Raw genomic sequence first — 56,768 nt, 5'->3', positions numbered from 1 at the left:
CTCAGGGTGGTGCTGGTCACTTCGGAAGATTGAAGTTGTAGGCCTCCGGCAGGCGCTTGTCCGAAGCCTTGTCCATGTGGTTGTTGAGGAAGTCGTCCTCGCTGACCCAGCTGGTGAACCCCCAGGGGTTGTAGACCTCCAGTTTGTCGCCCTCGTGGCCGACGATCATCAGCGCGTGCGCCACCGAGACCTTCTGCCCGTCGATGGTGTCGAACCCGTGCACACCGACCGGGACCGGCTTGCCCTGGTCCACCGCCTCCTCGATCAGGGGCAGGGCCTTGCGCCGGGATTCCGCCGTGTACATGTCGTGGTGCTCGTAGCGGGCGCCGGTGTGCGACGCGACCTCGTCGTTGAGGACGTTGTTCTTGCCGATATCGTCCATGCCCCCGTCGGGGAGGGGACCGCCGTCGCCCTCCTTGTGGACCCGGGTCTGCTCGTCGAGCAGCCGCTTCTCGAACGCGGCGGGGCTGTCGTACGCCGGGTCGCCGGGGTGCCCGCCGGTGGTCAGCCGCAGCGTGTAGACGGGGTCGACCAGGGCGCGGGCGGTGACGGTGGACGAGGCCACGCAGGTCCCGCTCTTGTCGGGCTGCATCCACACCGCCCCCTTCGAGCCGGGGACGTCGAACTCGGACGCCAACTCGAGGCCGACCCTGGTGTCCCCGCTGGTGTGGAACGGCGCGAGGTGTTCGCGCAGCCAGGTCGCGTCCCGGCCGTGGATGTCCTCGCCGAAGGACCGCAGCGTCTTGATGTCGTACCCGGCGGCCAGGGCCTTCATCAGATACGCGCTCTCCTGCGGGGACTTGGCGCGGGAGATCAGCCGGTCGAACTCGGCCTGGTCCTGCGCGCTCATCTTGTCCCTGAACTGCGCGGAGCGCTTGAGTTCGTTGGCGCTGAGGATCTCGTTGAGGTCCGCGGGGCCGCCCGGATCGGCCGCGTCGGCGATGACCAGCCGGTCCGCGTCGGTGAGGCCGCCGGCGGTGACCTTCCGGGTCCGGGCCTGTGCGGCCAGCTTGTTGAGCTTGTCCGCCGCCTTCTTCCCGCCCTCCTTGGCCCGGTCGTCCGCCTCCATCAGGTACGTGATGCCGTCGAGGGTGGCCTTCTTGGCTTCCAGGAGCTGTTCGTGATCGCTGAACATGCCGCACAGCGACTTCCCGTAGTCCAGCGCGACGCGCGCGTACTCGTCCGTCGCCTGCGCCGCCCCGATGTCGATGGCCAGCTGCCGCAGCACCGGCACGGCCTCCCGGAGCTTCTCGGCCGTCTCGTCGGTGGTGCGCGAGGCGGCGCCCACGACCTCGCTCGCCTTCTCCCCGGCCGTGCCCACCCACACCGCGGGCAGTCCGGCCTTCGCCACCTTTCCCAGGTCGCCCTGCGCGGACTCCAAGAGCTCCGCGGCGCGCGTGTAGCTCGCCGCGACGCCGTCGATGTGGTCCGGGTCACCGAAGGGCACGGGGGTCTCCCGTGCCTTGCCGATCGCGTCGGACAGATCCGAGCAGAACCCGATCGCCGCGAAGCCCGCGTCCTCGAACTTCAGGGACTTCACGTGCTTGTGCAGCGCGTCCAGCTTCTGCCGCTTGGTCTGATCCTGCGACTTGTGCTGCGTTTTATCGTGCCCGGCCATGTGCGCTGCGCCTCTCAGGGGTTCTGCGAGAAGCGGTCGATGGCGCTGAACTCGCTCTTTCTGGCGAGGTCGGTTCCGTGATACGCCCTCGAACTGACCCCGATCTTCTTCTGGAGCTCGCGCACCGCGCCCTCAAGGGTCTTGCATTCGGCGATCCAGGCGTCGGAGAAGTCGTTGAAGGCGGACGCGGCCCCGTACTCGCCGAAGTGCATCAGGGAGGAGGGCAGTTCGAGGAGCCCGCCGAATCCGGGGAGCCCGCCGCCCTCGTCGCCCTGCTCCAGCAGCCCCTTGGCCGCCTTGATGTCATCGGCGGCGAGCCCCAGGCGCTCCCCCTGACTGAGCGCGCCGCCGTGTTGGATGCCGAGGTCCTTGTCCTGCCCCATCAATGCCTCCCCCGAGGAAGTGGACGCGGTGGGTCCGCGCCAAATACGGCCGAATCCTAACCATCGTGACTGAGACCGGGACGGGCGGGCCATGGGCGTCGTCCCGAAACGCCGGATCAGCGCACGGTCACCCGATAGGTGACGGTGCGGGGAAGGTCGGGGGAGTAGCCTCCGGCGGATTTGTCCGTGCCGAAGGAGTTGGCGAGGACGATCCGGGTCTCTCCGGCCTTCAGCGCCTCGAAGGTGAAGTACTTGGTGTGGCCCCCGCCGACCAGTTCCTTCTCCCGGGCGGTCTGGTACGAGCTCTCGCCCACCTTGCGCAGCACCGCCGCCGACGGGCCGGGCTCGGCCAGGCTCCAGTCGGCGCGCGCGGAGATGTTCTGCCGCATGGCGATCGAGAACCGCTCGCCGCTCTTGACGGTGAGCGGGCCCTCGGCGCGGTCCAGGTCCTTGGAGTAGCCCGGGTCCTGGTGGACCGTGCCGAGACCGGTGGGTTTCGGGTCGGAGGACGGCGAGGGGGAGGAGGTGGGGGAGGACGAGGCCGAGGTCGGCTCGGCGTGCTCGTTGGGAGTGGTGGTGTCCTGGCAGCCCGCCGCGCAGAGCGCGAGGCCGGTCAGGAGCAGGGCGGAGGTGCGATGGGTAAAGGTGTTCATGGTCACTTCGGCAGGGAGATGGCGTAGGCGGTCGGGTAGTAGCCGTTGTTTGCGTAGCCCATCCGGTTGTTGACGAAGTCGTCCTCGCTGACCCAGGTGGTGGTGCCCCAGGGGTTGTAGACCTGGAGTCTGTCGCCCTCGTGCCCGACGATCATCATCGCGTGCTGGCCGGTGGAGCCCGTGACGAAGACCTGGACGGGCACGCCGTTGTCGAGCTGCTTCTCGACCTCGACCAGAGACGCGCGACGGTCCTCGGCGTTGTCCAGCCTCCGTTCGGCGTAGTCGGCGCCGGTGTGCCTGCCCAACTCGACGTCGTTGAGCCGCTCCCGTTCGGTCTCGTCAATGCCGCCGCCATAGGGGAGCGGATCGCCGTCGGCCGCGTAGTGGGCGCGGTGCTGCTCATCCCGCAGGCGCTCGCTGAACGCCGCGGGGTTGTCGTACTTGGGGTCGCCGGGATGGCCACCGGTCGTGAGGTTGAAGGCGTACAGCGGGTCGATCATCGCCCGTGCGTTGACGGTGGACGAGGCGACACATGTCCCGTCCGGACCCTGGTCCCACTTGGCGCCCTGGTAGTTCACGTCGTTGGTGCCGGCGTCGGTGCTCTGGATGACGACGGGGGTGAGGCGGTCGCTCAGCCACTGCGGGGACCGGCCGTGGATCTGCTGGGCGAAGCGGTCGATCTCCCGTACGTCGTGCCCCGCGGCCAGGGCCTTCATCAGATACGCCCGTTCCTGCGGGGACTTGGCGGCGGACAGCAGCCGGTCGAACTCCGCCTTGTCGTGCGCGTTCATCTTGTCCATGAACTCGGAGGACCGCTTGAGTTCGTTGGCGGTGAGGATCTCGTTGAGTTCTGCGGGCCCGCCGGGGGCCGCGGCGTCGGCGAGGACGAGCCGGTCGGCGTCGGTGAGCCCGTCGGCGGTGACCTTCCGGGCCCGGGCCTCGGACGCCAGCTTGGTGAGCGCCTTCTGGGCCTCGATGCCGGCCGCCTTGGCACCGCCGGCGGCCTCGCTCATATACGAGACGCCGTCGAGGACGGCGGTCCTGGCCTCGCGCAGCTCGTCCGGCGGCATGATGAGGTCGCCGTTGTTCAGGATCGACGCCGCGACTTCGAGCGCGGTGAGCCCGTAGTCGTGCCTCGCCTGGGCCTTGCCGATGCCCATGGAGAGGGCCTTCAGTACGGGTACGGCCTCCTGGAGCTTCTGGGCCATCTGATCGGCGGAGTACGAGGCGGCGCCCACGACCTCGCTCGCTTTCGCCCCTGCGGTGCCCACCCACACGGCGGGCAGCCCGTCCTTGGCGACCTTCCTCAGATCGCCCTGGGCCCTGTCCACGATCGCGGCCGCTTTTCCGTAGCCCGCCGCGACGCCGTCGATGTGGTCCGAGCTGCCGTGCGGGGCGGAGAATTCCCGCGCCTCGGCGATCGCGCCGGCCAGGTCATTGCGGACCCTCAGCTGGTCGTCGAGTGAATCGGCGTCCACCTGGATCGCCTGGACGCGCTTGTGCAGCTTGTTCAGCCCGTCCTGGTTGTCGGTGAACTTCTCTCTCAGCCTGCCCGTCGTCATTCGGCTTCCCCCCGTAGGACCTGCTCAGCAGGTCCACGTCAAACCCTGCTGACAGATCCATGTCGAATGCACGGAGATCATAACGTCGAGGAGCAACATCCAATAGATCCGCCGAGGCAGCCCCTCGGGGCCCTGGATACGCGCCCCGGGGCGCGCCTGGCCGGGAAGCTACCCTGGGGGCGTGACATTCCCGGTAGTCGGCATGGTCGGCGGCGGCCAGCTCGCCCGTATGACCCACGAGGCGGGCATCCCCCTCGGTATCAGGTTCAAGCTGCTCAGTGACACCCGCCAGGACTCGGCGGCCCAGGTGGTCAGCGACGTCGTGGTGGGGGACTACCGCGACCTGGAGACCCTTCGTGCGTTCGCACAGGGCTGTGATGTGGTCACCTTCGATCACGAACATGTCCCGGCCGAGCACCTGCGCGCCCTGGAGGCGGACGGCGTCGTCATCCGCCCCGGCGTCGAGGCGCTGCTGCACGCCCAGGACAAGGGCGTGATGCGGGAGCGGCTGCGCGCCGCCGGGGTGCCCTGCCCCCGCCACCGCATCGTGGCCGACCCCGCCGACGTCGAGCGGTTCGCGACGGAGGGTGACGGTTTTCCGGTCGTCCTCAAGACCGTGCGCGGCGGTTACGACGGCAAGGGCGTGTGGGTTGTCCGGGACGCGGCCGAGGCGGCCGAGCCCTTCCGCGCCGGGGTGCCGGTCCTCGCCGAGGAGAAGGTCGACTTCGCCCGCGAGCTGGCCGCCAATGTCGTACGGTCCCCGCACGGCCAGGCCGTCGCCTACCCCGTCGTCGAGTCGATCCAGGTCAACGGGGTCTGCGACACCGTGATCGCCCCGGCCCCCGGGCTCTCCGACGAGCTGTCCGGGCAGGCCCAGGAGATGGCGCTGAAGATCGCGGCGGAGCTCGGGGTCGTCGGCCATCTCGCGGTCGAGCTCTTCGAGACCCGGGACGGGCGGCTGCTGGTCAACGAACTGGCGATGCGCCCGCACAACTCCGGCCACTGGACCCAGGACGGCGCCGTCACCTCCCAGTTCGCCAACCATGTGCGCGCCGTGCTCGACCTGCCGCTCGGCGATCCGCGCCCGCGCGCCACCTGGACCGTGATGACCAATGTGCTCGGCGGCGACTACCCCGACATGTACACCGCCTATCTGCACTGCATGGCCCGCGACCCCGCCCTGAAGATCCATATGTACGGCAAGGATGTGAAGCCCGGCCGCAAGGTCGGCCACGTCAACACCTACGGCGACGACCTGGCCGACGTGCGCGAGCGCGGCCGCCACGCCGCCGACTACCTCCGAGGGACCATCACCGAATGAGCAGCCCCAGCACCCCCGTCGTCGGCATCGTCATGGGTTCCGACTCCGACTGGCCCGTGATGGAGGAGGCGGCGAAGGCCCTCGACGAGTTCGAGATCCCGTACGAGGTGGACGTGGTCTCCGCCCACCGCATGCCGCGCGAGATGGTCACATACGGCGAGAACGCGGCGCCCCGCGGCCTCAAGTCGATCATCGCGGGCGCCGGCGGCGCCGCCCATCTCCCGGGCATGCTGGCCTCCGTCACCCCGCTGCCGGTGATCGGCGTGCCGGTCCCGCTGAAGTACCTGGACGGGATGGACTCGCTGCTGTCGATCGTCCAGATGCCCGCGGGCGTGCCCGTGGCCACCGTCTCCGTCGGCGGCGCCCGCAACGCCGGGCTGCTGGCCGCCCGGATGCTGGCCGCCCACGACCCCGAACTGCTCGCCCGGATGCGCGACTTCCAGGAGGAGCTGAACGAGCAGGCGACGCAGAAGGGCAAGCGGCTGCGCGCCAAGGTGGACGGCGCGAAGTCCTTCGGCTTCGGGAAGTAGCGGGGCGCAGGACCCCGTACGGGGCATGCCCGGCATGCCGGGCGTGTCCGACGTGGCCCCCGTGACGTGGGCCGGGGCCACGTAAGAGGATGGGGGAATGACCGAGCGACTCGCGCAAGCCCGTGCCCTGCTGGCCGCCCACCCCGTCGTCGACGGCCACAACGACCTCCCCTGGGCCCTGCGCGAGCAGGTCCGCTACGACCTCGACCGGCGCGATATCGCCCTCGACCAGCGCGCCCATCTGCACACCGACATCCCGCGGCTGCGGGCGGGCGGCGTGGGCGCGCAGTTCTGGTCCGTCTACGTCCCCTCGCGGCTGAGCGGCGACGCGGCGGTCAGCGCCACCCTCGAACAGATCGACGTGGTGCGGCGGCTGGCCGACCGCTACCCCTCCGATCTGCGGCTCGCCCACACCGCCGACGACATGGAGGCGGCGCGGGCCGAGGGCCGGATCGCCTCGCTCATGGGCGCGGAGGGCGGCCACAGCATCAACTGCTCGCTCGCCACGCTGCGCGCGCTGTACGAACTCGGCGTGCGCTATATGACGCTCACGCACAACGACAACATCCCCTGGGCGGACTCCGCGACCGACGAGCCGCGCGCCCACGGCCTCACCCGCTTCGGCGAGGAGGTCGTCCGGGAGATGAACCGGATCGGCATGCTCGTCGACCTCTCGCATGTCTCGGCGGACACCATGCGGGACGCGCTGCGGGTGACCGACGCCCCCGTCGTCTTCTCGCACTCCTCGTCGCGCGCCGTGTGCGACCACCCGCGCAACATCCCCGACGACGTCCTCGCGCTGCTGCCCGCCAACGGGGGTGTGGCGATGGTCACCTTCGTCCCGAAGTTCGTGCTGCCCGAGGCCGTGGCATGGACGCGGGCGGCGGAGGAGAACATGCGCGCCCACGGCCTGGACCCGGTGGCGACCACGCCCGAGGCCATGAAGATCCACCAGGCGTACGAGGAGGCCAACCCCCGCCCGGTGGCCACCGCGGCCACCGTCGCCGACCACCTCGACCACATGCGCGAGGTGGCGGGCATCGACCACCTCGGCATCGGCGGCGACTACGACGGCACGCCCTTCGTCCCCTCGGACCTCGCCGATGTCGCGGGCTATCCGAACCTGATCGCCGAGCTGCTGGAGCGCCGCTGGTCCGAGGCGGACCTGGCCAAGCTGACCTGGCACAACGCGGTGCGGGTGCTGCGGGACGCGGAGGCGGTGGCCCGGGACCTCGGCACCCACCGAGGCCCTTCGCTGGCGACGATCGACGAGCTGGACGCGGCGGGCGCCTGACGGCGCCCGGCCGGGTCGTGGGGGATCAGGCCGTGGAGGTTCAGGCCGTGGAGGTTCAGGCCGTGGGGCGGCCCAGCGCCCGGTAGGTCCAGCCCGCCTCGCGCCACCGCTCCGGGTCCAGCGCGTTGCGCCCGTCGAGGATCCGGCGCTCCGCGACGGCCTTGCCCAGCGCCGCCGGGTCCAGCTCGCGGAACTCGGCCCACTCGGTCAGGTGCAGCACCGCGTGCGCGCCCTGCGCGGCCTCCAGCGCGCTGGGCGCGTAGGCGAGGGTGGGGAACTGGGCGCGCGCGTTGTCCATGCCCTTGGGGTCGAAGACGGTGACCTGGGCGCCCTGGAGGTGGATCTGGCCCGCGACATTGAGCGCGGGGGAGTCCCGCACGTCGTCCGAGTCCGGCTTGAAGGTCGCCCCCAGCACCGCGACGCGCTTCCCGAGGAAGCTGCCGCCGACGGCGTCGCGGGCCAGCTCGACCATGTGGCCGCGCCGCCGCATGTTGATCGAGTCGACCTCGCGCAGGAAGGTCAGCGCCTGGTCGGCGCCGAGTTCACCGGCGCGCGCCATGAAGGCCCGGATGTCCTTGGGCAGACAGCCGCCGCCGAAGCCGATCCCGGCCCGCAGGAACTTCTTCCCGATGCGGTCGTCATGGCCGATGGCCTCGGCCAGCTTGACCACATCGCCGTCCGAGGCCTCACAGACCTCGGCCATGGCGTTGATGAACGAGATCTTGGTCGCGAGGAAGGAGTTGGCCGCGGTCTTCACCAGCTCGGAGGTCGGGAAGTCGGTGACGACGAACGGCGAGCCTTCTGCGAGCGGCGTCTCGTAAACCTCGCGCAGCAGCTTCTCCGCGCGGTCGCTCGTCACACCGACCACGATGCGGTCCGGGTGCAGGGTGTCCTGCACGGCGAAGCCCTCCCGCAGGAACTCCGGGTTCCAGGCCAGCTCGGCGTCCGCCCCCACCGGGGCCAGCTCCGCCAGCCGGGCCGCGAGCCGGACCGCGCTGCCGACCGGGACGGTGGACTTGCCGACGACCAGGGCGGGGCGGCGCAGATGCGGGGCGAGGGACTCGACGGCGGCGTCCACGTAACTCATGTCACACGCGTACTCGCCGTGCTTCTGCGGAGTGTTCACACAGATGAAGTGGATGTCGCCGAACTCGCCGGCCTCCTCGTAGGAGGTGGAGAAGCGCAGCCGCCCGGTCGTCCCCTCGAACCCCGCGACATGCCGCCGCAGCAGCTCCTCCAGGCCCGGCTCGTACATGGGGGCCTTGCCGGCCGCGAGCTTCTCGATCTTCTCCGGGACCACGTCCAGGCCCAGCACCTCGAAGCCGAGCTCGGCCATGGCCGCGGCGTGTGTGGCGCCCAGGTAGCCGGTGCCGATCACGGTGATCTTGAGGGCCATGCGTGCTCCAGAAGGCGTGTGGGCGGGGTGCGCTGCATGAGCATAGTCGCGCCCGCGCGCGGGCTCCGATCCGCTGCCCCTCTCCCTGTCCCCTCCCTGCCGTCCGCTGTCGGCAAAGTCACCTGTACCTGATCAGGACGGCGCTCTAGAATTCAGTTACTTAACGGTAGTTAGCACTCAGGGGAGTGAGAAGATCTTGGCGAGTTCCATGGACTTCGACCTGTACCGGCCGTTGGAGGAGCACGACCTGCTCCGCGAATCGGTGCGCGCGCTCGCCGAGGCGAAGATCGCTCCCCATGCCGCGGAGGTCGACGAGGAGGGGCGGTTCCCCCAGGAGGCGCTGGACGCCCTGGTCGCCAATGACCTGCACGCGGTGCACGTACCCGAGTCGTACGGCGGCGCGGGCGCGGACGCCCTGGCGACTGTGATCGTCATCGAGGAGGTCGCCCGCGTCTGCGCGTCCTCCTCCCTGATCCCCGCCGTCAACAAGCTGGGCTCCCTCCCGGTGATCCTCTCCGGCTCCGAGGAGCTGAAGAAGAAGTACCTGGCGCCGCTGGCCAAGGGCGACGCGATGTTCTCGTACTGCCTGAGCGAGCCGGACGCGGGCTCCGACGCGGCAGGCATGAAGACCAAGGCCGTGCGCGACGGCGACCACTACGTCCTCGACGGCGTCAAGCGCTGGATCACCAACGCCGGGGTCTCCGAGTACTACACGGTCATGGCCGTGACCGCCCCCGAGAAGCGCTCCAAGGGGATATCCGCCTTCGTCGTCGAGAAGTCCGACCCCGGAGTGTCCTTCGGCGCCCCCGAGAAGAAGCTGGGCATCAAGGGCTCCCCGACCCGCGAGGTCTACCTCGACAACGTCCGCATCCCCGCCGATCGCATGATCGGCGCCGAGGGCACCGGCTTCGCCACCGCCATGAGGACCCTCGACCACACCCGCATCACCATCGCCGCCCAGGCCCTCGGCATAGCCCAGGGCGCCCTCGACTACGCCAAGGGCTATGTCCAGGAGCGCAAGCAGTTCGGCAAGCGCATCGCCGACTTCCAGGGCATCCAGTTCATGCTCGCCGACATGGCCATGAAGCTCGAAGCCGCCCGCCAGCTGACGTACGCGGCGGCCGCCAGGTCCGAGCGCGCCGCCGCCGGAGGCAAAAAGGAGGACCTCACCTTCTTCGGCGCCGCCGCCAAGTGCTACGCCTCCGACGCCGCCATGGAGATCACCACCGACGCGGTCCAACTCCTCGGCGGCTACGGCTACACCCGCGACTACCCGGTCGAGCGGATGATGCGGGACGCCAAGATCACGCAGATCTACGAGGGCACCAACCAGGTCCAGCGCATCGTGATGGCGCGCAACCTCCCGTAAGGCTCGTAAGGCCCGCCGCGGAACCGGCTGTCGCCTCTGGTCGTCGAAGCGTCACACAGGGGTGGAGCCACGGGCAGGGGGCAGCGGTGGGCAGAGTTCGCGTGGGGGCGCTGGTGTTGACGCTGGCGCTGGGCGGGGTCGCGTGCGGCGGGGGTGGCGGGTCGAAGGAGGATCCGCCCGCCGAGGAGCGGCTGAAGGCGCGGGAGATGGCGGGGGAGCACTGGGAGCAGGGGCCGAAGCAGCCGAAGGCGCAGGTGGCGTACTCGTACGACATGCCCAGCCACTGCGGCATCGCATGGGCGACCTTCGGCGGCAGGACCTGGAAGATCTCCGGAGTCGGCTCCGGCGTCGGCAAGCGGGTCGAGGGCGATGCCCCGGAAGGGGGCAACGCCACGGCGGGCTATATGACGCTGCTGTCCAAGGACGAGGCGGTGTTCGAGGCGGCGGGCTTTCCGCCGGTGTACTTCACGGTGACGAAGGAGACCCCGCCCACATGCGACTGACGCCCTGAGGGGCCCGGCCCGCCCGGGCCCCTCAGGCGTCTGGTGAAACGCGAACGGCTGCCGCACCCGGTTCGGTGCGGCAGCCGTTGGCGTCGGCGGAAGGCTCAGTTGCTGGAGACGGTCACCTTCTCGTCGTTCTTCAGCTCCTGCATCAGCTGCTTGACCTTCGGCATGTCCCACTGGACCGCGCTGCCCTTGGAGGTGGCCAGGCCCGGGTTGGAGACGGGCATGTTCATCTGCTTGCCGTCACCGCCGGAGACGCCCTTCATCGCGAAGAACATGTCCTTCACGTCCCACAGGCCCATGTCCTTGTCCACGATCAGCGAGTCCAGGCCGGAGCCCAGGGTCGGGTAGAGCTTGAAGGGGTTGAGGATGGTGCTCGGCGTGGCGGCCTTGTTGGCCAGCGCGGACAGGAACTTCTGCTGGTTCTTGGTGCGGTCCAGGTCGCCGCCGGCGAGGCCGTAGCGCTGGCGCACGAAGGCGAGCGCCTGCTGGCCGTCCAGCGTCTGCTTGCCCTTCTTGAAGTCCGTGCCGGAGTTCTTCTCCTTCATGTCCTGCGGGATGTCGATCTCGACGCCGCCGACCGAGTCGACGATCTTGGCGAAGCCGTCGAAGCCGATCTCCGCGTAGTGGTCGATGCGCAGGCCGGTGTTGTACTCGACCGTGCGGACCAAAAGCTCGGGGCCCGCCATGGAGAAGGACGCGTTCAGTTTGTTCTGCGAGGGCTGGTAGCGCTTGCCGGTGTCCGGGCCGGTGAAGGCCGGGATGGTGACCCAGGAGTCACGGGGCAGGCTGACCATGGTGTTCCCGTTGTCACCGACGTGCAGGAGGATCATCGAGTCGGTGCGGCGGCCGTCGGCGGAGCCGGTGTGCAGCTTCTTCTTCTCCTCGGCGGACAGGCCCTCGCGGCTGTCCGAGCCGACGATCAGGTAGTTGGTGCCCTTGCCGCCCTCCGGCCGGTCCTCGACCTTGCCGAGGTCCACCTCGCGCCGGAGCTTGGAGTCGGCCCAGAAGTACGTGCCGACGCCGACCGCGAGCAGCAGCACGAGGAAGGTGACCAGGCCGATGGTTATCCGGCGCTTCCAGTTCTTGGGCCGGGCCGCGCGCGGGGCGCCGCCGTGGCCACCGGGGCCGCCCGGTCCGCCCGGTCCGCTCGGGCCACCGGGGCCGCCCGCGCCGTGGCCGTAGACCTGGCCGGTGTTGTAGTCGTCGTCGCCGTAGCCGTCGAAGTCCTGGGACGCCTGCTGGCGCTGCTGGTGCGGGACGGGGCCGCGCGGCGACATCTCAGGGGGCAGTGGCGGCTCGGCCTGCCGCGGCGCGCCGCCGGCGCCCTGGCCCGCACGCCGCACATGCGGCATGGCGCGGGCGCCTTCCGGTTCGGCGCTGCCGCTGCCGCTGCCGTACCGGTCCCTGCGGTCGCTCGTCCATCCGTCGGGCCAATCACTCATGCAGGGAAGTGTGCCTTCCCGGGTCGTCACCCTTACAGGGCGGGTGCCGGATCGGGGCACGGCTGTTGCAGACCTGATAAGAATCGGCCCGGCATATGGTTGAGCGCATGACCATTCAGGCCTCGAATCCGGAGTCAGACATTCCGGGTAAGCCCACCTCCGCCTCGCGCACCACGCTCTCCCACATCATGACCGGCAGTGACACCAATCTCCTCGGTACCGTGCACGGCGGCGTGATCATGAAACTGGTCGATGACGCGGCGGGGGCGGTCGCCGGGCGGCACTCCGAGGGCCCCGCCGTCACCGCCTCGATGGACGAGATGGCCTTTCTGGAGCCGGTCAGGGTCGGGGACCTCGTCCATGTGAAGGCCCAGGTGAACTGGACCGGGCGGTCCTCGATGGAGGTCGGGGTGCGGGTGATGGCCGAGCGGTGGAACGAGTCCACGCCCGCCACCCAGGTCGGCAGTGCCTATCTGGTCTTCGCGGCCGTCGACGCCGACGGCAGGCCACGGGCCGTGCCACCGGTCATACCGGAGACCGAGCGGGACAAGCGGCGGTACGAGGAGGCCCAGATCCGGCGTACGCACCGGCTGGCCCGGCGGCGCGCCATCAAGGAGCTGCGCGCCCAGCGGGCCGCCGACGGCATCGAGGACTGAGCGCCCCGGCGGGGTTGCCCCCGACAGGCGCAACGGTGCGCGATCGTGCCGTCACTGTTGGTTCGTACAGTGGGCGCATGCCGCGCCTTCCCCGAGCAGGGTCCCTGGCCGTTCTGTACTTCCCCGCCACCTTGCTGCTCGTCGCCCTCGGGCTGCTGGTCGGCGGGACGATCATCAACGCGGGCGGTCTCGTCACGCTGACGGTCAGGCCCGTCCGCACGGTCTCCCCCCAGCCCAACCCCGTCCATTCCACGGCCTCGGGCACCTCGACGCCGACCACGCCGACGCGGACCGCGACGGTCAGCGGGCACCCGACGCCACCCCCGACATCACCGCCGACGCCACCGCCGACGTCGCCCCCGGCCAGCGGGCCCTCGCCGCATCAGCCCCAGCGACCCAAGCCGCAACAACCCAAGCCCCAGCAACCCCAGCAGCAACCCCAGCAGCAGCCGCCGGGCGGGCAGCAGGGGCCGACCGGGCGGGTCATGACCCCCGCGGCCCTGCACGACACGCCGGGCCTCCCCTCAGGTCTTCCCACCGGCCTCCCGTCCGGCCTCCCCGGGCCGCGGTCGGCCCAGGGGACGACGCTCCAGGCCAACTCGCCGGCGCTCCTGACCGCCTGGGTGGGCCTGTGCAGCCAGACCATCGGCATGACGACCGCCCTGATCGGGCTGTACCTGGGCCTGCGCCGCGCCGCCGGCTCGGGCCGCGGGGAGCCGCAGCCCGCCGAGAGCCGCCCCACCCGCCCCGTACGCGGCACCGGCAACCCCCGCACGCCTAGGGGCAGGCGACCTCGGCGCCAGTGACGGCCTTGGCGGCGCCCCGCTCCGCCGTGGGGTCCTCGGCCCGCACCGGGTGCACCGCCCGGAAGTCCGTGCCCAGCGTCACCCGCATCACCGACCCCTGCCGGGCCACGGGCTTGAGCCGGGCGCCCGGAAGCGCGGCCGCCAGGGAGCGCACCGAGCGGTTCCAGATCGGGTCGTACTCGATCAGCGTGTGCCGCACGCCCTGGGACGCCGCGTCCGCCGGGGCCCCGACGGTGGCGAAGCCGCCCGCGCGCAGCGCCCGCTGGGTGCGCCGGGCCAGGCCCGTGGTGTGGGTGCCGTTGAACACCTGGACCCGGACCTGGGAGGGGGGCACGTCGACCAGGGTGGCCCGCAGCCGCTTGGGGCGGCGGACGGCGAGCGGGCGGTCCTGGCGGAGGGCCCGGAACAGGCGCGCGGCCCGCACCCGGTCCCAGCGGAGCGTCGAGCCGAGGCCCTTGACCGGGGTGCCGGGCAGCCGGACCGGGACGGAGACGAACTCCGAGGACTCGACGGTGAAACCGCGCATGGCCTGGCCGAGCGCGACCATGTCGGCCGCGCCGAAGCCGCGGTCGGCGCGGACCGAGCCGAGCAGAGTGGCCGCGACCCGGCCGAACTTCACCGGGTTCAGCAGGGTGCCGCTCCCGGTGACCTGGTGGATCACGGCGGCCAGGAAGCGCTGCTGACGGCGGATCCGGCCCAGGTCGGCGGCGCCGTCGAGGTGCCGGGAGCGTACGTACTGGAGCGCCTGGCCGCCGTCCAGGGCGTGGGTGCCGGCCGGCAGGTTCAGCCCCGTGTAGCTGTCCTTGAGCGGCCGGGTCGTGCACACGGTCACCCCGCCCACCACGTCCACGGTCTTCATGAAGCTGGTGAAGTCCACTTCCAGGTAGTGGTCGATGTGCACCCGGGTCATGTGCTCGACGGTGCGCACGGTCAGGCTGGGGCCGCCCTCGGCGTAGGCGGCGTTGAGCTTCTGCGGATGCGCGGGGCGCACCCGCCCGGACGGGGTGGTGTACGCGGGGATCCGGGCGTACGAGTCGCGGGGGAGGCTGACCACGCTGGCGCGGTCCCGGTCGGCCGACAGATGCACCAGCATCATGGTGTCGGTGCAGTGGCAGGGGGCGCCGCCCAGCCGGTAGCGCCGCTTCTGCGCGGGGGTGATCTTGTCCCGGCCGTCCGTGCCGACCACCAGGAAGTTGACGCCGCGGTCGCTGTCGACCGGCCGGTCGTCGAGGCCGCCGAAGGCGTCGACCCGGTGGATGCCGGACTCCAGCTCGGCGACCAGCAGATGCCCGACACCCCCGGCGAGCAGCACCAGGGCGGCGCCGCCCGTGGCGATCCGCAGGCCCCAGCGGGGCCGGGAGGACTGCCGGGGACGCGGCGGGCGGGCCGGTGCGCTCACTGTGGGTGACCTCCGTGACGGGCGGGGCTGACGGGCCCGGCGGGGCTGACGGGCCTGCGGGGGGCTTTCGGGCCTGCGGGGCTTACGGGGCACAACCGCCGACACCGTAGGTCCATACGATGAGCGGCGCGGTGGCCCCACGCCGCCCGCCCCGCCCGCTGCCACCCGGGCGGCGCGCTCCGGCGTCCCCCATTCGCGGTAACGTGACCTTTCGAACCCACCCCCCGAGCTCCGAGGTGCCATGCCCCCGCATCAGCTCCCGGCGGTCTCCGTGATCATGCCGGTGCTCAATGAGGAACGCCATCTGCGCAACTCCGTCCGGCACATCCTGGAGCAGGAGTACGCCGGAGAGATGGAGGTGGTGATCGCCCTCGGCCCGTCCACGGACCGCACCGACGAGATCGCCGCCGAGCTGGTGCGCGAGGACCCGCGGGTGCACACGGTCCCCAACCCCACGGGCCGCACCCCCGCCGCGCTGAACGCGGCGATCAAGGCCTCCCGCCACCCGGTGGTGGTGCGGGTCGACGGCCACGGGATGCTCTCGCCCAACTACATCGCGACCGCCGTGCGGCTCATGGAGGAGACCGGCGCGCAGAACGTCGGCGGCATCATGCACGCCGAGGGCGAGAACGACTGGGAGCACGCCGTCGCCGCCGCCATGACCTCCAAGATCGGCGTGGGCAACGCCGCCTTCCACACCGGCGGCGAGGCGGCCCCGGCCGAGACCGTGTACCTCGGGGTCTTCCGGCGTGAGGTGCTGGAGCGGCAGGGCGGCTACAACGAGGAGTTCATCCGCGCCCAGGACTGGGAGCTGAACTTCCGGATCCGCGAGGCGGGCGGGCTGATCTGGTTCTCGCCCGAGCTCAAGGTCTCGTACCGGCCGCGCCCCAATGTGCGGGAGCTGGCCAAGCAGTACCGGAACTACGGCCGCTGGCGGCATGTGGTGGCCCGCTTCCACCAGGGCTCGATCAATCTGCGCTATCTGGCGCCGCCGACCGCCGTCGTGGCCATCGCGGCGGGCGTCGTGGTGGGCGCCGCGCTGACCCCGTGGGGGCTGCTGGTGCCGGGCGGCTATCTGGCGGCCATCGCGGCGGGCTCCGTCCCGGCCGGCAAGGGGCTCCCGGTGAAGGCCCGGCTCCAGATCCCGGTGGCGCTGGCGACCATGCACATGTCGTGGGGCTGGGGCTTCCTCACCAGCCCTCGCGCGCTCGCCAAGAAGGTCATCGCCAGCCGCCGCCCGGCGGTCATGAGCAGCTAGCAGCCAGTCGGCCGGCAGCCGGCGGCTGGGTACGGAGAAGGGGCCGGATCTTTGTGGGATCCGGCCCCTTCGCGCTGCTCAGAGGTGCTCGGGGAGGCTCAGAACGTGTAGTCCGGGTTGACGTCCATGCACTTCTTCTCCTCGCCGTTGATCTTGTCGTCGATCTGGGGCGCCTTGTCCTCGTCCGTGGCGTCGGACTTCGGGTAGGCCGCGCCCTCGCGCCAGTCGTTGCCGACCACCAGCGTCACCTCGGTGACCGACTGGGACTCCTTCACCGCGCTCTTCGGCAGCCCCAGCGCCTTGGCCACGGCCAGGGCGTCGCCCTGCTTGGCCTCGCCCGGGTAGTTGATGGTGGTGTCGGCCTGCGAGGTCAGCTCGGTGTTGGCCTTGGCCGCGGCGTAGCCGAGCCGGACCAGCTCATCGGTGATGGCGCTGGCCCGGCCGGAGACCGGCCCCAGGACGGTGGAAGCGGTGCCGTTCTGCACGACCACCGGGAGCTCGCCCTTGGGCTCACTGGGGGCCGGAACCTTGTCGGGCTTCTTCTTGTCCTTGCCGTCCAGCGCGGTGTCGTTGCGGATGAGCGAGAAGGTCTTCTCGGCGTCGCCGGGCTTGGGCACCACGTACTCGCCGTCGTTGCGGTACTCCCAGGGCATGGTGACCATGGTGGTCCGCTTGGTCGGCACCCGCTTGAGGTCGTTGCCGAGGTCGTACAGCTTCTTGACGGTGCCGAGGCCGCGGTCGACGGTCAGCGCGCTGGTCGCGGCCTCCGCCAGGTCCATCAGCTGGCCCGGGTCGGAGAGCTTGGTGCCGGACTTCAGCTGCCGGATCATCGACGTCATGTACATGTGCTGGGCCTTGGCGCGGCCGATGTCGGTGTTGTCCTCGAAGCCGTAGCGCGTCCGCAGCCACGCGAGCGCCTGCTCGCCCTTGACCGGGTGGGTGCCCTTGGTCAGCTTCAGACCGGAGCCGTGGCCCCTGCTGTCGTGGGAGTAGATGTTTTTGTTCACGCACACCGGGACGCCGCCGATGGCGTCCGCCATGGACACCACGCCCTTGAAGTCGACCATCATGAAGTGGTCGATGTAGATGCCGGTGAGCTCTTTCCAGGTGGCCACCGTGCAGCCGGGGCCGCCGTGCGTGAGCGACTCGTTGATCGGCGCGAACGTCTTCTCGTAGACCTGGTCGTCGTCCGGGTCGGTGCACTTGGGGATGGTGACCCGGGTGTCGCGCGGGATGCTGATCACCGACATGTTGCTGCGGTCGGCCGAGACGTGTATCAGCATCTGCACATCGGCGAGCCCCTTGCGGCCGACGTCCGCCTTGGCGCCGCCGAGCTTGAGGTTCTCCTTGTCGTTCCGGCTGTCCTGCCCGATCAGGAGGATGTTGAGGGGACTCTGGCCCGCGGCGTTCGGCTCCGGCTTGGTGAGGTTGCTGTCGCCGAGGTCCAGATCCTCCTTCCTGATGTTGCCGTTCAGGTGCTGGTAGTAGAGATAGCCCGCGCCGGCGGCGCCGACTATCAGCACGGCCAGGGTCAGCGCGGTCCAGCGCAGTATTCGCACGCCTCGGCTCCTTTTGCGGCGCGGCCCCTTGCCCTTGCGGCGGCGTCCGCCGCCCTGCGCCTCGGTACGGGAGGCGCGCCGGGACTCCGCGCGGCCCCCGCCGGCCCCCGCACCGGCGGCGCCCGCGGCGTCCTTGGCTCCGGCGTCCCCGCCGCCCTCGGCCCCGGCGTCCTGCGGTGCCCTGGTCCCGTCTTCCTCGCGTGGTTTGCGGTCCCCGCCCCCGTCGCGGGGGCCGGGCGCCCGCCGACGGGCGCCCTCCCCCCGCACACTGCTCTGCCGCACCGGGCCTCCCCTGTTCATCAATGGTGGTTCCGGCCCGATGGGTGCAGCATGCTCCGATGGCCGGGTGTGATCACTTGGCGCAGACGCTCTTGTCGTCCGCCTCGACCCGCTGGATGTCCTTCGGCGCCTTTGCCGGAGCGCTGATCGGTGTGCCGGCGCCCTTGAAGTCCGCGCCGAGGGTCAGGGTCATCTCCGCCATGGGGGCAGCGTCCTCGGTGCCCTCCTTCAGCGCGGAGGCCGGCAGGCCCATGCTGTCGGCCAGGCGGCGCGCCTGGTCGGCCTGGTTCGGCGCGTACTCCAGCGTGGTCTTCTTCAGCTCCGCCGAAGCGTTTCCGCCGTTGCTGGAGCGGATCATCCCCTTGATGTTCTGCATCCAGTCGACGGTCTCCTGAGCCGCGCCCATCTGCCCGCTGCCGTTGAGGACCTTCACCCGGACGTTCGCCGGGTCGGCCTTGGGGCCCTTGAGCTTGGCGGCCTGCTTCGCCTTGTCGGCCTTCTCCTTCTTCTTCACCTCGGTCAGCGAGACATCCTGCCTGACCATGGCGAACAGCGGTTCCGCCTTGGCCTTGTCGAGCAGCACCGTCGCGCCGTCGGTGTTGTCGTACACGGGGACCGTGACGAAGGTGACGTTCTTGAGATCGACCTTGCTGAGGTTCAGCGCCAGGTCCTTCAGCTTGTTCACGGTGCCGATGCCGGTGTCCACCGTGAGCGCCTTGGTGGCGGAGTTGGCCAGGTCCCACATCTTCGTGGGGCTGGTCAGCGTGCCGCTGGACTTCATCTTGCGCATCATCGAGCTGAGGAACTGCTGCTGGAGCTTGATCCGGTCCAGGTCGCTCTCGTAGCCGACGCTGTGCCGGGTCCGGACGAACGCCAGGGCGTCCTCGCCCTCGATGGTGTGCCGGCCCTTGCTCAGCTTCAGATGCGACTTGGGGTCGTCGATGTCCTTGCCCAGACAGACCTCGACCCCGCCGACCGCGCTGGAGAGCGTCTTGACGGCGTTGAAGTCCGCCATCATGAAGTGGTCGATCTCCAGCCCGGTGAGCTTCTCGACCGTCGCCCAGGTGCAGCCGGGGTCGCGCCCCTTCTGCCCGAGGCTGGTGTTGAAGCGGACCTCCCGATCGCCGGAGATCTTCTTGCGCGAGCCGTCCTCCTGCTTGGTGGAGCACTCCGGGACGTCCGTGATCATGTCGCGCGGAATGCTCAGCGCGGTGGCGTTCGTCCGGTCCTCGGAGACATGGAAGAGGAGGGTGGTGTCGGCATGTCCGACGCTACCCGCGTCGCCATAGCCCTCGTTGCCCTTGCCGTCGCGCTTGTCGGTGCCGATGACCAGGATGTTCATCGGGCCGTCGCTGACCGCGGCGTTGTTCTCGCCGACGTCGACCTTTTTGATGTTGCCGTTGAGGTGCTGGTAGACGAGGTACGCCGCGACGGACCCGCCGACCAGGATGAAGGCGAGGGTGCCGCTGGTCCAGTACAGGACCTTCTTCCCCTTGGACTTCTTCGGTTTCGGCTTGCGGCGGCTGGTGGGCCCGGTCGGCTTCTCCGCCTTCTCCGATTTACCCGCCGCCCGGCGCCGCCCGCGGGACGGCGGCGGCTCGGGATCGGGTTCGGGGGCGCGGCGACGGCTCCGGGGTCTCGGGGCCGGCCGCTCCTGGGGAGAGATGTCTGCCGGGTCTCCGGCAGGATTCAGCCGCAGCTCATAGCTGCCGGTGTTCGGGTCGAACACCCACTGATCGGCGGGATCGAAGTCATCCGCCTGCCCATGGCCTTGCGCGTCCACGGTCCCCTGAGTCCTCCGTTGGTGCCACGCGGCGCCTCCCCCTCAAGGCGCTCGGTCGATCGTCAAAAAATAGTGCGCGGCCACCTGCTAAGCGCACCGGATCGCTCACACTATCCGCCCAGTTCAGCGTCAAGCGACGCTGGTGACAAATTCCACTTCCCTACAACTGGGCAATCTGCCCAATCCTTTCGAGAACTCTGGGGAACTGTTGAGCGTACCTTTTGGCGGCTTTACTCGCACATGTCATGGGCTGCGGTGGTTCCCTCGTACGGCGTCGACCTCTCGCTCTTCTCGCTCTTCGGATCGTCGCCGGACGCGTGGGTGACCGTCTTCGCCACCGATACCGGATGATCGAGCCGCAGTTGCCGAAACAGCCGGTCGGCGTCGGGCTGGACCAGCTCATCGCGGTTCCGGTCGTACGTGTAGGGCTGCCGCGGAATCGTGAGGAAACGGATCTTCTCACGGGGGATGTGCCGTATTCCGCGGGCCAGATCGTACAGGTCCTTCAGTGAGTTCAGACCCGGATCCGTGGTCAGTGACGAGGTCGCCGCGTCGAGCACCGGGTACAGCCGGCGGGGATTGAGCAGCACACCATTGCTCTGCAACTTCTTCACAAGCGAGCCGAGGAACTGCTGCTGCCGGCCCATACGCTCGGTGTCGCTGCCGTCACCGATGCTGTAGCGCGCCCGGACATAGCCGAGGGCCTGCTCGCCGCGGAGCGTCTGACGGCCCGCGGGCAGCTTCAGATGCGCCTCGTCGTCGTCGATGGGCTCTTTCAGACACACCTCGACGCCGCCGACGGCGTTCACCATCTTCTTGAAGCCGCGGAAGTCCACGATCATGTGGTGGTCGAGGCGGATGCCGGTGAGCTTTTCGACGGTGCGGATCGTGCAGGCCGCCCCGCCGAATTCGAACGCCCAATTGAATTGGGCGAACCTGGCCTTGGCGCGCGTCCCGTCCGGCCGGGTGCAGCTGGGGATGTCCACCATCAGATCGCGCGGGATGGAGATGGCGGTCGCGCTCTTTCCGTCGGCCTGGAGATGCAGCAGGATCGTGGTGTCCGAGCGCTGGGTGCCGGTGTCCTGGCCGTACTTGCCGTTGCCCTTGCCGCCGCGGTTGTCGGAGCCGATGAGCAGGATGTTCTGTGCGTCCCGGACCACCGCCACCGGCCGCTCGGCCTCGTACTTCCGCAGCTCGTTGGTGGTGCGGGTGTCGGTCTTGATGTTGCCGTCGAGGCGCTCGTAGAGCCACCACGCCGCCCCGGCCCCCGACAGCACCAGCAGGGCCACCGTGAGCGCGAGTACGCGCAGCCAGCGGCGGCGGCGCGGTCTTCGTTCCGGCGTCTCGCTGCCCGCACTGTCCGTTGTCACGTCTGCGTCCTCCCACCCGTCCCCCTCCTCGACCGGGAGGAGCGGTATCGGCCCGATGCCGGGGCCGTGATTACTGGAGCAGACGTACGAGCCCCGCACATGGTTGTACATCGCGTCGATCATCGCGCGGGGTGGACGGCGGATCCCGTGGGCTCGGCCCACGGGTCCGTCGGACGGGTCAGGGGTGGGGCGGGCTCCGCGGCGCCGCGGCGTGCGCCTCTACGGCGTGGGCGGCTGCGGGCGTGCGTGGCTGCGGCGCGGGCGGCTACGGCGTGGGCGGCTGCGGCGCGGTCGCGGTGACCCGCTCGCTCGCCCGGCGCTCCGCGAGGCGGCCCTCGTCCAGCCGGTCCAGGTGGCGGCACAGCACCACCGAGCCGCCCGCGGCCAGCGGCGCGTACAGCCCGTACGACAGCCCCTCCCAGGTGTCGTACGGCAGCCCGGACAGCACCCGGGAGCCGGGGCCGAGCCCCTGCCCGGCGGCGTCCGCGCGCGCCCGCTCCACCAGCTCCGCGCCCGTGAGCTCGAGGCCGCCCACGGCCAGCGCGGCCTCGTGCGGGTCCACCGGCGCGTACGGCGCGAAGCGGTCACCCTGGCCGGGTACCTCCACGGCGTAGTCGATGAAGCCCTCCGGCGGCTGCGGGAACCGCCCGCCCAGGGGGCGCAGCGCCAGCGCCACTCGCTCCCCGGAGCAGGCGCGCGCCTCCTCCAGCGTGTCCGGGCCGCTGACCACGAGGTCGGCGGCGGCCGGGTCGCCGCCCACCTCTGCCACCACGCCCACGGAGGAGCAGGCCAGCAGCCACACCGCGGTCTGCCAGTGGGTGGGCAGCAGCAGCGCCAGCCGGTCGCCGGGTGCGGCGGCCAGCTCGCCCTGGAGGAGATTGGCGGTCTTCGCCACCCAATTGGCGAAGGTGGCCACGGACAGTTCGACGCGCTCGCCGGTCGCGTCGTCGTAGAAGGTCACAAGCGGACGCGCCGGATCTGCGGCGAGCGCGGATCGCAGCAGGTCGGCGGGGGTGTGGTCGGTAGCGTTCATCGGCGTCAGGGTACGCGGCGCCGGGGTGCGCCGGACGCGGTGTGCGGGGTCGGGGATCCCTGATCGGGGTCCGTTCCGGCGCCCTCTCGAATGGACACATTTGTTGCGTTATGTCCAGGATTTTCACCATGCGTGCATTTCTGGCATCCTCGATCGGCGTCGTGTGCACCGCCGCCCTCGCCCTCCCCCTCACCCTCAACCCGCCCCCGGCCCGCGCGGACCGCGCGGCCGGTGCGGACCCGGCCGGCGGCACCCAGTCGCTGCCCCTGCTGCCGCTCGGCGGCGGCGGCCTCAACCGGGGCGCGGTGATGTCCTCCGGGCCCGTGCAGGGGGTCGCGCCACGGAGCGTGCGGCCCTTCTCCCTCGTCGGCGTGGTCTGGGACGACGCCTCCGCGCCGCTGCGCGGGCAGGTGCAGGTGCGCACCCGTGCGGCGGCCACCGGCGTCTGGTCGGACTGGCGCGACCTGGAGGCGCTCGACGACGACGCCCCCGACCCCGACTCGTCCGAGGGCGGCGACAGCCGCCGGCGCGGCGGCACCACGCCCCTGTGGGTCGGCGACTCGGACGGCGTCCAGGCCCGCGTCCGCCCCAGCGACGGCTCCCGTCTGCTCGCCGCCCGGCCGGCCGACCTGCCCTCCGGGCTCCGCCTGGAGCTCGTCGACCCCGGCCGGGCGCCGGACCTGCCCTCCAGGCTCCGCCGGTCCCCGGCCACGCTCTCCCGGCCGCTGACGACCGACCCCAGCTCGGATCCCGGCTCCTCCGAGGATCCCGCCGCGTCCGCCGAGGACCCGTCGGGCGATCCCGAGTACCCCTCGGCGCCCCCGGAGCTCCAGCAGCCCCCCGAGCCCGAGCCCTCCCGGCCCGCCTCCGACTCCGACCCCGGCGCCGGTACCCAGCCCCCGCGGGAGCTCCCCGCGGAGCCGCCGGACACCAGCGCCGCCCGCCCGCACACCGCGCCGCGGCCCCGCATCGTCACCCGCGCGGGCTGGGGCGCCGACGAGAAGCTGCGTGAGAAGGGCCACCGCTACACCAAGACCGTGAAGGTGGCCTTCGTCCACCACACCGTCACCGGCAACGCGTACAGCTGCTCGCAGGCCCCGTCCATTATGCGAAGCATCTACCGGTATCACGTCCAGAGCATGAAGTGGCGTGACTTCGGCTACAACTTCGCCGTCGACAAGTGCGGAAACATCTACGAGGGCAGATCCGGCGGCGTGACCAAGGCGGTTCAGGGCGCGCACACGCGCGGCTTCAACACGAACAGCATGGGCATCGCGGTCATCGGCACCTACTCCTCCAAGAAGCCCGCCGCCAAGGCGGTCAAGGCCGTGGCCAAGCTCACCGCCTGGAAGCTCGGCCTGTTCGGCAAAAATCCCCGCGGCACCACCCATCTGAAGTCCGCCGGCGGGAACAGGTACAAGAAGGGCACCAAGGCCAAGCTGCGCGTCATCTCCGGACACCGCGACGGCTACAACACCGAGTGCCCGGGAACTGGCCTCTACGGCAAGCTGGGCACCGTGCGCAGCACGGCCGCCCGGCTGCAAGGCCGCTGACCGCAGGGCCGCTGACCAGGCGCGGGCGGGCGCTCACGGTCTGCATACACTGGCCGCCGACCCGGCGAGCCCCAGCAGGAAGCAGAGACGATACGTGACCACAGCGCCATCGACGCCAGAAGCGATCCTCCTGGTCGGCGGCAAGGGCACCCGGCTGCGGCCGATGACGGTGAACACCCCCAAGCCGATGGTCCCGGCGGCCGGCGTCCCGTTCCTCACGCACCAGCTGGCGCGCGCCCGGGCGGCGGGCGTCGAGCACATCGTGCTCGCCACGTCGTATCTGGCCGAGGTGTTCGAGCCGTACTTCGGTGACGGCTCGTCACTCGGCCTGCACCTGGAATACGTGACCGAGGAGGAGCCGCTGGGCACCGGCGGCGCGATCCGCAACGTCGCCTCGCGGCTGCGCTCGGGCCCGGACGACCCGGTGCTGATCTTCAACGGCGACATCCTGACCGGGCTCGACATCGGGGCGCTCGTCGACACCCACCGCTCCACCGGCGCCGATGTCTCCCTGCACCTCACCCGCGTCACCGACCCGCGGGCGTACGGTCTGGTGCCGACCGACGCCACCGGGCGCGTCACCGCTTTCCTCGAAAAGCCGCAGACCGCCGAGCAGATCGTCACCGACCAGATAAACGCGGGCGCCTACGTCTTCAACCGCTCGGTGATCGACGCCATCCCGGCCGGCCGCTCCGTCTCCGTCGAACGCGAGACATTCCCCGGCCTGCTGGCCGCGGGCGCCCACCTCCAGGGCATGGTCGACTCCACGTACTGGCTGGACCTCGGCACCCCCCAGGCCTTCGTACGCGGCTCCGCCGACCTCGTGCTCGGCCGCGCCCCCTCCCCGGCGGTGCCCGGCCGCTGCGGCGACCGGCTGGTCCTGGACAGCGCGTTCGTGGCGCGCGACGCCAAGCTCACCGGCGGCACGGTCATCGGGCCCCGGGCCCGGGTGGGCGCGGGCGCCCGCATCGACGGCTCCACGGTGCTGGCCGGCGCGGTGGTCGAGGAGGGCGCGCAGGTCAGCGACTCCCTTATCGGCGCGCGGGCCCGGATCGGGGCCCGTACGGTGCTCCAGGGCGCGGTGGTCGGGGACGGCGCGCTGGTGGGGGCGGACAACGAACTGCGGGACGGCGTGCGGGTGTGGTGCGGGGTGGACATTCCGGCGGGGGCGGTGCGGTTCTCGTCCGATCAGTAGGGGTGGCCTGCCGGCTGCGGCTTGTGGGTGGCTGGTGCGTGCGTGGTGCGGGGGCGGGGCCTCCGGGGCTGTCACCCTGGACCGCATATTTACGGCGCCGGTGCCCGGAAGCGTGGCCTTACCCGGAACTTGGCGCCACAAATATGCGTAAGCGTCCAGGGCACCACCCCTGCACCCCCACCCCCTCCCGCCGTCCCCCGGCTCTCCCGCCCCGCGCGCGTCGTAGGGTGGCGCTGTGCCCGCCCACCGCAGCTGGACCCCCTCCGGTCCGTACGACCTCGCGCGCAGCCTGAGCGTGCTGCGGCGGGGACCGGGCGACCCGGCGTTCCAGGTGTCCGCCGACGGCGCCATCTGGCGCGCCAGCCGGACCCCGGAGGGCGCGGGGACGCTGCGTGTGGTGCGCAGGGGCGAGACGGTCGAGGCGCAGGCCTGGGGGCCGGGCGCCGACTGGCTGCTGGAGCGGCTGCCCGCGCTGCTCGGCGCCGACGACGACCCCTCCGCCTTCACCCCCCGCCACCGCCTGGTGCACGAGGCACACCGCCGCCACCCGGGCCTCCGGCTGATCCGCACGGGTCTGGTTCTGGAGTCGCTGATCCCCTCGATCCTGGAGCAGAAGGTCACCAGCGACGAGGCGTACCGGGGCTGGCGGCTGCTGCTCCAGCGCCACGGCGAACCCGCCCCCGGCCCCGCCGAGCGGCTGCGGGTCATGCCCGATCCGCGCACCTGGGCGCTGATCCCGTCCTGGGAGTGGCACCGGGCCGGCGTCGACGCCAAGCGCTCGTCGACCATCCTGCGGGCTGTACGGGTCGCCCGGCGCCTGGAGGAGGCAGCGGCCATGGACCTCGCCGCCGCCTCGGCCCGGCTCCAGGCCATCCCGGGCATCGGGCCGTGGACGGCGGCGGAGACCCTTCAGCGCAGCAACGGCACGCCTGATGCGATCACGGTCGGCGATCTGCATCTGCCGAACATCATCGGCTATGCGCTCACCGGCGAGCGCGGCACTGATGACGCGGCGATGCTGGAGCTGCTGGCCCCCTACGCCGGCCAGCGCCACCGCGCCGCCCGGCTGATTGTGCTGGCCGGCCGGGTCCCCCCACGCCGCGCTCCGCGCTTCTCGGTCCGGGACTTCCGGGCGATCTGAGTGGGCGGGGCATCTGTTCAGGGCAGGATCGTGCGGAATGTCACCGACACCCGACGTCCGCGGGGGACACGGCCTGCCGCGCCGGGGTCGCTCTTGCGCGGGGCGATGGCATGGCGCCAGGTGTACCGGGCCGGGCCCGCCATGACCAGCAGGCTGCCCGGCGCCAGCGGCACCGCGAGTTTGGTGTTGTCGGCGGGGTCGGTGAAGTCCATGAGGCAGCTGGAACCCAGGGATATCGCGGCGACGACCGGGCCGAAGCACGGCACGCAGTCGACGTGGGCGCTGATCCCCTGCCCTGGCTGATACTCGTTGACGATGACTTGCTCCGCCTTGTCGTCCATCAACTTTTCGGCCACGAGTCGGGCAGCCAACTCCCGGGCCCACTCCGGAAGCGGCGGCGCGGATTCCGCCGAGTCGGCGGCCACGCTGCGGCGGCCGTAGTCGTACCGATGGCCATAATGCTGCACACGCCGCTTCAGCTGCGCCGACCATGACGCCGCGTCGATGCTCGCGAGCAAGGCCGCGCCGGTGTGGGGAGTGAGCCAGTCGGCGATGTAGCGCAGCCCGGGTACGGCCGCCGGCGTGGCGTGGTCAGAGGTCTCGGACATGCCGGCACACTAGCCATCCGTTTTGGTGGTCCGTGCCACCAGTGCCTGTACCTCCGCATAGGAGGGGGCTGTGAGGTCCGTCGACCGGCCGTCGCGGATGGCGGTCGCGGCGGTCACGGCCGCCGCCAGGGCCCTGCGGTAGAGCAGCGAGCCGAGGCTGACCCTGCGCACGCCCAGCGCGGCCAGCTCGGCGACGGTGGGTCCGGTCGGCGTGTACAGGATGTTCAGCGGAACGAGGAGGGCCGCCGTCAGGGCGGCGATCCCGTCCGGATCCGACAGCCCCGGTACGAACACCCCGTCCGCCCCGGCCTGTTCGTAGACCGCGAGGCGCGCCGCGGTGTCTTCCTGGTGGCGTCCTAGCCAGTGGGTGTCGGTGCGGGCGTTCACGAACAGCGCGGGCACGGCGGCCTTGACCGCGGCGATCTTCGCGGCGTGCAGCTCCACGGGGGCGAGGGTGCCGTCCGGCCGGCCGTCCTCCAGGTTGATCCCCGCGGCGCCCGCGTCGTACAGCTCTCGGGCCAGTTCGGCCACTTCCTCCGGGTCGTCGCTGAAACCCCCTTCGGCGTCGACGGTGAACAGGAAGGAGCCCTGCCCGAGCTGGCGGGCCAGGGCCAAGGTCGCGTCCCTGGTCGCGGCCGCCCCATCCGGCAGTCCGGCGGCCGCGGCCACGCCCAGGCTCGTGGTGCCGATCGCCGGGAAGCCCTGCGCCGCCAGGGCGGCCGCGGAGGCGTAGTCCCAGGCGTTGGGCAGTAGCAGCGGGGCGCCGGGCTGGTGGTGCAGGGCATGCAGTCGGGCGACGGACTCATGTGTCGTGTGTGTCATGTCCCGACGCTAGGGCGGGGACGGTTCGGCGCCGCCCGAACCGTCCCCGGGGACCGGGGTGTCAGTGGCGCTTGCGAACATGGCCGCATGAGCCGCGTGATCACCATGAAGACCGTCACCCTGAGCCGGGCCCTCGGCTATGTGCAGGGGGGTGAGCTCACCGCCCAGCAGGAGCGGATCCTCGACACCGCACGCGAGCGGGCGCGGGCCGCCCAGCACAGCCTCGACCATCAGGACATCGACTGGGACCTCACCGTCCCCGAGGCCCTGGAACACCTCATCAGGGGCCGGGCCGACGCGGTGGGCGAGTGCGTCGGCAACGCGTACTACACCGCGCTGCTGGCCGTCATCGAGTGCACCGGATCCGACCCCATCGACGTGGGCGTGTATTCCAAACCGTTCACCTTCTTCGGCCTCATGGACGACGAGCTCCGGGCCCTGGGAGTCCCCGCCGATCTGCTGCCGTCCGGCTTCCTGTTCGCGGACTTCGCCGACCTGCTCCCGTTCACCGTCCCGAGCCCCATGGACGGCTCCCCGGCCATCGGCTATCTCCCCCTGGCCAAGGCCAAGACCGTCGCCGACGCCTATACGGCCGTACTCGACCGCATGGACCGCGGCTTCGTCCACGACGCCGAACTCCTCATCGACAAACTCAATGTGGAGCACGAGGAGTGGCAGAGCGCGCTGAAGTACGGCCACACCATGGACACGCTGCTGTTCTGGACTGTGGGCTGACCCTATGCCCGCCGTTGTTTGAAGATCAGCGGTGCCGTGACGCACGCGGTGGCGAGAAGGATGCCGAAGCCGACCGTCAGGGCGGTGGTGTAGCCGTGCACGGACGCCCCGGCCGGCGTGGCGTGGCGCGCGGACGCCAGGTGTGAGGCCGCGGCGTTGGTCGCGATGGTGTTGAGCAGCGCGGTGCCGAGCGCGGCCCCGAGTTGCTGGGAGGCGTTGTAGGCGGCCGACGCGGCTCCGATGTCGTACGGGTGCACGTCCGAGGTGGCCAGGCCGGCGGTCGGGGGCAGGACGCAGCCGAGGCCGAGGCCGGTGAGCACCAGGGCGGGTACGAGATACAGCGGCAGGACGTCCGTGGTCTGCGGTGTCAGGCGGGTCAGGATGAGCATTCCGGCGGCCGCGGCGATCAGCCCGGGCAGGATCAGCATCGCGGTGGCGGTCCGCCGGCACGAGCGCCGTGCCGAGTACGGCGAACAGGGCGATGGGGACGTTGATGTACAGGCACCACCGCCAGCTCGTGTACTCGGTCAGCAGCCCTCCGGCGACCAGGCCGAGGGCCGATCCGGCGGCCCCGACCGCGGCGAACACACCGAACGCCCGGCCGCGTTCGCGAGGCTCGGTGAACGTCGTGGTCAGCAACGACAACCCGGCGGGCGCGAGCGCGGCGGCGAACACTCCTTGCAGGGCCCGGGCCCCGAAGAGCATCCCGGGGTTCATGGCGGCCCCGCCCAGCGCGGACGAGGCGGCGAAGCCGACCAGGCCGATGATGAACGTGCGCCGGTGGCCGAGTGCGCTGCTGACCCGGCCGCCGATCAGTAACAGCCCGCCGAAGGCCAGGGCGTACGCGGTGATCGCCCACTGCCGGCTCGCGTCGGACATGCCGAGCGCGGTCTGTGCGGAGGGCAGCGCGATGTTCACGATCGTTCCGTCGAGGACCACGAGAAGCTGGGCCGCGCTCACCGCCGGCAGAGCCCACCACAGCCGCCGGTTGTCGTGGGTCTTGACGGCAGGCTCCGCCCCGGGCGGTTTGATGTCTGGGGAGTTCATGTCTTCGAGTCTTTCGTTGAACTGACTCCGGAGACTTTTCATGGCCGCGGTCCGCGACCCGGGGCCGATGAGCGGATAACCCTCAACCCCGGGTCGAACCCGGGCGGGGCCCGTGTCAGTCCCTCCGTATAGCTTCGGCTGCCATGACCAGCCTGGATACAACGATGAGGTTGTCGGCCGACCCGGCAAAGGTGAAGTTCTACCGGATCGCCGTCGAGGGCTCCCGGCTGATCCGCTCGGCGTGGACCGAGGGAAGGCGGCCCCGGGAGACCGTGACGGAGTGCGCGAGCGAGCCCGAGGCGGAGCGGGAGTTCGAGAAACTGTGCTGGAAGAAGCTGCGGGAGGGCTTCGCCCACGTCGCCGACGCCGCCCAGGCGGCGCGCGGCGCCGTCGTGTTGGACGTCAAGGTCCCCAACCGGTCCTGGGCCGAGGCGTTCGACCTGTCCCCGGACGGCCGGACCATCGTCGTCGGCACGATGCTCAAGGACGCGTACGGCGCCGAGATCCACCTGATCGACGTCGGCACCGGACACCGCCGGCTGATCCACGCCGAGCCAGTGGGCGACAGGCAGACGTTCGTGCACGCCGTGCACTTCGACGCCGGCGGTGAGCACATCGTCTACGCGCTCAATGAGGAAACGCGCCTGTTCAATCCGGCAAGCGGGCAAACCCGGGTGCTCGCCCAGTACAGGGAGTTCCAGGACGCCCACTTCAACCCTTTCCGCGTGCGTCCTTCATGGGACGCGGCCCGGCGGCGGCTGCTGCTCTTCGACACCGGCGACCGCGTCCGCATAGTCGACATGCTCGACCAGGACGGGAACGACGTGTTCGCGACGTCCGCGGAAAGGCCCTCGACGCGCTGCTGGGCGGGCGCGCTTTCGCCGTCCGGGAAGCTCATGGCGCTGTGCTTCACCAAGGGGTCCCGGTACAAGGACGACGACCCCGAGGTCACCGAGGTCGAGATCTGGGACATCGACCGGCGCAAGGTCGTGCGCCGCATCCCGATGGACCGGAAGCCGCATTCGATCGGCTTCGATCCCACCGGCACGCTGTTGGTCGCCAACCCCGAGTCCAACGAGGGCCCGCGCGCGTACTCCCTGGAGACCGGCGAACTCGTCTGGCACTTCCCGCACCCGTTTCTCGCCGACCGCGGGGCCACCTGCTACGGCTGGGCGTACTCGCCCGACGGCTCCACCCTGGCCATCGGCCGACGGGGGAACACCGATGTCGTCGACGCCGTTACCCGCCACAGTGACCCCGCCTTCACACACCGCCCAGGAGACCTGGGCACGGGGCGCACCTATACGGTCAGGATCTCGGCGGACGGCACGCTCGTCGCCTCCGGCGGCGACACCGGCCGCATCATCGTCCGCAAACTCTGAGCGGGCGGGGACGAAGGGCGCCTGCCTCGTTCCCGATGGGCGCTCAGGCGCCGAGTGCCCGCCGGAACACGTCCGCGTGGGCGGCGCACCAGGCGGTGAAGGTGCCTGGTTTGCGGGCGAGGAGTTGCTCGACGGTGTCCGTGCGGAGTCCGGTGGTGTCGGCGCGCATGAGGGTGAAGCCTTCTATGAGGGCCTGGGCGAGGGCCGGTGGTGCTCCGTGGGGGAATCGGGACCGTACCGCCTCGGCGGCTGTGGCGACCTCGCGGATCTCGATGGCGGTCCCGGTTGTTTCCGCGAGGATGCGGACCTGGTCGGTGATGGTGAGCGTCTCGGCGCCGGTGAGGACGTATTCCTTGTCCTGGTGGCCGTCCTGGGTCAGGGCGAGGGCGGCGACTGCGGCGATGTCCGCGGGGTCGATGGGTGCGTAGCGGCCGGGGCCGATGGGGTCGAGGACGTAGCGGGCTTCGCGGAGGGTGGGCAGCCAGTCCAGGGCGTTGGTCATGAAGCCGCCGGGGCGCAGGAAGGTGGCCGGGATGCCGGAGGCGCGGACGAGGTTTTCGCGTTCGTGGTGCCAGCGGCCCATGGCGGGCATGGGGTCGCCCAGGACGTTGAAGGAGGACAGGTGCACGATGTGGCGTACTCCGGCGGCCCGGGCGGCGGTGACGGCGTGTGCGGTGTGGTCGGTGCCGATGCCCGGGGTGAGCAGGAACAGGCGGTCTGCGCCGTGGAAGGCGGAGGTGAGTGTCGTCGGTTCGTCCAGGTCGGCCACGACGCGTTCGGCCCGCTGGGGCAGGTCGGCGGCGCGGTCCGGGTCGCGTACGAGGATGCGGAATTCGACGCCTTGGGCATCGAGTTGGCGGACGAGTTCGCGGCCGATGTTTCCGGTGGCTCCGGTGAGCAGTAGCATGACACTCCTTCGGTCATTTGCCGGTTAACGAGTTCATCGGGCCGGACGTTAGCCGGGAAATGATTAGCCGTCAAACGATCGACTGGTGGCCTCGGGTGCCCGCCCCGTACACCGCCTCACCGGAAGGCCGCGATGCCCGAGTTCCTGGACCTGCACAGCAAGACGTCGAAGACCCTGCGGGCCCTGGCCGAGCGCGGTATGCGGGAGCACGGCCTCCACCTCGGCCAGAACCACCTCCTCGCGGCCCTCTGGGAACACGACGGCCGCACCCCGGGCGAGATCGCCGCGGCGCTCCACGTCACCACCCCCACCGTCACCAAGATGGCCACCCGCATGGCCGCCACCGGCCTGCTCACCCGGCGCCCCGACGACCGGGACAGCCGCCTCGTCAGGCTGTGGCTCACCGACGCCGGACGCGCCCTGCGACAACCGGTCGAGCAGGAACGCCGACGCATGGAGGCAGCCGTGACCGCGGACCTCACCGACGACGAACGGCGGCACCTGCTCAGCGCGCTGACGAAGATCCACCGCGCCGCGAACGACCTCCTGGACGACGCCTGAAGTCCTCGTTGCCGCCCTCGACACCGTCCTCGACGCCGTCATCGATCCGGCTGAACCGCCTCCGCCGGGCCCGCGCGGTCAGCCGGACCACGCCGCGCCGCCCATCAGAGGCCGGCCCTGCGGCAGCGGACCTCTCGTCGTCCGCCCGTGGGTGTGACCGCGTTCGGTGGCCGTCCGAGCCAGGAGGCGGTGACCGACGGCTTGTTGATTCCGGCGGTGGAGCCATCGTGGGGCAGGAGTTCAGTTGGGGCGATGTCCTTGCCTGGTTCGAGGGCTCTTCCATCATCTCCCAGTGATCACTTACCTGTCCGCACAGGCCCCGGGACGCTGCCGATCACGCGGTTCACAGGTGCACGCCTCGGTGTGTGGCCCACGCCTCGGTTGCCTCGGCCATGGCTGCCAGCCACCGCTCTTCGGGCCTCCGAAGGGCCCTGTGGCGGCTCATGCGGGCGTAGGCCACGGCAAAGGCGTCGATGGCCTCCGGGTCGGCGTTCGTCCACGCCGTGCATTTGGACGCCCACGACTCGGCGCTCTCCGGCGTGTGCTCGGCGGCGACGAGCTGCACCACGAGCATGGCCGGATCGATGAACGCCGCGCCTCTGGTCGGCCAGGACCAGTCCACGACCCAGGACCGCCGGCCGATGAGCAGGTTGCTCGGGTTGATATCCGCGTGGAGTAGCGCGTCGCCCCGGAACAGGGCTGGAGCGCCCATGTCGGCGAACCAGTCCCACCGGGTCTCGGTCCAATCCCGGACGACCCTCGGAAGCTCCACGTCGTGGATGCGATTGAGAAGATCCACCACCACCGGCAGGTCTGCTGAGCCAGGCGTGAAGTCGCTCTCTCGTCCCTTGACCATTTCGAACCCGAGGACGATCCATTCCTCATCTTCAGCTGACCAGAGCAGGGCCGGGGCGACCGATCGAACGAACGGGTTGATCACCTTCTCCCGCACCATCTGATCACGCCGACCACCGGGGCGGTTCTTCATCGCCTTGACGAAGAAAGGCCCGTTCCCGCATTCGACGACGGCAAGGAGATCCGTGCTGAACCCGTGCCCGTCAGGCGGACCGATACGGGTCACCCGGCCCGTGTACGGCCTGATCAGCGCCCTGAACCCGGGGCCGGGATCGAGAGCCATCAGGGCGCTATCTCCTTGGGTTGCGGTACGTGGACGGAGTGCCTGGGCGGCATCCCTGATCACCATCAGAGGCGCTCAACGATGGGCGTACGAAGACAGGTTGAGTGGGAGTAGACCGCCGATAGCGTGACACGCCGACAGCGGGCCACCGAATTCCCGGCGTCCGGGAGTGCAACTGCTGCTGAGAGCCCCGTGTTCTAGAGTCTGGCGCGTGCCGCGCGCCAGACTGTGCGCAGTTCTGCCGCTGTTTCGCAGTCTTCGCCGTGTGTCCGGCACCGGTCCTTGCAGACTGCGGCGTGCGTAATGAACGCGGACCATGCCTGTGACTCAGCCTCGCGGGCCGGCTTCTTGTCCGCGCCGGCGGGCCGGTGCTGTACGGCAGCGGACGTCTCGTCGTCGGCCCGTGTGTGTTCGGTCATGGGGTTACCTTTTTCGGGCCGGTGACCGGTCCACCCATGCCCAGCGGAGCGAGAGGGCGTGCTGCCGCTCCTCGTGCATGATCAGGTAGGCCCGTACAAGCGGTCCCGCGACCACCCACTCCGTCGGTGGTGCGGAGGGGTGCGAGGGAAGCTGTGGATTGCGGCGCGTTCGCTGGGAGGGGATGCGGGGTGGCCATGCGTCCGGCGTCGACTGCTCGCGCACGGCTACCGGCAGCGGCCGACTGGCGGGCACCGGGGTGCCGCGCCGGTGCTTTCCGCGCGGGGAGCGATGTGGCCAGAAGCCCATCGCCCAGGCGAGGAAGCGAACGATAGGGTTTAACGACAAGGTCAACAGCTCCTGTCTGTTGGCTGGTTGCCCCAGGACGGCCTGCCCGCTGTCCTGGGGCGTTTATGTATGGGGACGCAGGGGCCCCGCCTGCGGAGTTACGGGACCCCTGCGCGGGACTCGACCAGCCGCCACGCCACGGGGGCGCAGTTACCGGGAGTCCTCTTGCACCCGTTACGCGGTGACTTTCTGTCGCGTAACGGGAACCTGCGGGGTGTGGCGGGTCGGTAGGTCTGTTCGGTTCCGTCGTACGTCAGCCAGTGCACGTGAACTCTTCTGCGATCACGAAACGCGCCCAGACGCATTTGCTGTTTTTGTTGTGCCTGTGGCCCCAGGCGTCCGCCAGCTGGGCGACGAGGTACAGCCCGCGCCCGCATTCCTCTTCGGAAGTGGGGTTCCGGAGCCGGGGGATCTTGTCGGTGTCGGGGTCGGAAACCTCAAGGAGCAAGGCCCCGTCCTGGAGAGCTACAGAGATCTCGATCTGAGCGAACGTCACGCGACAGTGGCGGATGGCGTTGGACAGCAGTTCGTCAGCCGCCAGGGTGACGTCGTCGGCGAGGGGGCCGCTGATCCCCCAGTCCGCGAGGGTCTTCCGTATGCGGGTTCGTGCACCCGGGACGTTGCGCTTGTGCTTGGAGACACGGAAGGTGTCCCGGCGTCGGTCCGCCGCCGTAGCGGTGGTGGGCATGCGGTTACCCCCTGACTGATCGTCAAGATTACGCCGTGTAGCGGCGCGTGCACCAAGACTAGAGGGCAAATCGGCAGCTCCGCAACAATGCTGTCCCGCATACATGCCATACGCGCCTCTATCGTGTGTGCAAGCCCTACAGTGGTCCCGATACGGGACGGGGCGTCTGGAGAGAGGGGAAGCGATGCCCGTAGGAGGACGGCCGACCGTGCGCAGTAGGCGACTTGGCGCAGCGCTCAGGAGGTATCGACAGGGCGCCAAGCTCGACCAGCCTCAAGCGGCCGAAGTGCTTGGGGTGCATCAGACCAGGGTCAGCCGGATTGAAGGCGGGCACTCCACCGCTCGAATCATCGAAATCCGCGCGCTGTTGAGCGCCTATGGAGTCGATGACCCTAAAGTCCGCATAAAACTTGAGACGTTGGCCAAGAACGCAAATAGGCGAGGCTGGTGGCTTGAGCATGCGGCGCACCTTCGGCAGGACCTTCTGGATCACATCTCGCTTGAGGATGACGCAACCCACATTCGGGAGTGGCAGCCCACATTGATTCCAGGGCTGCTGCAAGTTCCTGCGTATGCAGAAGCCGTCATCACCAGCAACGCGGACTTTATCGACCCCAGCAAGGTTCCGAGTCTGGTCAAAGTGAGGGGGGACAGGCAGGCAAGGATCGACGAGACGGAAGGTGCGGCGAATTACACGGCAATCATCTGGGAGCCGGTAATCATCCACCCCATTGTCAAGGTCGAAATCCACCAAGAACAACTTGCTCGCATCCTCGAAGTGAGCAAGCGGCAGAACGTAACGCTGCAGGTGCTGCCCCTCTCGGCTGGAGTCAAGGCCACAATGCCGTCTGCGTTCTCTTGCTTCTCGTTCGATGCAGAGCCCACTGTGGAAGCCGTGACGCTGGACAACCTGCGTGGTTCGTCCATCCTCGAAGGAACAGAGGACCTTACGGCTTACACACTGGCATTTGACCAGCTACGATCGGCAGCACTGGGCCCGGATGCAAGCGCAAGGCTCATCCGGGGCGTACTGCGGAGAAGCAAGGAAGAATCAAAGTGACCCCTGAGGCAATAGGGCCCTACCGGAAGTCTTCATATTCCGGCGGAGAAAATAACTGCGTGGAGATCGCGGACATGTCCAACAACGGTCGTGCCGTGCGGGACAGCAAGGCTCAGCGTGGCCCGCATCTGACGTTCACGGGCGGGGCATGGCAGGCGTTCCTCCTGAGTGTCAAGCGACGGGATTTCGACCGCTAGGCAGCTCGACGCAAGGGGACCCGGCAAACCGTTGCCGGGTCCCCTTGAAGGCTCACGGCTTATCCGGCGCGCACTGCGAAGCGGCAAGGAAGATGAATAGTGACCCCTGAAGTCATGGGTGCCTTCGTTAAATCGTCCTACTCGGGCCAGAACAATAACTGCCTGGAGATTGCGGCCACGTCCGGGGGCGGCCGCGCCGTGCGGGACAGCAAGGATCGGCGTGGTGCGCATCTGACGTTCACGGGAGGCGCATGGCAGGCGTTCCTCCTGGGCGTCAAGCGGCAGGAGTTCGACCGGTAGACGACTCAGGCGCGAGGCACCCCGGGCAAACTGTTGCCGGGTCCCCTTGAAAGATCACGACTCATCCGGCGCGCACTGCGGAGCAATGAGGAGGAAATGTGACTCCTGAGATTGTCGGCCCGTATTGGAAGTCGTCATATTCCATGCAAGAGGGCAATTGTGTGGAAATCGCGGACACGATCGACAATGGTCGTGCTGTACGGGACAGCAAGGATCAGCGTGGCGCGCATCTGACGTTCACAGGAGGCGCATGGCAGACGTTCCTCCAGGGCGTCAAGCGGCGGGAGTTCGACCGCTAGGCAGCTCAGAAGCGTGCGGGCCCCGGCAGCGACTGTCGGGGCCCTGCCTCGTTGGCAGCGTGTGTCCCAAAACCATCGCACCGGCCCCCGTGACCGCGGCGCAATGACACCGTCGCGCTGCGTCGTTGATAGCGTCCCTGCCATGTCCACTCCACAGCATCCAGGTTGGGACGCGGGCCAGGGGCCCGGTCAGGCTCCACCGGTCGGATACGGTCCCCCCGCGGGTTATGGCCCGCAGCCACCCGGTGCCTATCAGCCCCATCTCCCGTACAACCCCCAGGCCGGGGCGGGATATCCGCCTCAGCCGATGACCATGCCGGGGACGGTCCGGGCCGCGCAGGTGCTGTTTTTCGTCATGGCAGGGCTCGTCGCCCTCGGCGTCGTGCTGTCCGGTGACCCGGAGAAGGCCGGGGCGATCGTCGGGGCGAGTTTTCCCGTGATCGTTGGCTTTGTATGTGCGCTCCGGTTCGGTAACAGCGGGCCCGGGAACAGGACGACAGCGATTGTCTTCGCTTCCTTGATGATCGCCGTCGGGTTCGGCGCGATGGGACAGCGTCAACCGGCGGGTCTGGTCGAGTTGGTGTTCGGCATCGTGATCGTGGTGCTGCTGTCGCAGCGGCAGTCCGCCGAGTGGTTCCGCCGGATCCGTTCCTGAGGTAACCGCGTTCACACTTGCCGAATGACACTCTTTACGGCGTAAACCGGCCGGTCACCCCAGGAGATGCTATGAGTGGGCACCTGAGGATCGTGCTGTTCTCGCACTCCGCCGACGGCTTCGCCATCGCGCACAGCGCGTGTGAGGCGGTGGGACATCAGCCGGTTGCGTACGTGTACGCGCGTGCGTCGCGGCCTGGGCGCCGCAGTGGTCCGGGAGCGCCGACCGCGGCGGCCGGCATTGTGGAGTCCCTTCCCGCGGGGGTCGACCTGCTGCTACCCCGCAGCGCCGCGGGCCTGGCGCAGGCGCTGCCGGGCTACCGGCCCGATCTGCTGCTCTGCAACGGTTTTCCCTGGCGGATTCCCCGCCGAGTGCTGGACGCGGCACGGCTCGGCGGAATCAACGTGCATCCGTCCTTGCTGCCGCGTCACCGGGGCCCCATTCCGATCCATTGGGCGATCCGGGCCGGGGATCGCGAAACGGGAGTCACTGTCCACTGGATGGACGAGGAATTCGACACCGGCCGGGTGCTCGTCCAGCGCGGTGGTGTGCCGCTGGAGGACGAGGTGGTGCCGGACGAGCTGTTGGCCCGTATGGACGACCTGACCAGCGAACTGCTTCCGCTCGCCTTGCGGCGCGCTGACGCCGGTGACGCCGGCGACCCGCAGGACGAGGCGAAGGCGACCCACGCGGGCTGGATGGGGGAGGACTTTCGCCGCGTGGACCGGACCCGGACCGCGCGGGAGATCCACAACCAGGTCCGCGCCTCCCGGTTCGGCGTATACGACCCGCCCGGCCCCGTCGTTGAGGTGAACGGCCGCTGGGTGTCGGTGCTGCGCACGCGCACCGATCCGGACGAAGGGGGCGTACGGATCGAGTGCGCGGACGGTCCGCTGTGGATCGTCGAGTCCCGGGCCGTGGAGCGGCCGGAGTAGCCGGTCACGCTCCTTCGAGGGCACGGCCGATCCGGGTACGGAGCTCGGCGGCCCGCGGATCCTCGTAGCCGGCTGTCAGGGTCAGCGCCTCGGACCAGTGCGTGCGCGCCTCGTCGGACTGGCCCGCCGCGTCCAGCGCGGCGGCGAGCCCGTCGAGAGCCAGGGCCAGTTGCCAGTCGTTGCTCAGGTCGCGATGCGTCGCCGCCGCAGCCCGATGGAAGTCGGCCGCCTCGTCGAACCGCTCGAGCTGCTGGTACGCCTCTCCCGCGCCCTGCCAGGCTCGCGCCTCGCGCGAGCGGTCACCGAGCTGCCGCTGGAGGACGGCGGCCCGCTGGTACGAGGCCAGGGCGTCCTCGGCGTGGCCGGTCGCCTGCTGAGCCCGGCCCAGGGTGAGCAGCCAGTACCCCTCCCACATGGTGTTGCGATGGCTCACCGCGATGTCCACTGCCTGCCGCGCGTATCCAAGAGCCTCTTGCGGCTCGCCCTGTTCCAGACAGGAGGCGCTGAGCAGCCGAAGGACGTTGCCCTGCCCACCCTTGTTGTCCAGCGCGCGGAACTTCTCCAGGGCGCTTTGGGCGAGGTCACGGGCCTGGTCCGCCGCTCCGAGTTCGTACGCCACCTCGGCGGCGTTTGCCAGGGCGACGGCCTCCCACTGGGGGGCACCGATCTCCCGGAAGATCGTCAGCGCCTCGTCGAAATAGCTCTTCGCATCGCTCAACCGCCGCTCCCTGAGGCGGATCAGGCCGATGTCGTTGAGGGAGAGCGACTCGCCCAGCCGGTCTCCGCACTCGCGGCGGATGGCGAGGGCGCCCTCATGGAAGTCCGCCGCTTCGGACAGCCGGTGGGACTGGGTGCAGGCCATGCCCAGGCTTTCCAGGATCTCGGCCTCGGCGCCACGGTCACCGAGCCGCCGCGCGGCCCGCAGGCCGATGTGCCCCATGGCCAGCCAGTCCTCGAACGGGTTGAGCAGCATATGGATGCCGCGCAGCACGACCGCCAACTGCCAGGCGATCTCGTCCAGTCCCGCCGCCTCTGCCTGGCGGGCGACGGCCATCAGGTTCGCCGACTCCAGCTCGTACCAGGCCATGGCCTGCTCATAGCCGTCGAAGGTCAGGGCGGCGACACCGGCGTCCAGCGGGGTGAGCGGGATGTGGGCCTCTCCCGGATTGATCCACCCCTGGGCCGCGTCGGCAGCGTGTACGTACCAGGTGAGGACCCGGCGCACCGCGGCCGCGCGGGTCTCCGGTGTCTCCTCGTACTGGGCCTGGTCGGTCGCGTAGGCGCGCAGCAGGTCGTGGAACTCGTAGCGGTCGGGCGCGGTCTGTTCCAGCAGATGGGCCCCGGCGAGGGAGTCCAGCAGGCGATGGGCCCGGGCGGTGCTGAGGCCGGCGACCGCGGCGGCGGCCGGCACTCCGAAGGCCGCTCCCGGATGCAGGCCGAGCAGTCGGAACAGCGTCGCGGCCTCGGCGGTCAGCGCCCGATAGGACCATGCGAACACCGTTCGTACGGCGTCGGCCTCCGGCTCGTCGCCCACGCTCAGGGCTTCCCAGAGCGACGATTCGTCGCGCAGGTCCCGTATCAGGTCGTCGAGGTGCGTCCAGGGGCGACTCGCGGCACGCTCGGCGGCGATCCGCAGGGCCAGCGGGAGCCGGGCGCACAACTGCGCCAGCTCGGCGAGTTTCTGTCCGTCGTCTTCGGTCCGGTAGTCGGCGGTGACGACGGACAGCAGCTCGACGGCATCCGGCTCGTCCAGCATCCCGAGCGTCAGCCGGCGGGCCCCGTCCCGGACGCTGAGCCCCGACAGACGGCTGCGGCTGGTGACCACGACCAGGCACCCCGCCGTACCGGGCAGCAGAGGGCGCACCTGGGCCACCGTGGCGGCGTTGTCGAGGACGATCAGCATCCGCCGTTCGGCCAGCAGTGACCGGTAGAGCGCCGCGGCGGCTTCCTCGTCCCGCGGTATCGCCCGAGCGGGAACGCCCAGCGCGGCCAGGAACCGGTTCAGCGCCTCATGAGCGGTCACCGGCGAGCCCGGGTCGTAGCCGCGCAGGTTCACGTACAGCTGGCCGTCAGGGAAGGATCGGGCGGCCTGGTGCGCCCAGTGCAGGGTGAGCGAGGTTTTGCCCACCCCGGCGGTCCCGGCGATGACATAGACGCATACGACCAGGGGTTCGCCGCCCTGCGACTGGTCGTCGAGGACCGTGTTGAGCCGCCGCACCTCACTGCCGCGATTCACAAATCCACGGACGTCGGCGGGGAGTTGGCGTGGTTTCGGCGCGTCATAACCGGAGCGGCGCTCGCCGGCATGGAAGTGAACGCCGCCTTCGATGTCTCTCGCCTGGACGACGTCGGACGCGGAGCCCGACAGCTCCGAATGCGTGCCATGGGGTCCATGCCCCGGCCCGCGCTCCGCGTCCTCGCCGTGCTGCTCACTGTGTCGGCTGATCGTCTACTCCACATGGGGCGGTGGCAGGTGCCTTATGTTTTCGTCGAAGTACGGGATCAGGTCCTCGCCCGACTCGTAGAGATCCCTGATGAATGCGCGACACCGGTCGGTGGTCTCGGCATCGGAGTAGTGGATGGCCCCGTCCAGAACGCCCTGCCGCGTATAGCGGATCTCGTAGACGGTGCGCTCGCCGAGCGTCAGCAGCTCCGGCAGCGGCCCCTCCTTCTCCAGGAACCGGACGCGCTCCGGGCTCACCACTCGGATTCTCTCCCCGCACTCCGCGCGCAGCCGCAGTAGGTGCAGCTCCCACTGGAGATAAGGGGTGAGTGGTTCCTGGACGACGCGGACACGGAAAAGAGTGGTCCCGCGCCTCTCGTTCTCCTCCGAGAACTCCCTGAGATAGTCGCGCTCTTCCTCGATGAGTCTCAGAGCGCCACGCCAGTCGCCGCGGTCGAACGCCTCCCAGCTGGCGAAACCCGGCTCCCGGAAATGCTGGCACCGCTCCAGCTTCCATGAGTCCTGCCCGTCGATCGTCCACTGGCGCTGCCGGAAGTCACGGCGATAGCTGTCCAGATCGAGAGGCGCGCCGCGCGACGTTTCGAGGCGGATACCGTCAAGGCCGAGCATCGGGAATATCCGGTTTCGCCGTGCTCAGCATCGCACCCGGCAGGATCACCAGTCGCTCATCCGCGGCGATCCTGACGTCGTCGGGCAGCCGGGCCGCGTAGGTCTCCGTGAGGTCCCGGCCGATTACCGCGATGTCGCCGTTGTCCAACTGCCAGATGTCGGGGCACCCGTCGCGGCCACCGGTGGCGTTCAGCTCCTTGGCGGACTTCCCTAAGCGCCGCTCGAACGAGGCCGCGGGGTCGGCCTCCCAGGCTCGCTCCATTACCTCTCCCATCCCGCACCACGGAAGACAGTGACTACTCACTGTATGCATGTCGGGCACTCATGGCAACGGATTGTCGATCACGCGTGGGATTATCTGCGCGATCCTGAGCGAGATTGGCCGAAACTCTGACCCGGCCTTGGTGCTCAGCGGTAAGCGCACCAGGGGACGGCGCAGACACTGGCCGCCATGCCGGTCATGCCATGCTGGGTCCCGCTACGAGGCCGATGGGGGAACAGATGGCGAGCGAAACACGTGTGGGCCACTTGGTCGCGGGACGCTATCGGCTCATCGGCGAATTGGGTTCCGGCGGGTTCGGACGAGTGTGGAAGGCCCGGGACGAGAGTTTGCGGGTCGACGTTGCGCTCAAGGAGGTCACGCTCTCCTCGGCCGGGTCCGGCGCGGAGCGTACAGAGCGGGTGAACCGCGCCATCCACGAGGCCCGCAACGCCGCGCGGCTGCGCACCCACCCCAACATCGTGGCCGTCCACGACGTGGTGCGGGAAGACGATGTGCCGTGGATCGTCATGGAGTTGGTGACCGGGGACACGCTGGAGGGGGAGATCCGCGAACGTGGCCGCGTCCCGGCCGCGGAGGTATGGAGGATCGCCCAGGCGGTCCTGGGAGCGCTGCGGGCGGCGCATGCGGCCGGGATCGTGCACCGCGACGTCAAGCCGTCCAACGTGATGCTCGCCGCCGACGGCCGGGTCCTGCTGGCCGACTTCGGCATCGCCGTGCACGATGCCGACACCGCACTGACCGCAACCGGCGGGGTGATCGGCTCCCTCGAGTACATCGCGCCCGAGCGGATCGGGCACGGCGACGACAGCCCCGCCGGCGACCTGTTCTCCCTGGGCGTCACCCTCTACCACGCGGTGGAGGGTGTCTCCCCGTTCCACCGCGCCACCCCCACGGCCTCGGTCGCAGCCGTCATGGCGCACGAGCCGGACCCCCCGAAGTACGCCGGCGAACTCGCCGGACTCCTCACGCGGCTGCTGGACAAGGCCCCTGCCACCAGGGCCACCGTCTCCGAGGCGCTGGCGATGCTGGATACCGGCCCGACCGTCCCCGTCCCCGTACCCGAGAGGCCTACAGCCGTTACGTCCCCTGCCGGTGCCCCTGGGCGTGCGGCGCCCCGAGGTGCGGTCGCGGCAGTCTGGGCAGGTCGCTCGCGCCGCTGGCGGCTGGCGGCCGCCGGTGTAGCCGGTATGGCGATTCTGCTCGCGGTCGTGCTCGCGGTGACGAACTCCACATCGGGAGACCACACGGGTACGTCCCAGGAGCCGCGTCTGTTTGAAAAGGGCGATGTGGCGCTGTGCACCAACTCCCCCGTGGTGACCTGCCCGGATCCGTCTGGCGGGAATGTCGACCTGGATACCGCGTCCCTTGGGCAGCAGGGAGAGGGGAATGCGGGCACCGACCTCGCGATCGTCCGCAACAGGCTCGCTGCCCTCGCCTCCACCGAACTCGCCCGATACCCCCACGACAGCCCTCCGGCCGGCCCGGCCGACTGCCAGTCCGGCAATGTTGACTGGAAGGGTTCCCAAACCCCTGGATTCCTGGGCAGTGACCTTTCCAAGGGCATGATCCTCTGCGTCAAGACCACCGAGGGCCGATACGGCTACCTCCGGATCGCCGAGGCCGCAAGCTACGAGGACGGTGCCCTTGGGCGGGCGAAGTTCACGTACCAGCTCTGGAAGAAGGCAGGCGACACGTAACCGTCGAGCCCGGCGGTGGCAAGGACGCGTGGAGCCATTCCGGCCGGGCCCGCTACTCCGGCCGGGCCCGCTACTCCGGCCGGACCAGCCGGGTGTCGTACGCGAAGATCACCGCCTGGACGCGGTCCCGGGCGCCGATCTTCGCCAGGATGCGGCCCACGTGTGTCTTGACGGTGGACTCCGCGACGACCAGCCGCTCCGCGATCTCGCCGTTCGTCCAGCCCCGGCCGATCGCCGTCAGCACCTCGCGCTCGCGGCCGGTGAGGGCCGTCAGGCGGGGGTCGGTTCCGGCGGGTGCGTCCGGTGTCGGCAGGTGGTGGGCGTAGCGGTCGAGGAGGCGGCGGGTCAGGGCCGGGGCGACGACCGCGTCGCCGCTCGCCACGGCCCGGATGCCGGCGAGCAGTTCCTCGGGGCGGGCGTCCTTGACGAGGAAGCCGCTCGCACCGGCCCGCAGGCCGGCGTGGGCGTATTCGTCGAGGTCGAAGGTGGTGAGGATCAGTACGCGGGTGCGGCCGCCGGACGCGACGATGCGGCGGGTGGCCTCGATGCCGTCGAGGCCGGGCATCCGTACGTCCATCAGCACCACGTCCGGCTGGAGTTCGGCGCACAGCCGTACGGCAGCCGAGCCGTTCTCGGCCTCGCCGACGAGCGCCATGTCGTCCTGGCTCTCCAACAGCATCCGGAAGCCGAAGCGCTGCATGGCCTGGTCGTCCGCGATCGCCACCGTGGTCACTGCTGCCCGCTCCGCTCGGCCGGTAGATGTACGTGTACGCGCCAGCCGCCCGAGGGCAGCGGGCCCGCGTCGAGTGTGCCGCCGTACAGCGCGGCGCGCTGCCGCATGCCGGGGATGCCCTGGCCGCCGTCCGGGCCGTTCGGGGCCCCCGAGGCGGCGCCGGAGCCCGTGTCCGTGATGCCGAGGTCGACGCCGTGCGGGGTGTGCCCGAGGGTGACTTCGGCGTGCGCGCCGGGGCCGGCGTGCTTGAGGGTGTTGGTGAGGGCTTCCTGGACGATGCGGTAGACGGCGAGCTGGAGGCCGGGGGAGAGTGCGTCGCCCCGGCCCGAGGTGGTCACCCGCACCGGCAGCCCCGCCTCGCGGACCCGGCCCAGCAACTGGTCGAGGTCCATGAGCGCGGGCTGCGGGGCCAGGTCGGCGGTCGCGTCGTGCAACATGCCCAGCAGCTTGCGCAGTTCGCCCAGGGCCTCGCGGCTGGTGTCGCCGATGGCCTCCAGGGCCTGTGTCGCGCGCTCGGGGTTCTTGCGGGCCGCGTACGAGCCGCCGTCGGCCAGGCCGGTGATGACGGACAGGTGGTGGCCGATGATGTCGTGCATCTCCCCGGCGATCCGGGCCCGTTCGGCCGCGGCGGCGAGCCGCGCCTGCTGGTCCCGCTCCACCTCAAGCTGCCTGGCCCGCTCCAGCAGCGAGGCCGTGTAGTCGCGGCGGGTGCGGACCGCGATGCCGGCGAGCACCATGACCGCGCACGTCATCAGGTACGGCACGAGCTGCTGGTCGAAGTCGCCCTCGGGCCACCGCACGGCGGAGACGGTGATCTGGGCGGCGGCGAGCGCGCTCGCCCAGACCAGCTCGGGCCAGGGCCGCCGTACCGCGATCCCGTACAGGACCGCCATCCGGATCGCCCCGGCCTCCAGAGCGATCCCGGTCCAGGAGTCGACGAACCCCGGCACCGCCAGTACGCACATGACCGCGAGGGGCCTGCGCCGCCGCCAGGCCACCGGCAGTACGAACCCGGCGCTCACCAGCCACGGCAGCCAGCCCGGCACCTCCGTCCCGTGCGCCGTCAGCTTCCACCGCGCACCGATGAGGTCGGCCAGCGCGGCCAGGGCCAGTACGCCCGTCAGCAGCAGGTCCCACACCAGCGGCCGGCGGGCGTCGAAGTCCCGTACGCGCTGGACCGCCAGGTGGAAGCGGCGGGTCAGCGACAGGGTGCCGGGGGACCACTCGGAGGCCATCGGTCCTCACCCGGTCACACGTCGCGGCGCCGCAGCAGCAGCCCCGCCGCGCCCAGCGCGACCGCTACCCAGGTGCACAGTGCCAGGAACGCAGTACCGGGGGCGAGCAGGCCCGCCTCGGAGCCCGTTGCCATCAGGGCCTCCAGCGTCCGGGAGGGGAAGTACGCGACGGCGTCCTCGCCGAACGGCAGCGCGCCCACCACCTCCGGGAGGAGCAGCACCCCGCCGATGTACGCGCCGATCCCGGCCGGGACGCCGCGCAGGGCGGCGCCCAGCGCGAGCGAGATCACCCCGATGAGGGCGATCCCGGCCGCCGCGCCGACCAGGGCGCGGGCGATCCCGGGGTCGGTCAGCGTGGCCTCCTGGTCGGTGCCGTTCAGGAAGCTCTGGGAGATCGCGAAGGTGGCGAAGGCGGTCGCGAGCAGCGTGGCGAAGGCGACCGCGCCGAAGACGGCGGCCTTGGCCCACAGCACCGGCAGCCGACGGGGCACCGCCGTGAGCGTGGCGCGGATCGTGCCGGTCGAGTACTCGCCCGCCGCCACCATGACCCCGAGGACAGCGACGATCAGCTGGCTGAACTGGATGCCGAGGAGGGTGAACTGCACCGGCCCGGTGGTCCCGTCCCCGTCCCCGTTTCCCGAGCTGTAGTTCGCCCCGACGACCGCGCCGATGGCGACGGTCAGCAGGGCGGTTGCGCCGAGCGCGATCCCCGTGGAACGCACCGACCACAGCTTGGCCCACTCCGAGCGCAGCACGCGCACGGGCGTCACACGGTAGGCGACCGTGGCGGTCATGCGGCGGCCCCCTCGCGGTACTCGACGGCGTCATGGGTGAGTTCCATGAAGGCATCCTCCAAGGAGACGGCGTGCGGGGTGAGCTCGTAGACGGGGATGCCGTGGTGCGCGGCGGTGCGCCCGATGTGCTCGCCGTCCGCGCCGGTGACCCGGAGCGTGCCGGGCGCGTCCGAGGTGATCTCGACGCCGGGCGCGGCCAGCAGGTCGCGCAGCCGCGCCGCCTCAGGGCTGACGACCTTGACCTCGCCCACCCCCGCGCTCCGGACGAACTGCTCCACGGTGGTGTCCGCCAGCAGCCTGCCGCGCCCGATGATGATCAAGTGCTCTGCGGTGACCGCCATTTCGCTCATCAGGTGGGAGGAGACGAAGACGGTGCGGCCCCCGGCCGCCAGCCCCTGGAGGAGCGTACGGATCCATCGCACGCCCTCCGGGTCGAGGCCGTTGACCGGCTCGTCCAGGATGACCGTGCCGGGGTCGCCGAGCAGCGCGGCGGCGATGCCCAGCCGCTGGCCCATCCCGAGCGAGAAGCCCCCCACCCGCCTGCCCGCCGCCTCGCGCAGCCCGACCTGGTCCACGACCTCCTCGACGCGGCGGCGCGGAATGCCGTGGGTGTGCGCGAGCGCCATGAGATGGCCGAGCGCCGTACGCCCCTTGTGGACGGACTTGGCCTCCAGCAGGGCGCCGGCCACGGTGAGCGGGGCGGGATGCTCGGCGTACGAGCGCCCGGCCACGGTCACCCGGCCGCGGGTGGGGGCGTCCAGGCCGAGGACCATGCGCATCGTGGTGGACTTGCCCGCGCCGTTGGGCCCCAGGAAGCCGGTGACCTTGCCCGGCCGGACCGTGAATGTCAGATCCTCGACCGCCGTTCTGTCCCCATACCGCTTGGTGAGTCCTCGTGCCTCGATCACGCCGCCTGCCGCCTCTCGCCGCTGGGTTTCTCCTACGGCTCTTGAACCTAGGCAGCGAGCCGGGCGGCCCCGTCCCCCCGCGGACGGAAGTTCCCCGGCCCCGTACGACCGTGGGGGGACGGCCCCTAAGGGGGTTTCTAGCGGACCACGAGGAACGCGTCCGCGTCCCGCGGCGGCCGGGCCGAGGGCGGCGCCGCCGCGCGGCCCACCGCGACCGCCCCCATCGGGTCCCACTCCTCGGGCAGCCCCAGCACCTGACGCACCACCGGGCGGCAGAACATCGTCGACGACACCCACGCCGACCCCAGCCCCTCGCCCGCCAGCGCGACCAGCAGATTCTGCACCCCGGCGCCCGCCGCCACCACGAACATCTCGCGCTCGGCCGCGGCGCGCCGGGCGTCCGGGTAGGCGTGCGCGCCGTCCGCGACCAGGCAGGGCACCACCAGATACGGCGCCTTGCGCAGCACGTCCCCGCGCCGCACCCGCTTGGCGATGCTCTCCTCGGAGAAGCCGTCGCCCCGCAGATCCGCGATCCAGGCCTCGCGCATCGCGTCGAGCAGCCGCAGCCGCGCCTCCGCCGACTCCAGGAGCACAAACCGCCAGGGCGTGGTGTGGTGCGGGGCCGGGGCGGTGATCGCGGCGGCCACGGCCCGGCGCACCGCGGCGCCCTCCACCGGCTCGTCGGTGAACTCCCGCACCGTACGGCGCAGGGTGACGGCCTCGCGGACGGCCTCGGAGGTGCCGAGCCGGAACATGTCGTCGGCGGCGCCCCGGATCAGCGGCCGGGCCCCGTCGTCGGGATCGGAGGGATCGTCGGGGGCGTCGTCTTCACCGGGGGCGGCGGGGGCATCGGCGGTGTCCGCCGGCCGTACAACATGTGGCAGACCCCGCACGACCGCCACCGGCAGCCCACCCGCCTTGCCCTTGACCAGATCGCCCGCCGCCGCCAGCTCGTCGGCCGTGGCGACCACGGTGACGCTCAGCGCGTTGCCATGGGCGTCGGTGCCGCCGCGCAGGTCCTCCAGGACCCGCACCCCCGCCGCCCCGATGGCGACGTCGGTCACCCCGCTGCGCCAGGGCCGCCCGAAGGTGTCGGTGACCACGACCCCCACCTCGACCCCGAGCGCGTCCCGCAGCCCGGCCCGGAGCCGCCGCGCCGAGGCGTCGGAGTCTTCGGGGAGCAACAGGACCGTCCCTGCGGGGGTGTTGGAGGCGTCGACCCCGGCCGCGGCCATCACCAGGCCGTGCCGGGTCTCCACGATGCGGGTGCGCCCGCGCCGCGCGACGATGCGGACCGCCTCGGCGTCTATGGCGGCCTCGCGGTCCTCGGCCTGGACGATCCGCCCCTCCGCCTTGCTGACGATCTTGGAGGTGACCAGCAGAACGTCGCCGTCCGCGAGCCCCGGCAGCCCCTCGGCGGCCGCGGCCTCGGCGATGAGCTTGGCGAGGTCGTCGCCGGGGCGCACCTCGGGGATGCCGGGCAGCGCCCACACCCGGTACGTCGGGGCCTGCGTCATGCCCGCGTGCGTCGGGGCCTGCGTCATGCCCGTACCTCCTCGGCCAGCTTCAGGGCCTCCGCGGCCATCCGGGCCGTGGCCTCGACGTCGGTCATCATCAGCGGGACGGCGCGGCAGCGGATCCCGGCGGCCTCGACCTCGCCCACGGCGGCGGCGTCCACGGTGTCCACGAGCCAGCCGTCGAGCAGCCCGGAGCCGTAGTGGCGGGCGACGGCCGCGGCGGTGGACTCCACGCCCACGGCGGCCAGCACCTTGTCGGCCATGCCGCGCACGGGCGCGTCGCCGACGATGGGGGACAGGCCGACCACGGGCACCCCGGCGTCGGCGATGGCCTCCCGGACGCCGGGCACGGCCAGGATGGTGCCGACGCTGACGACGGGGTTGGAGGGCGGGAAGAGGACGACGTCGGCCGCGGCGATGGCCTCCAGCACCCCGGGCGCGGGCTTGGCCTGCTCGGCGCCGACGGGGATGACGGCGTGGGCGGGCACGGAGGCGCGCAGCCGCACCCAGTACTCCTGGAAGTGGACGGCCTTGCGCGCGGGGCGGCCCTCGCCGGCCCCCTCGGCAGCCGGCGCGTCGGGGTCGTCGATCAGGACGTGTGTCTCGATGCGGTCGTCGGTCATCGGCAGCAGCCGCACGCCGGGCTGCCAGCGCGCGCACAGGGCCTCGGTGACGGCGCTCAGCGGATAGCCCGCGCCGATCATCTGCGTCCGGACGATGTGTGTGGCGAAGTCCCGGTCGCCGAGGCCGAACCACTCGGGCCCGACGCCGTACGCCGCCAGCTCCTCCTTGACGGCGAAGCTCTCGTCCGCCCGGCCCCAGCCCTGGTCCTCGTGGATGCCCCCGCCGAGGGTGTACATCACCGTGTCGAGGTCGGGACAGACCTTGAGGCCGAAGAGGTGGATGTCGTCGCCGGTGTTCCCGATGACGGTGATGTCGGCGTCCGGCGCCGCCGACTTCAGACCGCGGAGGAAACGGGCGCCGCCGATGCCGCCTGCCAGAACCACAATGCGCATGCGGACATACTCTCAGCCGCCTAGGACATCCAATGTGTCCGGGGCGTCCGGAACGCGGCCTTCCGCCAGTTCTCGCACCGCGTCCTGCGAGGGGTGCATCGGCATGTCGGTCAGCCCGGGGAAGTAGATGTGCAGGCTGACGGCCGGTTCGAGTGCGTCGTTGACGACGTCGTGGACATAGCCCGGCGCGAAGACGCGCTGTGCGCCCGCTGTCAGGGTGTGCCGCCCGCCGTGTCCCACCCGCTCGGTCAGCTCGCCTTCGAGGACGGTCAGCACGCCCGAGGACGCGCCGTGGTCATGGGCCCCGCTGCCCTGGCCGGGGACCCAGCTGAGCAGCCACACCTCGTAGCCGGGGCCGGTGCGCAGCCGGTGGTACCAGCGGCTGGTGGCGTCGTACTGGACCAGGGGCGCCCAGCGGGCGCGGTCGGCGGCGATGGAGCGGGCCAGTCCGGCGAAGGCGGAGACGGTGGTGGGGTGTGCGGGTGCGGGCGGCAGCAGATGCGGGATGGCGAGCGGGTCACCGGCGATCTGGACGTCGCTGTTCATGGGGGTCCTCGGCGGAAGGTGGCGTGGCGGGCGCGGGGGCGGCCGCGCGGCGGCGGCTGCGTAAGACGGCTGTGTGAGGCGTCTGCGTAAGACGGCTCAGCGAGGCGGCTGCTGCGCGAGATGGCTGGAGCTCAGGGGCGTCGACAGGCATCAACAGCTGGAACAGCGACAGCGAGCCTGCACGGCGCAGCGGAACCCGTGGTTGCGGGTCGGCTGGGGCGCGGGGGTCACTGACATGCGGACTAGGAGACCGGGTCGCCGACCCCCGTGTCAACTTGACGTCCGGATGGTGGGCGAAGTTTCACCTCATCCGGTTGAGGGAAGGGCGGAGGGGTTTGTGCCGGGCGGGAACCGGTCAGACGGCGCAACACCCGGAGCGCCCGGAGTGCAACGGGATCGGCCTTCGTGACGTCCTCCTCTGTGAGTAAGAGAAGGGACGCGAGTGGCGATCGGGGTAGGTGTCGGCTTTAGGCTGATTTGAACACTTTCTGCTTCGCCTTGGTTCCGCAGAGTGAATAAGGGGCTCAATAGCAGATCTCGGCTTGACTGGCCCGGATCGGCACACTTGTAATTTCACTCGTGTCGTTTCTGCCCGACGCGCCGACCGACCGACCGACGGACCGACGGCAGGGCAGCGGACATGGGGACGCAATGACAGACGAGGGGCGCACATGACCGAGTTGTTCCAGCAACTGCTGGTCGAAGAGGCGGACGAGGAGCTCGGTTGGCAGGAGCGCGCGCTGTGCGCCCAGACCGATCCCGAGTCGTTCTTCCCGGAAAAGGGCGGATCCACCCGTGAGGCGAAGAAGGTCTGCCTCGCCTGCGAGGTCCGTTCCGAATGCCTCGAGTACGCCCTTGCCAACGACGAGCGCTTCGGTATCTGGGGCGGTCTGTCCGAGCGGGAACGCCGCCGACTGAAAAAGGCAGCCGTCTGACCCCACGCCATACCAGACCTGAACCAGCGGTCCGTCTCCCGTCCCTTGGCGCCGGGAGGCGGACCGCTGTGTACACAGCCGTTAGTGTGGGGCCCCGTCCGAGACGCGCGGGCGCAGCCAAGGGCGCGCGCGTCCACCGCAGTCCAGCGAACCGGGGCCTGTACCTCGATGTCCGTGCACAGTCACCCGGCGGCCCAATACCCGGCCGCCAACGCCGCGTTTGCGCCCGCCCAGACGGCGGTATCCGCTCCCGCCCAGACGCCTGAGTTCCCCCGCCATGTCGTCACCGCCGTGCTCGTCGCCCATGACGGAGCCCGCTGGCTGCCCGACGCGCTGGCCGGGCTGCTCGGCCAGGAGCGGCCCGTCCAGAGCGTCGTCGCCGCCGACACCGGCAGCGCCGACGACTCCGCGCAGCTGCTGGCCGACGCCCTCGGCCCCGACCGGGTGCTCCACCTCGCCCGCCGCAGCGGCTTCGGCACGGCCGTCGCCGAGGCGGTCCGGGGCGCCGAGGTCCTGGGCCCCGACGAGCTGCCGTACCTCAAGCGCCCCAGCGGCTGGGACCCCGTCAACCGCACCTGGCGCGACGACGCGTACGACATGCCGGAGCTGCCCCACGGCGAGCCCGTCCAGTGGCTGTGGCTGCTGCACGACGACTGCGCCCCCGCGCCGGACGCCCTCGCCGAGCTGCTGCGGGTCGCCGACGACCACCCGCGCGCCGCGATCGTCGGCCCCAAGCTGCGCAGCTGGTACGACAGCAAGCAGCTGCTCGAAGTCGGTGTCAGCATCGCCCGCAGCGGCCGCCGCTGGACCGGCCTGGAGCGGCGCGAGCAGGACCAGGGCCAGCACGACCAGGTGCGGCCCGTGCTGTCGGTGTCCAGCGCCGGCATGCTGGTGCGCCGCGACGTGTGGGAGGAGCTCGGCGGCTTCGACCCCCGGCTGCCCCTCATGCGCGACGACGTGGACCTGTGCTGGCGCGCCCAGGCCGCCGGCCACCAGGTGCTGATCGCGCCGGACGCCGCGCTGCGCCACGCCGAGGCCGCCGCCCGCGAGCGGCGGCCCATCGACTGCGTGGGCCGCTCCGTCGCCGACCCGCACCGCGTCGACAAGGCGGGCGCGGTCTACGCCCTGCTGGTCAACAGCCGCGGGTCGGCCCTCCCGTACGTACTGCTGCGGCTGCTGGTCGGCACCATGGTGCGCACCCTCGCGTATCTGGTGGGCAAGGTGCCCGGGCAGGCCCTGGACGAGGTCGCCGGGCTCTTCGGCACCCTGCTGCGCCCCGAGAAGATCCTGGCCGCGCGGAAGCGGCGCGGGCGGCCCGTGGTCGAGAAGGACGAGCTGCGGCCGCTGTTCCCGCCGCCCGGCGCCACGGTGCGCGCCACCGCCGAGCAGATCGCCGGCCACTTCGGCAGCCGCTCCGATGCCGAGCTGTCCTCCGGCGGACGGCACGGGGCCGTGGAGTCCGGTCCTGGCGACGAGGACGCCGACTTCCTGGAAGTCGAGCAGTTCGCCCGGCTGAAGCGGATCGCGGGCAAGCCCGGGCCGGTGCTCTTCGCCGTCCTGCTGCTCGTCTCGCTGATCGCCTGCCGCGAACTGCTCGGCGGCGGCGCGCTGTCGGGCGGCGCGCTGCTGCCCGCGCCCGGCAGCGTCTCCGAGCTGTGGGCGCGCTACCTGGACGGCTGGCATCCGGTGGGGACCGGCGGGACGCAGAGCGCGCCGCCCTACCTGGCCGTGCTCGCCTCGGTCGCCACGCTCTTCCTGGGCAGCACCGGCTTCACCCTCACCCTGCTGCTGGTCTGCTCGGTGCCGCTGGCCGGCTTCACCGCGTACTTCGCCTCCCGGCCGCTCGTCGAGTCCCGGCTGCTGCGTGCCTGGGGGAGCGTCGCGTACGCCTTCCTGCCGGCCGCGACAGGGGCGCTGGCGAGCGGGCGGCTCGGCACCGCCGTGCTCGCCGTCGTGCTGCCGCTGATGGCCCGCGCCGCGGTCGCGGCGAGCGGGTTCGGGCTCGGCGAGCGGGCACGCGACGGCGAGCGGCCGAGCTGGCGCGCCACCTGGGCGTACACGCTGCTGCTGACCTTCACCATGGCGTTCACGCCCATCGTCTGGCCGATCGCGCTGCTCCTGGGCCTCGGGGTGCTCGCGGTGCGGTTCGCGGAGAGCCGCACCGAGCAGCTGACGGCGTACGGGCTGCGCTTCCTCGCGGTCGTCCTCACCCCGCTCGCCGTGCTCGCGCCCTGGTCGGCCGATCTGCTGACCGACCCGGGCCGGTTCCTGGACGAGGCCGGTCTCGGCTACACCACCGGCTCCGCGGCCGCCCTGAACCTGCTCGCGCTCAGCCCCGGCGGCCCCAAGGCAGGCGGAACGCTCCTGCTGCTCGGCTTCGTGCTGGCCGCGCTCGCCGCCCTGATGCGCGGCGAGCGGCAGCTGGCGGTCCGTACGGCCTGGGCCGTGGCGCTCACCGGCTTCCTCTTCGCCGCGCTCACCAACGGCTCCGGCTGGGCCGGGCCCGCGACCCTCGTCTACGGCCTGGCGCTGCTGAGCGCCGGTGTGGTCGGCGCGGAGGGTGCGCGGCAGCGCGTTGCCGCGCAGAGCTTCGGCTGGCGCCAGCCGGTCGCGCTGCTGATCGCGGCGGCCGCGGCCGCCGCGCCCCTGTGGGCCGCCGCGGCCTGGATGCTGAGCGGCGCGGACGGCCCGGTCGGGCGGCGCGACCCCGACCAGGTCCCGGCCTTCGTGGCGGCCGAGAGCAGCACCCGCGACCAGGCCCGCACCCTGGTCCTCGACGGCAACGGCGCCCAGGCCGACTACGTCCTGGTGCGCGGCTCCGGCGCCCGGCTCGGCGACGCCGAGCTCACCGGCGCGGCCGGCGGCGACCGCAGGCTCGACCGGGTCGTGGCCAACCTGATCGCGGGCTCCGGCGCCGACCAGACCGGCCAGCTCGGCGGCTACGCCATCCGCTATGTGGTGGTGCGCGAGGGCTCGGCGCGCCAGATGAGCCGGGTGCTGGACGCCACACCGGGGCTCACCAGGCTCAGCCAGGAGGACGGCAGCGCCCTGTGGCGGGTCGACCAGCGGATCTCGCGGGTCACCATCGTCCCCGGCGCCCAGGCGGGCGAGACGGCCGAGACGGGGGGCCAGGGCGGCTCGACGGCCGGGTCCCAGGCCGCCCCGGTGAACGTCCCCTCCGGCCCCGTCGAGGCGCACACCACCGTCCCGGCCGGCCCGGCGGGGCGGGTGCTGCGGATCGCCGACCGGGCGACGGAAGGCTGGCAGGCCACGCTCGACGGCAAGCCGCTGAAGGCGAAGACCGTGGACGGCTGGGCGCAGGGCTTCGAGCTCCCGGCGAACGGCGGACGGCTGGACCTGAGCTACGAGTCCCCCGTCACACACACCGCCTGGATGTGGGCCCAGGGGCTGCTGGCGCTGGTCCTGGTGGTGCTGGCGCTGCCGGGCCGCCGCCGTACGGTCGACGACGACCTGCCGGAGGCGGAGGCCGCGGCGGTCGCGGCCGAGGACCTGACGGGCGACGGACGTCGGGCCCGCCGGCTGCGGGCCGCCGCCGAGGCGGCGGCGCAGACAGCGCCGGATGCACCCGAGGCGGGCGCACCCGCGGCGCGCACCACCGACACGCCGGCGCCCGAGGCCCCGGGCGCGCCCCCGGCGCCGCCGGAGGTTACGGACGCGGGGCAGGAGGCCGCCGCGGCCGCCGACCCGTACGCGGCGGTGCCCCCCCAGCAGCAGTACGGCGAGTGGGACGCCCAGCCTTACGCGGGCGCGGGCGGCGCGAGCGGCGCGGGCTACGGCGGGCAGCAAGGGGACCAGTACCAGGGCGACCAGTACCAGGGCGGTGACTACTCCGGCGCCGGCTATCAGAGCGGCGAATACCAGGGCACCGGCTACCAGCAGGGCGGCGAGTACCAGGCCGGCGACTACTCCGCGGCCGGCTACCAGGGCGACCAGTACGGCCAGGGCCAGTACGCGCAAGGACAGTACGCCCAGGGCCAGTACCCGGCGGACCCGTACGCGAGCGGCCAGTACGCCGACCCGTACGCCTACGACCAGCAGCAGCCCTACGCCGACGGCGGCACGTACCCCCAGCAGCAGGGCGACACGACGTACGGCGACGCCGAGCCCGAGGCCCGCCGCGACGGGAGCGAGCAGCAGCGATGAACCGCACCACCCTGTCCCTGATCGCCGCCGTCACGGCGCTCGCCGCCGTCACCGGCGTCGCCTCGCTGACCGCGGGGTCGTCCGACGACACGGCGCCGGCGGCCAAGACCGCCACCAGGCTGCCCGTGGAGCGCTCCGCGCTCGTGTGCCCGACGCCCACCTCCTCGGACGTGGCGACCACCACCTACACCGCGTTCACGCCCAAGGTCACGGGCGCCCAGGGCGCCAAGAAGGGGACCGCCGCGCTGCTCCCCGCCCAGGGCTCGGAGGACGACGGCGCTCAGAAGGACACTCAGAAGGATCAGAAGGGCCAGAAGGGCCAGGCAGGCACGGCGAGCAAGCCCGTCGTGTCCCTCAAGGAGCCCGGGAAGCCGGTCACCGCCGAGACGGACCGCTCGGACGCCCCCGCCCTCATCGGCACCGCCGACGGCCCGCTCGCGCCCGGCTGGACCGTGCAGCAGACCACCACGGTGGCCGCGGGCAGCGGACGCGGCCTGCTGGGCACTACGTGCACCGCCCCCGACACGGACTTCTGGTTCCCCGGCACCAGCACCGCGAAGGACCGGCAGGACTACGTCCACCTGACCAACCCGGACGACAACGCCGCCGAGGTGGACCTCAAGCTCTACGGCCCGAACGGGCGGCTCAAGCCCTCGGCCGAAGAGGAGATCACGGTCCCGGGGCGGTCCACCGTCCCGGTGCTGCTCTCCACCCTGACGGACGTGGAGGCGCAGGACGCGACCCTCCGGGTGTCGGCGCGCTCCGGCCGGGTCGGGGCGGCCGTCCAGGCGGTGGATGAGGAACTCGGCAGCGACTGGCTCCCCGCCTCGGCCGAGCCGTCGGACAGCGTGGTGCTGCCCGGCATCCCGGCCGACGCGACCTCGGTGCGCCTGGTCGTCTTCGCACCCGGCTCGGACGATGCGGACCTGAAGGTGCGGCTCGCCGGGCGCAGCAGTTCGATCACCCCGGCCGGGCAGGAGTCGCTGCACGTCAAGAGCGGGATGACGGCGTGGGCCGACCTCGCGGACGTCACCAAGGGCGAGGCGGGATCCCTGGTGCTCACCCCGGAGGGCGGGGAGGGCCGGGCCACCCCGGTCGTGGCCGCGCTGCGAGTCACGCGCGGCAAGGGGAGCAGCCAGGAGACGGCCTTCATCCCCGCCACCACGAGCATCGAGCGGACCGGCACCGCGGCCGACAACCGCGCCAAGGGCTCGACGCTGTCCCTGGTGGCCCCGAGCGCGTCGGCGAAGGTGCGGGTCACCGCGTCGGCCGGGAGCGGGGGCGGCAGCCCCGTCAGCAAGACCTACGACATCAAGGGCGGCACCACCCAGGCCGTGGAGCCGCCGCACCCGTCCTCGGGCAAGGGCGGATACGCCCTGACGGTCGAGCGGATCTCGGGCGGGCCGGTGTACGCGTCCCGGATGCTGGCGCTGCCCCAGGGCGGCATCCCGATGTTCACGATCCAGCCGCTGCCCGACGACCGCGGCACGGTCGCGGTCCCGGCGGCGCGCCAGGACCTGTCCCTGCTCAACGACGGCGGCAAGTGATCCCGCGCTGACCGTTTGTGGTGAATACGGGACAGCGACACGCCGTCGTCACGGCGTGGGGGGGGGGCGGATTAACCACCACAAGAGCAAGGGGGGCGAGGGCTGCCCGGAT

49 protein-coding genes and 2 pseudogenes are annotated in these 56,768 nt (G+C 71.1%); 24 read left to right on the top strand and 27 right to left on the bottom strand.

The window, feature by feature from the left end; genetic code table 11:
• Window positions 1–16: 16 nt before the first annotated feature.
• From ABTY62_RS41870 to ABTY62_RS41855, 4 genes are all read right to left on the bottom strand, one after another.
• On the bottom strand, window positions 17–1,618 hold the full coding sequence (locus tag ABTY62_RS41870) for a peptidoglycan-binding protein (protein WP_352134625.1): 1,602 nt from the start codon (window positions 1,616–1,618) through the stop codon (window positions 17–19).
• Between the two features lie 14 nt (window positions 1,619–1,632).
• On the bottom strand, window positions 1,633–2,001 hold the full coding sequence (locus ABTY62_RS41865; RefSeq protein ID WP_352134624.1) for a hypothetical protein: 369 nt from the start codon (window positions 1,999–2,001) through the stop codon (window positions 1,633–1,635).
• A 116-nt stretch (window positions 2,002–2,117) separates the two neighbouring features.
• The gene (locus ABTY62_RS41860) at window positions 2,118–2,654 is read right to left on the bottom strand and encodes a protease inhibitor I42 family protein (RefSeq protein WP_352134623.1); all 537 of its coding nucleotides are present in this window, start codon (window positions 2,652–2,654) and stop codon (window positions 2,118–2,120) included.
• Window positions 2,655–2,656: 2 nt separating this feature from the next.
• Entirely contained in the window at window positions 2,657–4,216 is a 1,560-nt protein-coding gene (locus ABTY62_RS41855) for a cysteine peptidase family C39 domain-containing protein (protein WP_352134622.1), read from the bottom strand.
• Between the two features lie 181 nt (window positions 4,217–4,397).
• Here ABTY62_RS41855 and ABTY62_RS41850 point away from each other — a divergent pair, with 181 nt between their 5' ends.
• The 3 genes from ABTY62_RS41850 (at window position 4,398) to ABTY62_RS41840 (ending at window position 7,361) form a co-directional block, all read left to right on the top strand.
• Window positions 4,398–5,537, top strand: coding sequence for a 5-(carboxyamino)imidazole ribonucleotide synthase (locus ABTY62_RS41850; protein ID WP_502997627.1), 1,140 nt, complete (start codon window positions 4,398–4,400; stop codon window positions 5,535–5,537).
• The gene (purE, locus tag ABTY62_RS41845; RefSeq protein ID WP_352134621.1) at window positions 5,534–6,067 is read left to right on the top strand and encodes a 5-(carboxyamino)imidazole ribonucleotide mutase; all 534 of its coding nucleotides are present in this window, start codon (window positions 5,534–5,536) and stop codon (window positions 6,065–6,067) included. The genes ABTY62_RS41850 and purE overlap by 4 nt, the downstream gene beginning before the upstream one ends.
• Before the next feature lie 97 nt (window positions 6,068–6,164).
• The gene (locus tag ABTY62_RS41840; RefSeq protein ID WP_352134620.1) at window positions 6,165–7,361 is read left to right on the top strand and encodes a dipeptidase; all 1,197 of its coding nucleotides are present in this window, start codon (window positions 6,165–6,167) and stop codon (window positions 7,359–7,361) included.
• 55 nt (window positions 7,362–7,416) lie between these two features.
• Here the strand turns inward: ABTY62_RS41840 and ABTY62_RS41835 are convergent, their stop codons facing one another.
• On the bottom strand, window positions 7,417–8,757 hold the full coding sequence (locus ABTY62_RS41835) for a UDP-glucose dehydrogenase family protein (protein ID WP_352134619.1): 1,341 nt from the start codon (window positions 8,755–8,757) through the stop codon (window positions 7,417–7,419).
• 196 nt (window positions 8,758–8,953) lie between these two features.
• Here ABTY62_RS41835 and ABTY62_RS41830 point away from each other — a divergent pair, with 196 nt between their 5' ends.
• Complete coding sequence (locus ABTY62_RS41830) at window positions 8,954–10,126, top strand: acyl-CoA dehydrogenase family protein (RefSeq protein ID WP_311729421.1); 1,173 nt, start codon at window positions 8,954–8,956, stop codon at window positions 10,124–10,126.
• Between the two features lie 86 nt (window positions 10,127–10,212).
• A complete protein-coding gene (locus ABTY62_RS41825) occupies window positions 10,213–10,629 on the top strand; it encodes a hypothetical protein (protein ID WP_352134618.1) in 417 nt (138 codons plus the stop codon).
• A gap of 104 nt (window positions 10,630–10,733) precedes the next feature.
• On the opposite strand, the gene ABTY62_RS41820 is transcribed toward ABTY62_RS41825, so the two are convergent.
• A complete protein-coding gene (locus ABTY62_RS41820; RefSeq protein WP_352134617.1) occupies window positions 10,734–12,077 on the bottom strand; it encodes an LCP family protein in 1,344 nt (447 codons plus the stop codon).
• A 107-nt stretch (window positions 12,078–12,184) separates the two neighbouring features.
• Here ABTY62_RS41820 and ABTY62_RS41815 point away from each other — a divergent pair, with 107 nt between their 5' ends.
• Both ABTY62_RS41815 and ABTY62_RS41810 read left to right on the top strand, forming a co-directional pair.
• Window positions 12,185–12,733, top strand: coding sequence for an acyl-CoA thioesterase (locus ABTY62_RS41815; protein ID WP_311729424.1), 549 nt, complete (start codon window positions 12,185–12,187; stop codon window positions 12,731–12,733).
• 77 nt (window positions 12,734–12,810) lie between these two features.
• On the top strand, window positions 12,811–13,539 hold the full coding sequence (locus tag ABTY62_RS41810; protein ID WP_352134616.1) for a hypothetical protein: 729 nt from the start codon (window positions 12,811–12,813) through the stop codon (window positions 13,537–13,539).
• Here ABTY62_RS41810 and ABTY62_RS41805 read toward each other — a convergent pair.
• Window positions 13,511–15,031: an LCP family protein gene (locus ABTY62_RS41805; RefSeq protein ID WP_502997626.1), complete on the bottom strand. Its 1,521-nt coding sequence runs from the start codon at window positions 15,029–15,031 to the stop codon at window positions 13,511–13,513. The two genes, ABTY62_RS41810 and ABTY62_RS41805, sit on opposite strands and share 29 nt — an antisense overlap.
• Window positions 15,032–15,179: 148 nt before the next feature.
• On the opposite strand from ABTY62_RS41805, the gene ABTY62_RS41800 reads away from it, so the two are divergent.
• Window positions 15,180–16,196, top strand: a complete 1,017-nt coding sequence (locus ABTY62_RS41800) for a glycosyltransferase family 2 protein (RefSeq protein ID WP_352134614.1) — start codon at window positions 15,180–15,182, stop codon at window positions 16,194–16,196.
• A gap of 98 nt (window positions 16,197–16,294) precedes the next feature.
• Here ABTY62_RS41800 and ABTY62_RS41795 read toward each other — a convergent pair whose 3' ends face one another.
• The 4 genes from ABTY62_RS41795 to ABTY62_RS41780 form a co-directional block, all read right to left on the bottom strand.
• Window positions 16,295–18,037 carry an LCP family protein gene (locus ABTY62_RS41795; protein ID WP_352134613.1) on the bottom strand — a complete coding sequence of 581 codons (1,743 nt, stop codon included), beginning with the start codon at window positions 18,035–18,037 and terminating at the stop codon, window positions 16,295–16,297.
• A 70-nt stretch (window positions 18,038–18,107) separates the two neighbouring features.
• Window positions 18,108–19,817 carry an LCP family protein gene (locus ABTY62_RS41790; protein WP_352134612.1) on the bottom strand — a complete coding sequence of 570 codons (1,710 nt, stop codon included), beginning with the start codon at window positions 19,815–19,817 and terminating at the stop codon, window positions 18,108–18,110.
• A gap of 230 nt (window positions 19,818–20,047) precedes the next feature.
• A complete protein-coding gene (locus tag ABTY62_RS41785) occupies window positions 20,048–21,310 on the bottom strand; it encodes an LCP family protein (protein ID WP_502997625.1) in 1,263 nt (420 codons plus the stop codon).
• Window positions 21,311–21,452: 142 nt separating this feature from the next.
• Window positions 21,453–22,220, bottom strand: a complete 768-nt coding sequence (locus tag ABTY62_RS41780; RefSeq protein WP_352134611.1) for a TIGR03089 family protein — start codon at window positions 22,218–22,220, stop codon at window positions 21,453–21,455.
• A gap of 128 nt (window positions 22,221–22,348) precedes the next feature.
• Between ABTY62_RS41780 and ABTY62_RS41775 the strand changes: the two genes are divergently transcribed.
• From ABTY62_RS41775 to ABTY62_RS41765, 3 genes are all read left to right on the top strand, one after another.
• The gene (locus tag ABTY62_RS41775; protein ID WP_352134610.1) at window positions 22,349–23,773 is read left to right on the top strand and encodes a peptidoglycan recognition protein family protein; all 1,425 of its coding nucleotides are present in this window, start codon (window positions 22,349–22,351) and stop codon (window positions 23,771–23,773) included.
• Window positions 23,774–23,867: 94 nt separating this feature from the next.
• Window positions 23,868–24,968 carry a mannose-1-phosphate guanylyltransferase gene (gene manB / locus ABTY62_RS41770; RefSeq protein WP_352134609.1) on the top strand — a complete coding sequence of 367 codons (1,101 nt, stop codon included), beginning with the start codon at window positions 23,868–23,870 and terminating at the stop codon, window positions 24,966–24,968.
• Between the two features lie 235 nt (window positions 24,969–25,203).
• Window positions 25,204–26,109 carry a DNA-3-methyladenine glycosylase family protein gene (locus ABTY62_RS41765; protein WP_352134608.1) on the top strand — a complete coding sequence of 302 codons (906 nt, stop codon included), beginning with the start codon at window positions 25,204–25,206 and terminating at the stop codon, window positions 26,107–26,109.
• 17 nt (window positions 26,110–26,126) lie between these two features.
• On the opposite strand, the gene ABTY62_RS41760 is transcribed toward ABTY62_RS41765, so the two are convergent.
• Both ABTY62_RS41760 and ABTY62_RS41755 read right to left on the bottom strand, forming a co-directional pair.
• Window positions 26,127–26,717: an alpha-ketoglutarate-dependent dioxygenase AlkB gene (locus ABTY62_RS41760; RefSeq protein WP_352134607.1), complete on the bottom strand. Its 591-nt coding sequence runs from the start codon at window positions 26,715–26,717 to the stop codon at window positions 26,127–26,129.
• A gap of 39 nt (window positions 26,718–26,756) precedes the next feature.
• Window positions 26,757–27,497 (bottom strand): annotated as a pseudogene (locus tag ABTY62_RS41755) (isocitrate lyase/PEP mutase family protein); the annotation flags it as partial.
• 129 nt (window positions 27,498–27,626) lie between these two features.
• On the opposite strand from ABTY62_RS41755, the gene ABTY62_RS41750 reads away from it, so the two are divergent.
• Window positions 27,627–28,274: a DUF7691 family protein gene (locus ABTY62_RS41750; protein ID WP_352134606.1), complete on the top strand. Its 648-nt coding sequence runs from the start codon at window positions 27,627–27,629 to the stop codon at window positions 28,272–28,274.
• 2 nt (window positions 28,275–28,276) lie between these two features.
• Here the strand turns inward: ABTY62_RS41750 and ABTY62_RS41745 are convergent.
• Window positions 28,277–29,321 (bottom strand): annotated as a pseudogene (locus ABTY62_RS41745) (MFS transporter).
• A gap of 143 nt (window positions 29,322–29,464) precedes the next feature.
• Here ABTY62_RS41745 and ABTY62_RS41740 point away from each other — a divergent pair.
• The gene (locus ABTY62_RS41740; RefSeq protein ID WP_352134605.1) at window positions 29,465–30,703 is read left to right on the top strand and encodes a WD40 repeat domain-containing protein; all 1,239 of its coding nucleotides are present in this window, start codon (window positions 29,465–29,467) and stop codon (window positions 30,701–30,703) included.
• Window positions 30,704–30,746: 43 nt separating this feature from the next.
• Here the strand turns inward: ABTY62_RS41740 and ABTY62_RS41735 are convergent, their stop codons facing one another.
• Entirely contained in the window at window positions 30,747–31,610 is an 864-nt protein-coding gene (locus ABTY62_RS41735; RefSeq protein ID WP_352134604.1) for an NAD(P)H-binding protein, read from the bottom strand.
• A 132-nt stretch (window positions 31,611–31,742) separates the two neighbouring features.
• On the opposite strand from ABTY62_RS41735, the gene ABTY62_RS41730 reads away from it, so the two are divergent.
• Window positions 31,743–32,171 carry a MarR family winged helix-turn-helix transcriptional regulator gene (locus ABTY62_RS41730; RefSeq protein WP_352134603.1) on the top strand — a complete coding sequence of 143 codons (429 nt, stop codon included), beginning with the start codon at window positions 31,743–31,745 and terminating at the stop codon, window positions 32,169–32,171.
• A gap of 343 nt (window positions 32,172–32,514) precedes the next feature.
• Here ABTY62_RS41730 and ABTY62_RS41725 read toward each other — a convergent pair whose 3' ends face one another.
• Complete coding sequence (locus ABTY62_RS41725) at window positions 32,515–33,309, bottom strand: protein kinase family protein (protein ID WP_352134602.1); 795 nt, start codon at window positions 33,307–33,309, stop codon at window positions 32,515–32,517.
• Window positions 33,310–34,327: 1,018 nt separating this feature from the next.
• Complete coding sequence (locus tag ABTY62_RS41720) at window positions 34,328–34,762, bottom strand: ATP-binding protein (protein WP_352134601.1); 435 nt, start codon at window positions 34,760–34,762, stop codon at window positions 34,328–34,330.
• 184 nt (window positions 34,763–34,946) lie between these two features.
• Between ABTY62_RS41720 and ABTY62_RS41715 the strand changes: the two genes are divergently transcribed.
• The 6 genes from ABTY62_RS41715 to ABTY62_RS41690 all read left to right on the top strand — a co-directional run bounded on the left by ABTY62_RS41715 (window position 34,947) and on the right by ABTY62_RS41690 (window position 38,208).
• Complete coding sequence (locus ABTY62_RS41715; protein ID WP_352134600.1) at window positions 34,947–35,822, top strand: helix-turn-helix domain-containing protein; 876 nt, start codon at window positions 34,947–34,949, stop codon at window positions 35,820–35,822.
• A complete protein-coding gene (locus tag ABTY62_RS41710) occupies window positions 35,819–36,019 on the top strand; it encodes a DUF397 domain-containing protein (protein WP_352134599.1) in 201 nt (66 codons plus the stop codon). The genes ABTY62_RS41715 and ABTY62_RS41710 overlap by 4 nt, the downstream gene beginning before the upstream one ends.
• 99 nt (window positions 36,020–36,118) lie before the next feature.
• Window positions 36,119–36,319, top strand: a complete 201-nt coding sequence (locus ABTY62_RS41705; protein ID WP_352134598.1) for a DUF397 domain-containing protein — start codon at window positions 36,119–36,121, stop codon at window positions 36,317–36,319.
• Between the two features lie 98 nt (window positions 36,320–36,417).
• Entirely contained in the window at window positions 36,418–36,618 is a 201-nt protein-coding gene (locus ABTY62_RS41700; RefSeq protein WP_352134597.1) for a DUF397 domain-containing protein, read from the top strand.
• A 307-nt stretch (window positions 36,619–36,925) separates the two neighbouring features.
• A complete protein-coding gene (locus ABTY62_RS41695; protein WP_352134596.1) occupies window positions 36,926–37,273 on the top strand; it encodes a hypothetical protein in 348 nt (115 codons plus the stop codon).
• Window positions 37,274–37,344: 71 nt separating this feature from the next.
• Entirely contained in the window at window positions 37,345–38,208 is an 864-nt protein-coding gene (locus tag ABTY62_RS41690) for a methionyl-tRNA formyltransferase (RefSeq protein ID WP_352134595.1), read from the top strand.
• 4 nt (window positions 38,209–38,212) lie between these two features.
• Here ABTY62_RS41690 and ABTY62_RS41685 read toward each other — a convergent pair whose 3' ends face one another.
• The 3 genes from ABTY62_RS41685 to ABTY62_RS41675 form a co-directional block, all read right to left on the bottom strand.
• Complete coding sequence (locus ABTY62_RS41685) at window positions 38,213–40,444, bottom strand: ATP-binding protein (protein ID WP_352134594.1); 2,232 nt, start codon at window positions 40,442–40,444, stop codon at window positions 38,213–38,215.
• Between the two features lie 213 nt (window positions 40,445–40,657).
• A complete protein-coding gene (locus ABTY62_RS41680) occupies window positions 40,658–41,281 on the bottom strand; it encodes a DUF6879 family protein (protein WP_352134593.1) in 624 nt (207 codons plus the stop codon).
• Window positions 41,268–41,543, bottom strand: coding sequence for a hypothetical protein (locus ABTY62_RS41675; RefSeq protein ID WP_352134592.1), 276 nt, complete (start codon window positions 41,541–41,543; stop codon window positions 41,268–41,270). The genes ABTY62_RS41680 and ABTY62_RS41675 overlap by 14 nt, the downstream gene beginning before the upstream one ends.
• Window positions 41,544–41,746: 203 nt before the next feature.
• Here ABTY62_RS41675 and ABTY62_RS41670 point away from each other — a divergent pair, with 203 nt between their 5' ends.
• The gene (locus ABTY62_RS41670) at window positions 41,747–43,261 is read left to right on the top strand and encodes a serine/threonine-protein kinase (RefSeq protein ID WP_352134591.1); all 1,515 of its coding nucleotides are present in this window, start codon (window positions 41,747–41,749) and stop codon (window positions 43,259–43,261) included.
• A 70-nt stretch (window positions 43,262–43,331) separates the two neighbouring features.
• On the opposite strand, the gene ABTY62_RS41665 is transcribed toward ABTY62_RS41670, so the two are convergent.
• The 7 genes from ABTY62_RS41665 to ABTY62_RS41635 form a co-directional block, all read right to left on the bottom strand.
• Window positions 43,332–43,994: a response regulator gene (locus ABTY62_RS41665; protein ID WP_352134590.1), complete on the bottom strand. Its 663-nt coding sequence runs from the start codon at window positions 43,992–43,994 to the stop codon at window positions 43,332–43,334.
• Window positions 43,991–45,229 (bottom strand): sensor histidine kinase, encoded by a 1,239-nt coding sequence (locus ABTY62_RS41660; RefSeq protein ID WP_352134589.1) that lies wholly within the window; start codon window positions 45,227–45,229, stop codon window positions 43,991–43,993. Before ABTY62_RS41660 ends, ABTY62_RS41665 begins: the two co-directional genes overlap by 4 nt.
• 14 nt (window positions 45,230–45,243) lie before the next feature.
• The gene (locus ABTY62_RS41655; RefSeq protein WP_352134588.1) at window positions 45,244–46,023 is read right to left on the bottom strand and encodes an ABC transporter permease; all 780 of its coding nucleotides are present in this window, start codon (window positions 46,021–46,023) and stop codon (window positions 45,244–45,246) included.
• A complete protein-coding gene (locus ABTY62_RS41650; protein WP_352134587.1) occupies window positions 46,020–46,931 on the bottom strand; it encodes an ABC transporter ATP-binding protein in 912 nt (303 codons plus the stop codon). Before ABTY62_RS41650 ends, ABTY62_RS41655 begins: the two co-directional genes overlap by 4 nt.
• Before the next feature lie 137 nt (window positions 46,932–47,068).
• Window positions 47,069–48,475: a coenzyme F420-0:L-glutamate ligase gene (locus tag ABTY62_RS41645; protein WP_502997624.1), complete on the bottom strand. Its 1,407-nt coding sequence runs from the start codon at window positions 48,473–48,475 to the stop codon at window positions 47,069–47,071.
• On the bottom strand, window positions 48,472–49,464 hold the full coding sequence (gene cofD / locus ABTY62_RS41640) for a 2-phospho-L-lactate transferase (protein WP_352134586.1): 993 nt from the start codon (window positions 49,462–49,464) through the stop codon (window positions 48,472–48,474). Before cofD ends, ABTY62_RS41645 begins: the two co-directional genes overlap by 4 nt.
• Before the next feature lie 12 nt (window positions 49,465–49,476).
• Window positions 49,477–50,010, bottom strand: coding sequence for a cysteine dioxygenase (locus ABTY62_RS41635; protein WP_352134585.1), 534 nt, complete (start codon window positions 50,008–50,010; stop codon window positions 49,477–49,479).
• Window positions 50,011–50,681: 671 nt separating this feature from the next.
• Between ABTY62_RS41635 and ABTY62_RS41630 the strand changes: the two genes are divergently transcribed.
• From ABTY62_RS41630 to ABTY62_RS41620, 3 genes are all read left to right on the top strand, one after another.
• The gene (locus tag ABTY62_RS41630) at window positions 50,682–50,945 is read left to right on the top strand and encodes a WhiB family transcriptional regulator (RefSeq protein WP_004952403.1); all 264 of its coding nucleotides are present in this window, start codon (window positions 50,682–50,684) and stop codon (window positions 50,943–50,945) included.
• 168 nt (window positions 50,946–51,113) lie between these two features.
• A complete protein-coding gene (locus ABTY62_RS41625) occupies window positions 51,114–55,109 on the top strand; it encodes a glycosyltransferase (protein WP_352134584.1) in 3,996 nt (1,331 codons plus the stop codon).
• A complete protein-coding gene (locus tag ABTY62_RS41620; RefSeq protein ID WP_352134583.1) occupies window positions 55,106–56,656 on the top strand; it encodes a DUF5719 family protein in 1,551 nt (516 codons plus the stop codon). The genes ABTY62_RS41625 and ABTY62_RS41620 overlap by 4 nt, the downstream gene beginning before the upstream one ends.
• The last annotated feature ends 112 nt before the right edge of the window (window positions 56,657–56,768 follow it).

Origin of the sequence: Streptomyces sp. NPDC097640 (assembly GCF_040302705.1) — a bacterium.
GTDB lineage: Bacteria > Actinomycetota > Actinomycetes > Streptomycetales > Streptomycetaceae > Streptomyces.
Note: the sequence above shows the minus strand (reverse complement) of the source record. Positions and strands in the feature narration are given on the sequence as shown.

Coding starts and splice junctions, on each gene's coding strand:
- ABTY62_RS41870 (WP_352134625.1), bottom strand. CDS start 1,618: ATGGCCGGGCACGATAAAACGCAGCACAAGTCGCAGGATCAGACCAAG.
- ABTY62_RS41860 (WP_352134623.1), bottom strand. CDS start 2,654: ATGAACACCTTTACCCATCGCACCTCCGCCCTGCTCCTGACCGGCCTC.
- ABTY62_RS41715 (WP_352134600.1), top strand. CDS start 34,947: ATGCCCGTAGGAGGACGGCCGACCGTGCGCAGTAGGCGACTTGGCGCA.
- ABTY62_RS41780 (WP_352134611.1), bottom strand. CDS start 22,220: ATGAACGCTACCGACCACACCCCCGCCGACCTGCTGCGATCCGCGCTC.
- ABTY62_RS41810 (WP_352134616.1), top strand. CDS start 12,811: ATGCCGCGCCTTCCCCGAGCAGGGTCCCTGGCCGTTCTGTACTTCCCC.
- ABTY62_RS41625 (WP_352134584.1), top strand. CDS start 51,114: ATGTCCGTGCACAGTCACCCGGCGGCCCAATACCCGGCCGCCAACGCC.
- ABTY62_RS41835 (WP_352134619.1), bottom strand. CDS start 8,757: ATGGCCCTCAAGATCACCGTGATCGGCACCGGCTACCTGGGCGCCACA.
- purE (WP_352134621.1), top strand. CDS start 5,534: ATGAGCAGCCCCAGCACCCCCGTCGTCGGCATCGTCATGGGTTCCGAC.
- ABTY62_RS41635 (WP_352134585.1), bottom strand. CDS start 50,010: ATGAACAGCGACGTCCAGATCGCCGGTGACCCGCTCGCCATCCCGCAT.
- ABTY62_RS41680 (WP_352134593.1), bottom strand. CDS start 41,281: ATGCTCGGCCTTGACGGTATCCGCCTCGAAACGTCGCGCGGCGCGCCT.
- ABTY62_RS41785 (WP_502997625.1), bottom strand. CDS start 21,310: ATGATCGACGCGATGTACAACCATGTGCGGGGCTCGTACGTCTGCTCC.
- ABTY62_RS41740 (WP_352134605.1), top strand. CDS start 29,465: ATGACCAGCCTGGATACAACGATGAGGTTGTCGGCCGACCCGGCAAAG.
- ABTY62_RS41760 (WP_352134607.1), bottom strand. CDS start 26,717: ATGTCCGAGACCTCTGACCACGCCACGCCGGCGGCCGTACCCGGGCTG.
- ABTY62_RS41690 (WP_352134595.1), top strand. CDS start 37,345: ATGAGTGGGCACCTGAGGATCGTGCTGTTCTCGCACTCCGCCGACGGC.
- ABTY62_RS41675 (WP_352134592.1), bottom strand. CDS start 41,543: ATGGAGCGAGCCTGGGAGGCCGACCCCGCGGCCTCGTTCGAGCGGCGC.
- ABTY62_RS41620 (WP_352134583.1), top strand. CDS start 55,106: ATGAACCGCACCACCCTGTCCCTGATCGCCGCCGTCACGGCGCTCGCC.
- ABTY62_RS41655 (WP_352134588.1), bottom strand. CDS start 46,023: ATGACCGCCACGGTCGCCTACCGTGTGACGCCCGTGCGCGTGCTGCGC.
- cofD (WP_352134586.1), bottom strand. CDS start 49,464: ATGCGCATTGTGGTTCTGGCAGGCGGCATCGGCGGCGCCCGTTTCCTC.
- ABTY62_RS41820 (WP_352134617.1), bottom strand. CDS start 12,077: ATGAGTGATTGGCCCGACGGATGGACGAGCGACCGCAGGGACCGGTAC.
- ABTY62_RS41865 (WP_352134624.1), bottom strand. CDS start 2,001: ATGGGGCAGGACAAGGACCTCGGCATCCAACACGGCGGCGCGCTCAGT.
- ABTY62_RS41750 (WP_352134606.1), top strand. CDS start 27,627: ATGAGCCGCGTGATCACCATGAAGACCGTCACCCTGAGCCGGGCCCTC.
- ABTY62_RS41815 (WP_311729424.1), top strand. CDS start 12,185: ATGACCATTCAGGCCTCGAATCCGGAGTCAGACATTCCGGGTAAGCCC.
- ABTY62_RS41645 (WP_502997624.1), bottom strand. CDS start 48,475: ATGACGCAGGCCCCGACGCACGCGGGCATGACGCAGGCCCCGACGTAC.
- ABTY62_RS41630 (WP_004952403.1), top strand. CDS start 50,682: ATGACCGAGTTGTTCCAGCAACTGCTGGTCGAAGAGGCGGACGAGGAG.
- ABTY62_RS41670 (WP_352134591.1), top strand. CDS start 41,747: ATGCTGGGTCCCGCTACGAGGCCGATGGGGGAACAGATGGCGAGCGAA.
- ABTY62_RS41695 (WP_352134596.1), top strand. CDS start 36,926: ATGACCATGCCGGGGACGGTCCGGGCCGCGCAGGTGCTGTTTTTCGTC.
- ABTY62_RS41730 (WP_352134603.1), top strand. CDS start 31,743: ATGCCCGAGTTCCTGGACCTGCACAGCAAGACGTCGAAGACCCTGCGG.
- ABTY62_RS41775 (WP_352134610.1), top strand. CDS start 22,349: ATGCGTGCATTTCTGGCATCCTCGATCGGCGTCGTGTGCACCGCCGCC.
- ABTY62_RS41840 (WP_352134620.1), top strand. CDS start 6,165: ATGACCGAGCGACTCGCGCAAGCCCGTGCCCTGCTGGCCGCCCACCCC.
- ABTY62_RS41720 (WP_352134601.1), bottom strand. CDS start 34,762: ATGCCCACCACCGCTACGGCGGCGGACCGACGCCGGGACACCTTCCGT.
- ABTY62_RS41735 (WP_352134604.1), bottom strand. CDS start 31,610: ATGCTACTGCTCACCGGAGCCACCGGAAACATCGGCCGCGAACTCGTC.
- ABTY62_RS41660 (WP_352134589.1), bottom strand. CDS start 45,229: ATGGCCTCCGAGTGGTCCCCCGGCACCCTGTCGCTGACCCGCCGCTTC.
- ABTY62_RS41855 (WP_352134622.1), bottom strand. CDS start 4,216: ATGACGACGGGCAGGCTGAGAGAGAAGTTCACCGACAACCAGGACGGG.
- ABTY62_RS41725 (WP_352134602.1), bottom strand. CDS start 33,309: ATGGCTCTCGATCCCGGCCCCGGGTTCAGGGCGCTGATCAGGCCGTAC.
- ABTY62_RS41800 (WP_352134614.1), top strand. CDS start 15,180: ATGCCCCCGCATCAGCTCCCGGCGGTCTCCGTGATCATGCCGGTGCTC.